The organism is Tateyamaria sp. ANG-S1, assembly GCF_000814025.1.
Classification (GTDB): Bacteria; Pseudomonadota; Alphaproteobacteria; order Rhodobacterales; family Rhodobacteraceae; genus Tateyamaria.
The window spans coordinates 1-57,671 of the sequence record NZ_JWLL01000013.1 but is presented as its reverse complement, the minus strand read 5'-3'; the positions used below and the strand labels follow the sequence as shown (position 1 = coordinate 57,671).

General features: G+C 58.8%; 52 protein-coding genes and 1 pseudogene (1 of these 53 running past the window's edge). 21 read left to right on the top strand and 32 right to left on the bottom strand.

The features are described from left to right. The 4 genes in view from tssM (RA29_RS19325) to RA29_RS22140 are tightly spaced (at most 35 nt apart) and all read left to right on the top strand, a layout consistent with a single transcriptional unit that may run on beyond the window. Positions 1–413 carry the 3' end of a type VI secretion system membrane subunit TssM gene (gene tssM / locus RA29_RS19325; protein WP_039689121.1) on the top strand. The gene continues 2,857 nt to the left of window position 1, outside the view, so the window shows 413 of its 3,270 coding nt (coding positions 2,858–3,270); its start codon lies off the left edge, out of view; the stop codon is at positions 411–413. 4 nt (positions 414–417) lie between these two features. After that, positions 418–1,128 (top strand): type VI secretion system-associated protein TagF, encoded by a 711-nt coding sequence (tagF, locus tag RA29_RS22145; protein ID WP_052249802.1) that lies wholly within the window; start codon positions 418–420, stop codon positions 1,126–1,128. Between the two features lie 35 nt (positions 1,129–1,163). Further along, positions 1,164–1,943: a protein phosphatase 2C domain-containing protein gene (locus RA29_RS19315; protein ID WP_241462660.1), complete on the top strand. Its 780-nt coding sequence runs from the start codon at positions 1,164–1,166 to the stop codon at positions 1,941–1,943. Further along, the gene (locus RA29_RS22140; protein WP_052249800.1) at positions 1,940–4,135 is read left to right on the top strand and encodes a serine/threonine-protein kinase; all 2,196 of its coding nucleotides are present in this window, start codon (positions 1,940–1,942) and stop codon (positions 4,133–4,135) included. Before RA29_RS19315 ends, RA29_RS22140 begins: the two co-directional genes overlap by 4 nt. Here RA29_RS22140 and RA29_RS19305 read toward each other — a convergent pair. From RA29_RS19305 to RA29_RS19280, 6 genes are all read right to left on the bottom strand, one after another. Further along, the gene (locus tag RA29_RS19305; RefSeq protein WP_152613092.1) at positions 4,132–5,904 is read right to left on the bottom strand and encodes a hypothetical protein; all 1,773 of its coding nucleotides are present in this window, start codon (positions 5,902–5,904) and stop codon (positions 4,132–4,134) included. The two genes, RA29_RS22140 and RA29_RS19305, sit on opposite strands and share 4 nt — an antisense overlap. Further along, positions 5,901–6,314, bottom strand: a complete 414-nt coding sequence (locus tag RA29_RS19300; protein ID WP_052249799.1) for a biopolymer transporter ExbD — start codon at positions 6,312–6,314, stop codon at positions 5,901–5,903. Before RA29_RS19300 ends, RA29_RS19305 begins: the two co-directional genes overlap by 4 nt. A 5-nt stretch (positions 6,315–6,319) precedes the next feature. Continuing rightward, a complete protein-coding gene (locus RA29_RS19295) occupies positions 6,320–6,784 on the bottom strand; it encodes a biopolymer transporter ExbD (protein ID WP_039689117.1) in 465 nt (154 codons plus the stop codon). Positions 6,785–6,799: 15 nt separating this feature from the next. After that, a complete protein-coding gene (locus tag RA29_RS19290) occupies positions 6,800–7,426 on the bottom strand; it encodes a MotA/TolQ/ExbB proton channel family protein (RefSeq protein ID WP_193743590.1) in 627 nt (208 codons plus the stop codon). 28 nt (positions 7,427–7,454) lie between these two features. Beyond that, positions 7,455–7,880 carry a hypothetical protein gene (locus RA29_RS19285; protein ID WP_039689115.1) on the bottom strand — a complete coding sequence of 142 codons (426 nt, stop codon included), beginning with the start codon at positions 7,878–7,880 and terminating at the stop codon, positions 7,455–7,457. Between the two features lie 96 nt (positions 7,881–7,976). Continuing rightward, entirely contained in the window at positions 7,977–8,453 is a 477-nt protein-coding gene (locus tag RA29_RS19280) for a hypothetical protein (RefSeq protein ID WP_152613091.1), read from the bottom strand. A gap of 268 nt (positions 8,454–8,721) precedes the next feature. Here RA29_RS19280 and RA29_RS22135 point away from each other — a divergent pair, with 268 nt between their 5' ends. From RA29_RS22135 to RA29_RS19205, 15 genes are all read left to right on the top strand, one after another. Next, a complete protein-coding gene (locus RA29_RS22135; protein WP_052249798.1) occupies positions 8,722–9,513 on the top strand; it encodes a hypothetical protein in 792 nt (263 codons plus the stop codon). A 40-nt stretch (positions 9,514–9,553) separates the two neighbouring features. Next, the gene (locus RA29_RS19270; protein ID WP_039689109.1) at positions 9,554–9,793 is read left to right on the top strand and encodes a type II toxin-antitoxin system ParD family antitoxin; all 240 of its coding nucleotides are present in this window, start codon (positions 9,554–9,556) and stop codon (positions 9,791–9,793) included. Then, complete coding sequence (locus RA29_RS19265) at positions 9,790–10,092, top strand: type II toxin-antitoxin system RelE/ParE family toxin (RefSeq protein WP_039689107.1); 303 nt, start codon at positions 9,790–9,792, stop codon at positions 10,090–10,092. Before RA29_RS19270 ends, RA29_RS19265 begins: the two co-directional genes overlap by 4 nt. 96 nt (positions 10,093–10,188) lie before the next feature. After that, the gene (locus RA29_RS19260; RefSeq protein ID WP_039689105.1) at positions 10,189–11,784 is read left to right on the top strand and encodes a hypothetical protein; all 1,596 of its coding nucleotides are present in this window, start codon (positions 10,189–10,191) and stop codon (positions 11,782–11,784) included. Between the two features lie 147 nt (positions 11,785–11,931). Then, complete coding sequence (locus tag RA29_RS19255; protein ID WP_052249797.1) at positions 11,932–12,318, top strand: PAAR domain-containing protein; 387 nt, start codon at positions 11,932–11,934, stop codon at positions 12,316–12,318. Further along, on the top strand, positions 12,315–12,806 hold the full coding sequence (locus RA29_RS19250) for a DUF4123 domain-containing protein (protein WP_039689103.1): 492 nt from the start codon (positions 12,315–12,317) through the stop codon (positions 12,804–12,806). The genes RA29_RS19255 and RA29_RS19250 overlap by 4 nt, the downstream gene beginning before the upstream one ends. 7 nt (positions 12,807–12,813) lie before the next feature. Next, positions 12,814–13,515 carry a hypothetical protein gene (locus tag RA29_RS19245; protein WP_039689101.1) on the top strand — a complete coding sequence of 234 codons (702 nt, stop codon included), beginning with the start codon at positions 12,814–12,816 and terminating at the stop codon, positions 13,513–13,515. Positions 13,516–13,547: 32 nt separating this feature from the next. After that, a complete protein-coding gene (locus tag RA29_RS19240) occupies positions 13,548–15,152 on the top strand; it encodes an EndoU domain-containing protein (protein ID WP_193743589.1) in 1,605 nt (534 codons plus the stop codon). A 1-nt stretch (position 15,153) separates the two neighbouring features. After that, positions 15,154–15,420, top strand: coding sequence for a MafI family immunity protein (locus RA29_RS19235; protein WP_039689097.1), 267 nt, complete (start codon positions 15,154–15,156; stop codon positions 15,418–15,420). A gap of 132 nt (positions 15,421–15,552) precedes the next feature. After that, positions 15,553–15,885, top strand: coding sequence for a GAD-like domain-containing protein (locus tag RA29_RS19230; protein WP_039689096.1), 333 nt, complete (start codon positions 15,553–15,555; stop codon positions 15,883–15,885). Between the two features lie 12 nt (positions 15,886–15,897). After that, positions 15,898–16,248 carry a T6SS immunity protein Tdi1 domain-containing protein gene (locus tag RA29_RS22130; protein ID WP_052249796.1) on the top strand — a complete coding sequence of 117 codons (351 nt, stop codon included), beginning with the start codon at positions 15,898–15,900 and terminating at the stop codon, positions 16,246–16,248. 58 nt (positions 16,249–16,306) lie between these two features. Continuing rightward, positions 16,307–16,558 carry a hypothetical protein gene (locus tag RA29_RS19220; RefSeq protein WP_039689094.1) on the top strand — a complete coding sequence of 84 codons (252 nt, stop codon included), beginning with the start codon at positions 16,307–16,309 and terminating at the stop codon, positions 16,556–16,558. Between the two features lie 10 nt (positions 16,559–16,568). Next, entirely contained in the window at positions 16,569–16,811 is a 243-nt protein-coding gene (locus tag RA29_RS19215; RefSeq protein WP_039689093.1) for a hypothetical protein, read from the top strand. A 115-nt stretch (positions 16,812–16,926) separates the two neighbouring features. Then, a complete protein-coding gene (locus RA29_RS19210; protein ID WP_039689091.1) occupies positions 16,927–17,457 on the top strand; it encodes an SMI1/KNR4 family protein in 531 nt (176 codons plus the stop codon). Positions 17,458–17,526: 69 nt separating this feature from the next. Next, entirely contained in the window at positions 17,527–17,793 is a 267-nt protein-coding gene (locus RA29_RS19205; RefSeq protein ID WP_039689089.1) for a MafI family immunity protein, read from the top strand. Between the two features lie 83 nt (positions 17,794–17,876). Here the strand turns inward: RA29_RS19205 and RA29_RS19200 are convergent, their stop codons facing one another. The 25 genes from RA29_RS19200 to tssA form a co-directional block, all read right to left on the bottom strand. Then, positions 17,877–18,317, bottom strand: a complete 441-nt coding sequence (locus RA29_RS19200; protein WP_039689087.1) for a hypothetical protein — start codon at positions 18,315–18,317, stop codon at positions 17,877–17,879. A gap of 4 nt (positions 18,318–18,321) precedes the next feature. Beyond that, positions 18,322–22,239, bottom strand: coding sequence for a hypothetical protein (locus RA29_RS19195; protein WP_039689085.1), 3,918 nt, complete (start codon positions 22,237–22,239; stop codon positions 18,322–18,324). 242 nt (positions 22,240–22,481) lie between these two features. Continuing rightward, complete coding sequence (locus tag RA29_RS19190; RefSeq protein WP_039689083.1) at positions 22,482–23,351, bottom strand: M15 family metallopeptidase; 870 nt, start codon at positions 23,349–23,351, stop codon at positions 22,482–22,484. 90 nt (positions 23,352–23,441) lie between these two features. Beyond that, complete coding sequence (locus tag RA29_RS19185) at positions 23,442–24,155, bottom strand: protein phosphatase 2C domain-containing protein (protein ID WP_039689082.1); 714 nt, start codon at positions 24,153–24,155, stop codon at positions 23,442–23,444. Then, the gene (tagF, locus tag RA29_RS22125) at positions 24,152–24,817 is read right to left on the bottom strand and encodes a type VI secretion system-associated protein TagF (protein ID WP_052249795.1); all 666 of its coding nucleotides are present in this window, start codon (positions 24,815–24,817) and stop codon (positions 24,152–24,154) included. The genes RA29_RS19185 and tagF (RA29_RS22125) overlap by 4 nt, the downstream gene beginning before the upstream one ends. Then, a complete protein-coding gene (gene tssM / locus RA29_RS19175) occupies positions 24,817–28,398 on the bottom strand; it encodes a type VI secretion system membrane subunit TssM (RefSeq protein WP_039689080.1) in 3,582 nt (1,193 codons plus the stop codon). Before tssM (RA29_RS19175) ends, tagF (RA29_RS22125) begins: the two co-directional genes overlap by 1 nt. Beyond that, positions 28,395–29,813, bottom strand: a complete 1,419-nt coding sequence (gene icmH, locus RA29_RS19170) for a type IVB secretion system protein IcmH/DotU (protein ID WP_039689078.1) — start codon at positions 29,811–29,813, stop codon at positions 28,395–28,397. Before icmH ends, tssM (RA29_RS19175) begins: the two co-directional genes overlap by 4 nt. 23 nt (positions 29,814–29,836) lie before the next feature. Further along, positions 29,837–31,177, bottom strand: a complete 1,341-nt coding sequence (gene tssK / locus RA29_RS19165; protein ID WP_039689076.1) for a type VI secretion system baseplate subunit TssK — start codon at positions 31,175–31,177, stop codon at positions 29,837–29,839. A gap of 28 nt (positions 31,178–31,205) precedes the next feature. Further along, positions 31,206–32,603, bottom strand: coding sequence for a type VI secretion system-associated FHA domain protein TagH (gene tagH / locus RA29_RS19160; protein WP_039689075.1), 1,398 nt, complete (start codon positions 32,601–32,603; stop codon positions 31,206–31,208). 5 nt (positions 32,604–32,608) lie between these two features. Next, positions 32,609–32,839: a PAAR domain-containing protein gene (locus RA29_RS23690; protein ID WP_275041518.1), complete on the bottom strand. Its 231-nt coding sequence runs from the start codon at positions 32,837–32,839 to the stop codon at positions 32,609–32,611. A gap of 74 nt (positions 32,840–32,913) precedes the next feature. Continuing rightward, on the bottom strand, positions 32,914–33,516 hold the full coding sequence (locus tag RA29_RS19150) for a hypothetical protein (RefSeq protein WP_039689071.1): 603 nt from the start codon (positions 33,514–33,516) through the stop codon (positions 32,914–32,916). 9 nt (positions 33,517–33,525) lie between these two features. Next, entirely contained in the window at positions 33,526–35,652 is a 2,127-nt protein-coding gene (gene tssI / locus RA29_RS19145; protein WP_039689069.1) for a type VI secretion system tip protein TssI/VgrG, read from the bottom strand. Between the two features lie 30 nt (positions 35,653–35,682). Then, positions 35,683–35,982 carry a hypothetical protein gene (locus tag RA29_RS19140; RefSeq protein ID WP_039689067.1) on the bottom strand — a complete coding sequence of 100 codons (300 nt, stop codon included), beginning with the start codon at positions 35,980–35,982 and terminating at the stop codon, positions 35,683–35,685. After that, the gene (tssB, locus tag RA29_RS23855; protein WP_039689066.1) at positions 35,983–40,179 is read right to left on the bottom strand and encodes a type VI secretion system contractile sheath small subunit; all 4,197 of its coding nucleotides are present in this window, start codon (positions 40,177–40,179) and stop codon (positions 35,983–35,985) included. After that, positions 40,176–41,063, bottom strand: a complete 888-nt coding sequence (locus RA29_RS19130) for an ion transporter (RefSeq protein ID WP_052249794.1) — start codon at positions 41,061–41,063, stop codon at positions 40,176–40,178. Before RA29_RS19130 ends, tssB (RA29_RS23855) begins: the two co-directional genes overlap by 4 nt. A gap of 73 nt (positions 41,064–41,136) precedes the next feature. Further along, entirely contained in the window at positions 41,137–42,384 is a 1,248-nt protein-coding gene (locus RA29_RS19125; protein WP_039689064.1) for a hypothetical protein, read from the bottom strand. A 26-nt stretch (positions 42,385–42,410) separates the two neighbouring features. Next, on the bottom strand, positions 42,411–45,146 hold the full coding sequence (gene tssH, locus RA29_RS19120; RefSeq protein WP_039689062.1) for a type VI secretion system ATPase TssH: 2,736 nt from the start codon (positions 45,144–45,146) through the stop codon (positions 42,411–42,413). 5 nt (positions 45,147–45,151) lie between these two features. Further along, complete coding sequence (gene tssG, locus RA29_RS19115) at positions 45,152–46,201, bottom strand: type VI secretion system baseplate subunit TssG (protein WP_039689061.1); 1,050 nt, start codon at positions 46,199–46,201, stop codon at positions 45,152–45,154. Beyond that, positions 46,165–48,045, bottom strand: coding sequence for a type VI secretion system baseplate subunit TssF (tssF, locus tag RA29_RS19110; protein ID WP_039689059.1), 1,881 nt, complete (start codon positions 48,043–48,045; stop codon positions 46,165–46,167). Before tssF ends, tssG begins: the two co-directional genes overlap by 37 nt. 8 nt (positions 48,046–48,053) lie before the next feature. After that, positions 48,054–48,551, bottom strand: coding sequence for a type VI secretion system baseplate subunit TssE (gene tssE, locus RA29_RS19105; RefSeq protein ID WP_039689057.1), 498 nt, complete (start codon positions 48,549–48,551; stop codon positions 48,054–48,056). A 2-nt stretch (positions 48,552–48,553) separates the two neighbouring features. Continuing rightward, a complete protein-coding gene (locus RA29_RS19100) occupies positions 48,554–49,393 on the bottom strand; it encodes a type VI secretion system accessory protein TagJ (protein ID WP_039689055.1) in 840 nt (279 codons plus the stop codon). Between the two features lie 84 nt (positions 49,394–49,477). Continuing rightward, positions 49,478–49,999, bottom strand: a complete 522-nt coding sequence (locus RA29_RS19095; protein ID WP_039689053.1) for a type VI secretion system tube protein Hcp — start codon at positions 49,997–49,999, stop codon at positions 49,478–49,480. A 50-nt stretch (positions 50,000–50,049) separates the two neighbouring features. Next, positions 50,050–51,546 carry a type VI secretion system contractile sheath large subunit gene (gene tssC / locus RA29_RS19090; protein ID WP_039689052.1) on the bottom strand — a complete coding sequence of 499 codons (1,497 nt, stop codon included), beginning with the start codon at positions 51,544–51,546 and terminating at the stop codon, positions 50,050–50,052. Positions 51,547–51,549: 3 nt separating this feature from the next. After that, positions 51,550–52,065, bottom strand: a complete 516-nt coding sequence (tssB, locus tag RA29_RS19085; protein WP_039689050.1) for a type VI secretion system contractile sheath small subunit — start codon at positions 52,063–52,065, stop codon at positions 51,550–51,552. Positions 52,066–52,133: 68 nt separating this feature from the next. Next, entirely contained in the window at positions 52,134–53,168 is a 1,035-nt protein-coding gene (tssA, locus tag RA29_RS19080) for a type VI secretion system protein TssA (protein WP_039689048.1), read from the bottom strand. 237 nt (positions 53,169–53,405) lie between these two features. Between tssA and RA29_RS22120 the strand changes: the two genes are divergently transcribed. After that, complete coding sequence (locus RA29_RS22120) at positions 53,406–53,987, top strand: hypothetical protein (RefSeq protein WP_052249792.1); 582 nt, start codon at positions 53,406–53,408, stop codon at positions 53,985–53,987. 40 nt (positions 53,988–54,027) lie between these two features. After that, positions 54,028–55,686, top strand: a complete 1,659-nt coding sequence (locus RA29_RS19070) for a type VI secretion system-associated FHA domain protein (RefSeq protein WP_039689046.1) — start codon at positions 54,028–54,030, stop codon at positions 55,684–55,686. Between the two features lie 68 nt (positions 55,687–55,754). Here the strand turns inward: RA29_RS19070 and RA29_RS23325 are convergent. After that, positions 55,755–57,671, bottom strand: a pseudogene (locus tag RA29_RS23325) (hypothetical protein); the annotation flags it as partial.

Genomic DNA, 57,671 nt, shown 5'->3' with positions numbered 1-57,671 from the left:
CGCTGTTTCCGGGCCGTGCGTCGGTGCCGGACCTGCCGGTGCGTCTGATCATGGCGGAGGTGCCAGACGGGGTGACGCGGGTGGATCTGGATGTGGGGCAGGGGCTGCAATCCCTTGGCCCGGACGCAGAGGGCGTAGTCGTGCGCTGGCCGTCAGAGGTGAACGGCGTGGGTCTGGTTCTGAACGCTGGTTTGCCAGCAGAGCGTCGTGCGCGTGTGCCGGGCGGTGCCTGGGCCTTGGTGAGCCTGTTGCGGGGTGCGCAGGATGTGCGGGTGACCGGCAACCGTGTCGAGATGCGGTTGCAGATTGGCGACGTTCCGCTGCGCCTTGTCATCCTGGCGGAAGGGCGGGACGACATGCCTTTGATGTCGTCTGTGTGGCGCGATTTCGTGTGCCCGGCACGGCTGGAATAGCGCGATGGCATACGTGATTTATGGCAAGCATCCCGGTTTTGGCGACTTTGTGGCGCATGGCCTGCCTGTCGACGCGTCGCGACGGCTGGAAAAGTGGGTCGGGCGAGTGTTGCCTGATTTGCGCACGGGGCTGGGTGAGGCCTGGGCGTCGGTTTGGGACAGCGCCCCGGTGCTGCGGTTCTGGTGTGGCGGTGATGTTTTGGGCGTGCCGTTTTACGGGTTGTGGGCCCCGTCGCGGGATGCGGTCGGGCGACGGTATCCGTTGATCCTTGGCCTGTCGGGCGGGGCGGCGCCGCCCCCTGTGCAGAAAGGGCATGAGGCTGCGCGCTATGCTCAGCTTGAGGCGCAGCTTGGCCGGGTGGCGCGTGCCGAAGTGGGGCAGGGGGGTGTGCAGGCGTTGATCGACCTGCTGGACCCCATGCCGGAGGATGACGAGGCACTGGACCAGATGCCTGCGTCGGGTATGCTATGGGCGCAGCGCGCCGATGGCGATCTGGATCGTTTGATGCAGGACGCCGCAGCGCCCGACGCCGCACATGCGCAATGCGGGCGCAGCCACTGGTGGTGCGATGCGGTTCGCGGGCGTGCGGCGGCGTGGTTGGCCGTGACAGGCTTGCCGCAGGCAGACGCGCTGCACTGGTTGATGGTGGATGCCCAACAAGAGGTGCCATCGGCCCAAGAAGACGACAACGCGCCTGGGGGACGTGAGCTGTGATGACGGGACAGATGGTGCGGCCCTCGGGGTCGCCAATGGCTTTTGAGACCACCTGCAAGACCGATGTGGGCTGTGTCCGGTCACTGAACGAGGACAGTGTGCTAGTCCGCCCGGACTGGGGCCTGTGGTTGGTCGCCGACGGCATGGGTGGTCACGCAGCCGGAGACTTTGCCAGCCAGACCATCGTGGGGGCCATGGAAACGGTGGGCCTGCCGACGGGGGCGGTGGACCTCAAATCCCGGTTCATGGACCGTTTGACCCAAGCCAACCGCGACATACAGGCCCATGCAGAACAGCTGGGCAGCGGTGTCATAGGATCAACCGTTGCAGCCCTTTTGATCCAGCAGGATCATTTCGCCTGCATCTGGTCAGGCGACAGTCGCGTTTACCGCATGCGTGGCAGCACATTGACCCGTGTCACCCGCGACCATACCGAAGTGCAGGCCTTGCTGGACACCGGGGCCATCACACTGGAAGAGGCCGAAGCGTCGCCCCGAAAGAACGTGATCACCCGCGCCATCGGCGTGACCGCTGAGCCCGACTGTGACATGGTGGAAGGTGCGCTTGCTGATGCGGACACCTTTCTTTTGTGTTCAGATGGGCTGACTGAATATTTTGCTGATTCTGAGTTGGCTGAGGTGTTGTACACAGGAGCCAACGGAGACCTAGGGCCCATGTGTGAGCAACTTGTAAAGACTGCCCTTGAACGGGGTGGAAAGGACAATGTGTCTGTGGTGATGGTGCGGTGCAGGCATATGGGCCTGCCGGAGATTGCCATCGAGGGTGAATATCCCGAGTTGCGAGGACAGCAATGAGCGATCAGGACAAAAAACCCTCGGGTCTGCCACCGGAAGCGGAGGCCGAAGATGACGAAAAGACCATATTTGCGGCACGGCCTGGTGTTGCGGCAGCGCCGGAAGAGGCGCCCGAGGACGATGCGGATCGCACGATCATTGCGCCCTCTATCGCCCAGCGGTCTGAGCCTTCTGCGGCTGAGGCCAATTCTGATGAAACGCCGGCGGCATCAGATGAGGACTTGGATCGTACCATCATAGCCCCTCAGGCCGGTGTCAGCCCGGCACCGGAAGCGGAGGCCATACCGCCCGAAGAAGCACCCGACGAAACAGCTGACGCACCAGCGGAAGAGGGCGCTGCCGCCACAGGAGCGGCAGAGGCGGCGACCGTCGTTGCGCCAACGGCTGCGCGCGTGCAGTCAAGCGAGCCCAAGCCGCTGAGCGTCCTGGAACCCGGTGTCATCATCAACAATATGTACCGAGTTGAAGAGCGGCTGGATCAGGGCGGCATGGGCCGTGTCTATCGCGGTGTTGAGATCGGCACGGATGAGTCGGTGGCCATCAAGGTCATCCTGCCAGAAATGGCCGAGGACACCAAAGTCGCGGACATGTTCAAGCGTGAAGCCCGTGTGTTGCGCCAACTGCACCACGACGCCATTGTCCGGTATTTTGCCTATGTGCCTCCGGATCAGAACCTGAACCTGCACGCGCTGGTGATGGGGTTCATTGAAGGCACCAAGCTGTCCGATGCGCTGAAAGAAAAAGGCGCGTTGACGCGGGACCAGACCATCAAGCTGACCCTGCGGCTGGCCGATGGGTTGGAACGGGCGCACAATATCGGCGTTGTGCACCGCGATCTGTCGCCTGACAACGTGATGCTGCAGGATGGTGACATCGGTAAGGCTGTGCTGATCGACTTTGGCATTTCCCGGTCGTCCACGGTCAAGGATGTGACCATTGGCAACGAGTTTGCGGGCAAGCTGAAATATGTGTCGCCCGAGCAGATGGGGGCGTTTGGCGGGCAGGCTGAAGCGGCGAGTGACGTCTATTCGCTGGGCCTTTTGATGGTTGCCATGTTGCTGGGCAAGCCCATGGATATGGGCGGCAATTTTGTCGAGGCGGTGCAGATTCGTCAGGGCGTGCCGGATCTGTCAGAGATCCCCGAAGAGTTTCGCGGTCTGATCCACGAGATGCTGCAGCCTGATCCGGCGCAGCGGATGTCTGGCATGGCGGCTGTGATCCGCGCGTTGCGTGATCTGGATGAGGGTGACACGAGCCTGAGCAAGCGGATGCGCGGCACATATCAGCCGACGCAGTCCCCCGTGAACCGGACGGTGCCCGGCCTGCAGGCTGTGCCTTTTACCGCGACCAGTACGATGACCCAAACCGGCCTGGGCGGAACCGCCCCGCCGAGCACCGCGGCGCCGACCGAGATACCAAAGGAACGTCGCCGTGGTCTGGTCGCGACGCTGTTTGTGGCGGCGTTGGCTGCTGCGGGTGGTGCCGCCGTGTTCTTTGCCGGTGACTTTCTGCTGACAGGCAACACGCCCGGCGGCAGATCGGAAACAACGGATCCCGTAGCAGAAGGCCTGCTGCGCGAGCCCGGCACACGCGCCACATTCCTGGCCGAAGCGGTGCCGCCGGAATGTGCCCTTGCCGTGCGCAGGACGCAGGGCCCGTCTGCCGGATTGATTGAGGGGTTTGCCCGTGATCCAGCGCAGCTGGACGGTGTTGGGGCCGCTTTTGGCGCGGCGTTTGGCAGTGCGCCCGAGGTGGTTCCGCGCACCGTGACGGACCCGCAATGCAGTGTGGTTGATCTGGCCCATGCCTTGCAGGGCACGGCCGGTGCCGGGATCGAGGTGGCGCTTGAGGCCAACACGCTGTCGCGGGCAGATCCTGTGCAAGGTGTGTTGTCCGGAAGTGCCGGGCGTCAGAACTGGATTGCCCTTGTTGACCCCAGTGGCATGGTGTTTTCGCTGATGCGTCAGTTTGATGATCCGATCGGAGATCAGCGCCGCTTTGCCTTCCGGTTGCCGTCAGCTGCGCCGGGGACCTACATGGTGGTGGCCACCGCTTCGGCTGATACGCTGGTGCGTGCGGGCGCGATGCGTGATGGGACTGGGGCGGTCGATATCATGCCGCTTTTGATGCGAGAGTTGGCCACGGACGGTCAGGGTGCCGTGGATATCGCGTTTCTGGAGCTGACGCGCTAGCGCACGTCGAAACTGGCGACCCCGAAGACCATCCCCTGAAGGGTGTCTGCGGGGATTGCTGTAAACACGTCTTGTGCCACGCGCCCCAGAAGCTGCTCGATCTCGAGCGGGGCGTCTGTGGTGCCAAGTGCCACCAGGATTTGCCGCGTGGCGCGGGCCGGGCCGGACCGAGCGATAGGTGCATCGAAGACCGGTGTGGTGCCGTCGAGCGTGACAAACGGCGCCATGTCCTGCACCACGCCGTTGTCGTCGACCAAGAGCAGCGTGACAAAGAGCCCACCCGCCCCGATGACCCGCCCTGTCAGGCTGTCGCCGCTGCTGAGCGTGTTGCTGTCGAGTGCGAGGCCAATGCGGCTGGCCGGATAGCTGTCTGCTTGCCGCAGCGCATCCAGCAGGGCGCATTGGCGCAGGTCAATCTCTTCCCGCGTTTGGACAGGTTCAAAAGGCAGGCCGTCAATGATCTGAAGCGCGAGCGTGTCCAGCACGTCTGTGTCTGCGCCGATGAAGGACACGCCTGCCCCCGGTGTGCCACTGGCGCGGCGGGACAGGGCGAGGGTGCATTGCGGTTGTGGCACCTCGCGGATGCGGCCCAGCAGCTGGCCGATGGCGATATCGGACGCGCTGGGATTGGGGACGGGTGACCGTGTGACCACGGTGGTTTGCGCGTCCTCTCCGTCAGGTGCACCAAGAGGGGTGTCATCCGGGGCTGTGGCTGCTGGTACCGCCGTGTCGTTGTCGTCTGCATCGGAGATGTCAGGGTCTGTGCTGGTCTCTGCCTCTGCATCCGCCTCTGTCTCGGCGTCCGGTTCGGCGTCTGGGGGCGCGGGATCGGTGGGTGTGGGCGGCGTAACTTCCGGCTCGGGCAGCAGGAGGGCGAGTGTGTCCTCTGCCGGGGCCGGTGCAGGCGCGGTGTCGGGGACCGGCGTTGCAGGTGTGGGTGGGGCGGTTTCGCCCAGCAGCAATACGTCGTCTTCGGGTGCAATTACCTGCGGCGCAACGGCTGCGCCACCGTCTGCGAGTGGGGACAGCACGGTATCATCAATAGGGCTGATATTGTCGATCGCCAGCGGCACCGGATCTGCGGCCAGCGGTGCCGTTGGGACGGGCAGGGGGGTCTCTTCTGCGATGACGGTCTCTGGGGCGAGGGCTTCCGTTTCAATGGCGGGTGCTGCGGGTTCGGGGTCGACCACCTCAGGTTCCGGAGCGATCGCTTCGGGTTCCGGTCCGGCGATCTTTGGTTCGGGCTCCGGTATGGCTTCGGGTTCGGGCGCAAGAGGCTCGGCCTCTGGCGTCAGGACATCAGGCTCAGGTGTTGTCAGGTCCGGTTCAGGGGCGAGCACTTCGGGATCCGCCGCGGCCACGTCCGCTTCTTCGGATGCCAGAGTGTCGGTGTCGGGTTGCAAGACATCCGGTTCGGGCGCCAGGGCTGCATCTGTGTCCGGCTCAAAAAGGTCGGTCTCTGGGTCCAGAGCTGCGATGGCGTCGGGGGTGCCTTCGGCCACCAGGTCATCAGGGCCAAGGGGAATGGCGTCGTCGGGGATCACGCCCGCTTCGGTCACAGTGTCCACCTCGTCCACAAGATCAGCGTCGAGGATTTCCAGCGATACGGTGAAGTCGGGTTCGCTCAGTTCGGTTGTGACCGGTTCAGGCAAGAAGGCCACAGCACCTGACATCAGCACCGCAACCAGCCCGCCATGGGCGAGGGCAGAGGCCGTCATGGAGCCGTACCAACTGAGACCTCTGGGTCTTTCGTAGGGCAGGAAGCTCATGGGCTGTCCTCGCCCTCGTTCTCGTTGCGGTGAAGCGTCACGAGGCGCACTTCGACCGCGATCAACGCTTCGTCGTCGAGGGTGGACAGCAGAGTGGTGGCGGGCAGGTCGCGATCTGCGAGCACGTGCAGGATTGGGCTGTCGCCCAGGGCCACCGACAGCGTTCCGGTGTCGAGCGGGTTGCCGTCCAGCGTCATGGACCCGTCCGTTGCCACCACCAGCAGTGGCGAAGGCAGAAGATCGAGCGGCAGGCGTGTTGTTTCGGGCAGCGCCACTTCGACTGTGCGCGAACTGAGGAGCGAGCCAGTGGCCAGAAAGAAGAAGATCAGCAGCAAGACGATGTTGATGATCGCCAGTGAGCTGTCAAAGGCCTTGCGGGGTGGCGGTGATGGGAGGCGTCCCTTGGGCATGGCCGTCAGGACCCCTCTCGGGTGATTTGCACGCCGTCCACATTGGCCCCATCCAACGCTTCGAGCGCCATGGCGACGTCCTGGATGCGCGCCGTTGTGTCGATGATCAAAACGACCTGGCCGGGGACACCGGCGGCCCCCACAGCGTCTGCCAGATCACCGATTTGTTCGATGTCGAAATCCTGGCCGCCCGTGCGCACGCGCCCGTCGGAAAGGGTCCACAGGATGAGATCGGCCTGTGCCGCGGGGGGCGGTGCTTGGCTGGTGTCGGTGCCTGCCCCTTGCGCTTGCGCGGCGTCGGCATCCGGAGCCGGACCCGCGGCTGTTTTAAGAGTGATCAGCGAGTAGGGTGTCAAGCTGGTCGACAGCATGAAAAAGATCAGCAGCTGAAACATCGCGTCCGCAAGCGGTGTCAGCACAAACCGGTAGCGGCGGGGCCGCTCGGGCAGAGTGGAGAGATGGGAGGCCATGCCAACCGGATCCGATTACCGGGCCGCGTTGGGATCGACCCGACCGTGAATGGCCGCGGACATCAGCGCCTCGATCATGTTGCGTTCGCGGTCAATCCGTCCTTCGAACCAGGTGGCGATGAAGAACGCAAAGAGCGCAATCACAAGGCCTGCCGCCGTGGTTGTCAGCGCCACATAAATGCCGCCCGCAAGGCTGGTTGGGTCCACGGCCCCTTCGGTGACAGCAAGCACCGAGAAGGCGTCGATCATTCCGACCACTGTGCCCAAGAGGCCAAGCATCGGGGCCGCCTGCACCACCATGTCGAGGGCGCGCATCCGCTCGCTCATCTTGGCGAGTTCGATGATCGCGGTCTGGCGGCTGAGTTCTTCGGCGTAGCGCACATCGCTGGGCCGCGCCTGAATGCCCGAGAACACCGCCTGAAGGATGCGTGACAGCACCGAGCGACGCTGGCCTGCGGCATTGATCGCCTCGTCCACGCGCCCGTTCAGCCAATCGTCAAGGATGCGTTCGGCATCGCTGCGTTTGCCGACGCCGAGGCGCATGAATTGTCCCACCTTGTAAAGTGCGGTGCCCAAAGCAACGAGCGACAAAAACCCCAGCAGGCCGTAGACCGTGAGAGTGGCGATTTGAAAGATGGTCATGGTGTATCCCGGTCAGATGGCACGGGCCTTAGAGGCCAAAGCCGATCTCTGTGCGTGTGGTCACTGTCAATTGGCTGAGGCAGACATCGCTTGTGGCATCCGGTGCGCCAGCGAGTTTGCAGCTTGCCACATCATTCACGATGATTTCGGACAATTCGCTGCATGCCGAAGGCAGGTTGTATTGCACAACCCGGCGTTTGCCTGCGCTGAGTGACCCCAGAGGCAGTGCCAGCAAATTGCGGAACACTCCGTCAGCGCCGAAAACGGCCAGCCGCCATGTGACTTCCTCGAAATCCTGGTCCAGTCCGTTCTGGCCGAAAAACACAACCTGGCATCCACCTTCGGAGGAGGCGCTGGCGCGATTCAGTTCAAGAGAGATTGTGATGTCCTGGGCGGCCGCCCATGATGTCGAGAGTAAGACTGACAGACAAGCCGTGGTCAAAAGACGCTTCATGAAGCCCCCAATTCATACGTGAAATACGCATGCATTAGCAGCGCTGTTGAAAGCGGTGTCAACTCTTGAGTGATGATGATTGGTGCCGGAGGCGGGTTAGCGGTAGACGCCCACCACATAGCTGGGCCGGGGTCCACCCGTTGCGCGATCCACAAACTGGTATTGAGGTTTCGCCACTGTCGCCTTGTAACGGCTGGGATCGTACGCAGGTTGGGGTGCTTCAATTGTGCGCACAACCGGCTGGGGCCGAGGTGCAGGCACCGTTGCTGTCGCCACCGGAGCCGCCTTTTGCGTCGGTTGGGTCACCGCAGGCGCTGGCGTTTGGTCGATGATCGGCGCTGGGTCCACGATCGCTTCTTGCACCGGTGCAACGGGCGCCTCTTGCGCAGGTTGCACCCGAACGGGCACATATTCTGGCAATGCAAATCCCGATGCCGCCGGTGCCGAGAAGCCGGGTTGTTCGAGATGCGCGACGTTCCCGTCCATGCTGGCCTTATGGATGGACGACAGCCCAAAACCTGCGCCAGCGGAGAACGCGACAAGAGACAGAGAGAAAGATACGATACGTGCCATGCTCGCAACATAGGCGTGGCTTGCGCATTTTTCACCCTTTCTGACTACGGTGGCGGGTTTCTGCTGATTCTCTGCAACACAACCCATCCGAATGCCCTGCATTTAGTTAGATTTTGCGCATCGGCCTCAACATTTGGGTGTCGATTGCAGGGTGATTTTTTGCGACGCACTTTTTGAGTGTGGTATGGTGTCTGCGCCATCAAGGTCTTGCCGTTGCTTGGGGCGCGGAGATAGACTGATAACATTTGTGAGCTGGAGTGCGTGCTGCGTGTTGCATCGTTGGAAGCATAAATTCGGAAGTGCGGCCTGTGCCGTTCTTTTCCCTGTCGTCGTCTCGGCGCAGGGTCTTGAGATTGTGCCGCTGGATCTGGATGTGGCTGAAGAAGGGGCGTTGGTGCGCACCGCCTTTGTTGCACAAGATGCGGCACCCGTTTTTGGCACACCGCTGATTGAGACGGCGGGGATTGTGCCTGTTGCTGTGCGCACCGCCGCCAATCTGCCGCAGCCGTCCATCATTCTGGGCACCATTGAGGCGGGGCAAGAGGCGGAGTTCGGGATCGAAACGCTGTTGCCCGCGACAGTCACGCAAGTCGCCTTTGCTCTTGATGATCTGGACGCCCGTGCCGCGATGCGCGCTAATGATCCGGACCTGTTCCGGCAGTTGATCGAAGAGGGGCATTTGGACCCGGAACCGGATCAGCTGAACCGTGTTCTGCAGGTCGAGTTGCAGCGGATGAACTGCTATCGGTCGGGGATTGACGGGGCTTGGGGGCCGGGGTCGCGCCGGTCGGTGGCCTCTTATTTTGATCAATTGACGTCTGTGTCTTGGCCGGATCAGAACCCGTCGAACGATCTGTTTCGTGCCATTATGATCAATGGCGATGTGGCGTGCCCCACGCCTGTGGCCGCGCCGCGCGCCACAACCCCGCGCCGAACGACCACCAGTACGACAACAACCCGCCGGGCCACGACAACGCCGCGTCCGGCCCCCACTCCTGCGCCTGCTGCACCGGCTGTAAAACCGCAGATTTCGATTGGCGGATCGGGCGTGTTTCGCTGAGGCCCTTGAACGAGTGCCAAAGATTGGTACATTTGCTTTTATGAGCCGTACAACGTCTGTCGCCCTGGGCGACCATTATTCAAAATTTATCTCGGATCAGGTGGCGACGGGCCGCTATGCATCCGCAAGCGACGTGGTGCGATCAGGGTTGCGCCTGCTGCAGGAGCGTGAAGCGCAGGTGGCATCTTTGCAGGCCGCGCTTGAAGCCGGTGAAGCGTCCGGTCCTGCCCGACCGCTGGACATTGATGCCTATGTCGCGGGCCGTCGCGCGCGGGGATGAGCGGTTACGTTTTGACGCGGGCGGCGCTGGCGGACCTTGACGACATTTGGGACTACACCGAGACGAACTGGGGCCCTGTTCAGGCGGAAACCTACGTCCGGGCCATTGCCGCGTTGTGCGCTGATTTGGCGGATGGGCGCCGCGCGAGCCTGTCTGCCGAGGCGATCCGGGCCGGATACCGAAAGGCGTCAGTGGGTCGTCATGTCGTTTTCTTTCGCCACGACGCGCAGCGGATCACTGTTGTTCGCATCCTGCATCAGCGCAGGGATATCGACACGCAGCTTGATCCCGAGGGCTGAGCTCGCTGCCTAGGCAATTGCACAGCTTCGGCTTTGGTGCCATCCTTTGCCCAACGTGCGTCATTGGGCGCGCCGATTTTACGCAAGAGGATTTTCATGGCAGATATCGCGATTTCCGGTGCTCAGCTGAAGAAGATGCTTGCTCTGGCCAAGAAGCGGGACTTGGCGTTTGCCTATTGTCCAGGGGGCAAGCCCAAGGACGATGTTTTTATTCTCGACCGCAAGAAGGCGCCGGAACTGATTGGCCGCGCGGCGCGGGCCGAAGGCGAAGGGTCAAAGCTGGCCTACGGATATGCCAGCCTGAGCGGTAAGCTTTTGACGCTGACATGTGAAAGGGTTCTGCCCGGTGCTGCCAAACGCCTGAAACGGTGGTTGCGGGATGAGAAATGCCCGCTGAACGTCAAGGTGCTGGATGCCGACGGCGCAGTTGTTGAAGAAGACATCGAGGATTTGCCTGACGACGACTTTCTGTCTGACGTTGTTCCTGATGTGGATGCCGAACTGGCGGAAGAGGACGCCCCATCCAACGAGTCGGCACCGGCGCCTGCGAATGTCGCACCGCAAGCTCAAGAGGGCGTAGACGCAGAGCGGCTAAAGGGGCTGAAGGCGCAGGCGGTTGCTGTGCAAGCTGCCGTTCAGGAAGCGCCAACAGCGGCGCAGAAGACCCTGGCCAAAGCCTTTAAGGGCGCGATCGCGTCCATGAAGTCGGGGGACTTGGATGCAGCAGAAGCGGGTCTGGACCGCGTTGAACAGGCGTTGGAAAAACTGAAGAGCGCGGCGCCTGTTGCTGCCGACACGCCGACACAGGATGACGACCCCAGACGGGCCAAACTGCAGGGGGTCGCCGATCAGCTGCGCCAACAGATTGACGGGTTGGGCGGTATACCCGCGGCTGACCGTCTGGGTCAGGCGCATGACGTCTTGTTGGCGCAGATCGGTGCGGGCGATGTTGGTAAAGCGGCAGCGACGGCAAAGGCCCTAAGCGCTGCCATTGCCAAGGCCGGACCGGCGCAACCAGCACCTGAGGACACACCGGTTGATCCCTATGCCCGCGAGGATGGGCGTCAATGGCAGGCTGCCCGCGCCCTGCTCGAGCCCAGCGTCCTGAGCGTTTTGCAACGGGGAGTGGGCGACGTGAGCAAGCTGCGCGCGGCCTGGGCCTTTTTCACCGAAAAAGGTGAGGCGGGCGCCTTTGCCGATGCGATGCGGGCAGCACCCGGATTGAAAAAGCTGTTGGCGGAGGCCGAGGCGGCAGAACGGTCAGAAGCAGAAAAAGACATACCTGTTGATATCATCCCCTTCGTCAAGGCGCGGCTGGGATGGGCCAAGATCCGCACTCAGTTGATGTCCGAAATGATGAAGCTGCAAAACGCCATTCTGTCTGCGTGTCAGGGCGAAGGGTTTGAGGGGATGGCCAACGACACCAAGCTGTTGTTTTCGCATCTTGAGGGTCTGGATGATCGTTTGGAAGCTGCGCTGGACGCGGTTGTTCAGGCCCCCGACGAAGGCAAACGCGCCGCGATGAAGACACAGGCACGCCAGATCGTCCGGGACTATTTGGCTGAGTTGAAGTCACCATTCTTTCAGGATGTCGACGGGAACAATGGTTTTGCACCGGTCAAGGTTAACGCCACTGCGACACGCGCTTTGGAGCAGGTAGATGCCGTGTTGAGCAGTAAAAAGGCTGCCTAGCCGTTTGCGGCTGGTCTTCAACTGCAGAGTGTTGCCGGTTGTATGGTCAAGTTATTGTACCCTTTGGAAAACCGCTCTACCATCCCGTGAAGGTATGGTTTTTTCGGGGTATTCTTTTTGCGATTCCCATCAGCGCGTATTTCAGACATGCACACCTGTCCGATGGTTAATCCAGGACCTGTCCCGCATGTTGGAGGACCCATAGTCATGGGTGCGGCCACGGTTATGGTAGGTAAGATGCCGGCGTCGCGTATTGGCGACACGTGCACCTGCGTCGGTCCACCAGATACGATTGCCAAGGGGTCGACCTCGGTTCTGATTGAAGGCAAGCCTGCGGCGCGCATCACGGACAGCACTGCCCACGGTGGTGTGATTGTGAGTGGTTGTCCCACAGTTCTGATCGGCGACAAGGGTGGTGGCGGGGGCGGTGCGGCACCCGCGCCCATGGCAGGCCTGTCTCGGCAGGCCAACACCCTTTTGTCTGCCGCCCGCGAGGCCAGCCCGTTTTGTGAACAATGCGAGAAAGAGGCATGAGTTCTTCGCATACATATGGCGTGATTGATCTGGCGTCTGCCGTAGATTTCCGATCGCCTGTTGTTGCCTTGTCGCCTCCGAAGGGCTGTTCGCTGCTGGATGAAGAGACATATTTCGATACTCTGGCAGTTGGTCCGTGGTTGATTGATCTGGATCTGTGTCCCGATATCGGCGCTGTTTGGCGTAAAGAGGTGCGCGACAGGTCATGTGGGTACACCGTGTTTACCGATCTTGCGCTTGCTGATCTGCGCCGCCATTTGCGCAAATTTGCCCTGGCAGAGTTGGAGGACGCGCCCAAACCCGTCTTTTTCCGGTATTTCGACGCGCGGGTGATCCGCACCTTTTTGACAGGCGGGTTCACAGATGCGCAACGCGCGCAGTTTCTGGCCCCGTTTGACGGTTTGGAAGTGGCTGCAGCGGACGGGACTGGGACGCAATACTTCGAACCGGATGCCGCGCCTGTCTCGGCAGTGGCGCAGGGCGGTTAGGGCATTTATGCTGCGGGTTTCGCCACATGTTGTTGACGGGTTTGAGCAGGCGGCTGTCGATGCGTGGGCCGTGGATACGGCGCAATTCATGGCGCGGACCTATCGTGATTATCTAGTGGCGATGAACATTCGAGCGGTGGATTTGCTGCCTTTGGTTCATGCCGTGCAGCAGTGGGCGGCGCGGTACGAGTGCACCGTTGACCGGGATGTGCGGCAGCTGTGTTGTGTTGCTATGTCGCTGGGGCATCAATTCTGGGAAGACCCACGTTTTGCGCATTACGTGAATGTCAGTTTGCGCGACCGCGGTCTGCCACGCACGCATGCGGTCAAAACCCTTGTTGGGCATGCGACCGAATGGCTGACTCAGCTGTGGAAGGACGATGGGTTGGCCGAGTTTGGCGAGCGGCTGAGTGCCCTTGTTGTGGGCGGCTACCCTTTGAACAGTCAGACCCTTGAATATGTGTTGCCTGGTCATGCCGCCATGTTCACACCTGACGATGAGGCGCGGCTGCTGGATTGGTTGCGTCCGCGTTTGCCAGAGACGGGATATGCACATCAGCGTATGTCGTACATCTGTCTGGCCTTGCCACTTGGGATGTCATGGTGGGCGGATCCGCAATACCGGCACGTGGCCCATCACGTGGCGTCCCACACGGATCCGCAGGCTTTGGTGAACGGCATCCTGCCAATGTTCCGGGCGTTGCCGTAATGGGGCCGTCACCGCACAGCTCGGGGGGCCTGATGAATGCGGCCGACGCTGCAGCCAGCAACTCGTCCCGTCCGGTTGGCCTGGTGTGCGAACCCTGTCAGGCGGTGGGATGGATGTACGCGCAATATGACGATCGGTGGGACACACCGATCCCGCTTGCTCAGGTCCAGGTATCAGACATCAATGGTGCGGTGATCGACAGTGGCGGGCGCACCAAGGGCTTGGCGACGTTTGGTTTGGAAGATGGCATTCCGCACCAATCCGTTCGACATGAATTAGGAACTTATGCGTTTCAGGCGCCGCAAGAAGGGCGCCTTGTTGTTGAATTGGTGCCTGAGCCGTCGGGACCTGATCCGGCCGCGCTTGAGGCCGAGATCATTGCCGATCTTGATGCGTTCGAGCAGCGCATGGAAACCGCGTTGCAGCCGTGGATTATTGCCTGGGAAGATCGCGGTGTCCGTGGGTTGATCGGAAGCTTTTTCAGCAACATCCGCAGTGGTGCGTCAAGCTGGTGGGACGATCAGGAGGATTTGTGGACCGCAATCGGCAATTGGTTGTCGAGCCTGCCTGATCTGGCGGCCGAGGCTTGGGACGGGGCTGTCGCTGGTGCAAGGGAGTTATGGGAGAACCGCGATGAAATCCTGGGCCTGATCCAGTCGCTGGCCAAGGGCCTCGTGTCTGAATTCCAAACCGGGTTTGAAGCTATTCTAGAGCTGGTGTCAGCCTTTCCCGACCTCGAAGAGATCGCCAACCTAATGCGCGAGGCCTATGAAGACAGCGCGGAATGGGCCGCGGCGATGATCGAGATTGCGCGCAGTACGGGTGTGCTGCATGCGATTGGTGGCACGATGATGGGTGTGCTGGCGATGACGCCGCCCAATTTCTGGACCGATATGGTGGCCCTGGGCATCGGCTATCTGGTGCCGGAGATCATTCTGGCCATCATCTTTGCCATTATCGCGTTCTTTTCGGCGGGCATGGGTGGCACGCTCTTGGCTGCAAAACTGATGGGCTTTGCCCGCAACGTGGTGTCGAAGATCCGCACATTGGGTGCTACGGCGCGTGAAGTTGTTCAGGTTGGAACAGAAACGGTCGGCACTGTCGTCGCCCAGATCATCGACGTATTGATCAGCGTTAAGCCCAAGGTCGAAGCGTTGGTCCGGTCCCTGCGGTCCCGGATTTATGAACGCGCAAACGGAGCGACGGGTGAGGCGACGCCCGTGTTGAGGAATGCGGAGCCCAAGCGACCTACGGTCAATGCGTCAAACAGGCCACCAAGTCGACCACTGGTTGATCCTTCGACTAATGTTGCGAGCCCACAACGCACACAACATATTCTGCATGGCGACGCTACTGGTGGTGGTCACTTGTGGCCCGGTGGGCCAGGCAAGACTGCATTCCCCCAAGACTGGGATGCGAATCGCGTAATGCGTGCAACTTCCGACGTCGCAACGGATCCAAACCTTTTTTGGAAACCGCAAACCGGAAACGGTGGGTTGTTCACAAAGTCTGGCAAGCCGGCCCGATTTCTTGTTACAGATGCAGCAGGAAACTTGCCCGTTGTTGATGGAGTACCAATGCGCGTGATTGTTGAGCCTGCAGGCGAAGGCATTATTACGTCCTACCCAAAGTACTGACATGCAAAATCCACATCAAATATCCGTTCTACAGATAATCGCTCAGTTTAAGGGCCGTCTTGATGATGAAACCGTGCACGACTGTCGAGATATGGCAGAGGATGGTGAATGGGGTATTGCATTTGAAAAGTTGTGTGACGATCTCTTTGAGTTCGACATCGTGCCAACTCAGGCAGAGTATGATGTGATTGCTCTGATTGGCAAACGTATGGGTATGAGTCCTGAGACGTGGATTTTTCTTGCTCCGCCGCCCGGTCGTCTATCCTAGTTACGTAGTATTTGACTGGTACATCCGAACGTAGCTGGCGCTCGCGGGAGCGACCGGTGAGGTTGCAAACGATCCAAACGTTGGGCGCAATGCCAGGATGAATACGAGACTTGAGCCTTGTAGGGGAGCCAGATGACAGTCGCCAAAGGTTTGGAACACTTTTCAAAGAGATATGGAACACCGTCGGTTTTTGTTCCTGCGCCAGATGATGTTTTGCAGCGCCTTTCTGATTCTGTGCCAGAGGTGATGCTAGACTACTGGAAACGCTTTGGATTCTCTGTGTTTCAGGACGGCTATATGCAGCTGGTGAACCCGGAAACCTATGCGCCAGCGCTTGAGGATTGGCTGAAAGGGACCAAGCTGGAAGGCACTGATCGGTACTATGTGGTCCAAAAAGATGCTTTTGGGTACCTCATTGTTTGGGGGCTAAAAACGGGATGGAATTTCGTTTTGCGGCCACTTTAAGATGCAATCGAAATGAACCGAAGCAATCAAGCCAAAGATATCGCGGCAGGTGATGTACAGCGTTGGGCGGAGAGGTGCTTTCACCAAATAAAGCTGGATAGGGACAACATCTATGGCAGCGTTTTTTCAGAGGCTACTGCCCGCCTTGGCCTGCTTGGTGCGGACCAGATGCTTGGCCTTGTGCCTGCTGCCCCTCTTGGCGGTCAGTTTGAAGCGGAGAACTTACAGATCTTCTCTGCGCCCGAGCATCTCGCCATGCTCGCGCAAATTGGCCAACGTCGGGTTATGACATTCGATGACCTCGCTCGTCAGGCCTTTGGCGATGCCAGTGTCGAGAGCCTTAACAGGCAACTTGGCGACTAGGTTCCTGACCGCAAGTGCGGCTGTCGTGGGTGGAGTTTGAGCGTAAGTGAATAACCGCGTGACATTGGATGAGATGAAAAAGCATCTGGCTGCACACGGTGCAGAAGATGGCGTTGTGTATTCCCACGGTGGCCTTGGGGGTGGTGAAATTGACGGCATCGAGGAAATTGATGGCATTTGGTACACGTACTTTAGCGAGAGGGGTAGCAAGCGGGGCTACAAGGCGTGGCCCAGTGAGGAAGAAGCGGTTGAGTACATAGCGCGGCGCGCACAGGTCATCGCCAAGCAATTCGGTGTTTGGCGAGAGTGACCAACAGAGCATGTACACCGAAAAGCAAGTAAAGACGTATTTCCAACGTCGCGGGCTGAAATCAGGCCGTGATTACGTTTATCGCGGCTTGCGTCCTTCGGACTACACCAAGCCAGAGATACCGGGCATCGAGATGATGGGGAAACACTGGTATACATACTGGGCTGCGGTTGATGCGAAGAATTCGCCGCTGCGACATGATAGCTTTGAAGATGCAGTGGAACATTTGGTTCAGAAGATGTCGCAGAAATAATGCTGGTTTTGTCCTGGATTTGGATTGCCGCACAGTCTGTTTTTGAGCGACAACGCAGCTGCCAAGGTAGTGTCCACTAGGCTGGTTCCGCTTCGGACATAAGGGTTTATGGTCCATGACATTTAAATCGGATGTCAAAACCAAACACTTCGATATCGGTGACGAAGAGGCAGTGTATCGCCGCGATCAATTGGAAAACCTGCTTGGATTTGCAGGTCCGGATGGCCTTTTTGACCTGTTCAAGAACGACCACCGCGCGTTGCGATTTGTGGATGGCGTCGAGGTCAAGGCCATCACACCGCCGCCATCCTTTAGTGCTGAGGGTAAACTGGCGATCCTGCAAATTTTTGGCATGGCCTCGGGAAAGCTGGGCATCGCAAAGAAAAGTGATGACTATCGCGATCGGTTTTTTGGCAAACCGTTGCCCTTTGCTGATGATGGTCTGGGGAACCTGTTCGTGTGGGATCCAGCGGACAAGCAGGTCAAATTTTGGCACCATGAATGCCTGCAAGGCGAAGGCAGCCCCGAGGCGCTGACGCTCGTTGCCAAGTCGTTTGAAGAGTTCCTGCGTGCGGTTCGTGTCTCAAAGCCAGTCGACAGCAGCAAACTGACGGCAGGTGCAAAAAAGGTGTCGTTCCGTTTTTGATGGGATCGCACCTGCAGGTTTTGAGCAATAGAGGTGCAGACGGCACTACATCTTATTCAGAGAACGGGCATGCACGAAACACAACAAATATCCGTTATTCAAATCATTGACCAATTCGAGGGCCGGTTCGGCAATCAGACACTTCAGGATTGCCGAGAAATGGCGGTGGCTGGTGAGTGGGGCGTTGCGTTTGAAAAACTGTGTGACGATCTCTTTGAGTTCGACATCGTGCCGACGCAGGCGGACTATGATGCGATTGCGTTGACCGGTGAACACATGGGTCTGACCCCGGACAGGTGGAATTTCCTGATGCCGCGGGGTGGTCCCTTTTCGTAGCATCGACCGCGCGCAACACCGTTCCTGTTTGTCGATATCGTTCCGAAGGCGACTGCCGAGGCGGGGGCTCTTCGCCCCATGCTTTATTCCGATACAGTGGCCAACGGCTTGTACGTCGCCACCCCGGTGTCGAGAGGCATTTCGGCGCGGTAGGCAATACCCAGAGCCTGGTCCTTGGCAAAGAACACGAGAGCGTCGCTGGTCAAGGTGGGGATATCCAGCGACGCGAGGTCTTGGCGGCCGAAATCGTGGAGCTGCGGGCGCCCAGCGACAAATGGCGCGTCGCCTTCGGCCTCGTACTTGGCGGTGTATTCGGAGCGGAACGCATCTGGATCGGTAATCACGGTGTAGTCGAACCCGTAGGTCAGGTGGTTGACCGCTTCGGCGGTTTTGGCGGGATGTTCCTGCAAGGCAGGGACAGCGCCCAGCAATGCGAGCGCATTGTCATAGTCAGCTTCGAAATCCACGCGAACCACCATCGCGCCGGATGTGTCCATGGTCATAACGATCGGAGGCAGGTCCATAGTCTTATTCCTCTTTCGCCCAGTCGGCGTTGAGCCAATCGTCACCCATCCGTTTCATCTTGCCCGTCACGACCGACTGCGAAAACATCTGCAATTCTCCGGTGAGCGGGTTTGATGCGATGACAAAGTTCTGGTGGTCGTTGGCGTCGCCCCAGTTGCTGTCTGCAATGACCACCTTGGGTGCACCCAGTTCTTCAACCATTGCCCCGGCCATTTGGGCCTCTTGTTCGTTTTTGCTTACGTTCTCATAGAACGCCTTCACCTGTTGCATCCTCGCATTGTTCGGAGCGGGGTTGCCTTTGTCGATTTGTTTCTGCCGCCATTCGTCTGCTTTCAGCTGTGCAATCGCATCATGTGCGGCGACCATCTGCGTTTCGATGTGGGTGTGCAACTCCGCTGGTGTCATTGGGTTGGGTGGGCGGTTCAACATGTTTATCCGCACCATGTCCGCGATTTCTGGCGTGGGCATTGACGCGATGATCCGCTGCATCTCCATCTCGAACAGGTGCACAGTCTTTTCGAGAGGCGCAATCGGGTTGTCCGCTATGGTATTGCCCGGCCCTACAAGAATGGTGCCGACATTGGCGTCAACGCCGGGCGGATCTACCATGAGCGCTTGCATTTCAGGGGTATGCGGTACCGCGTTGAACGAATGGTTGCCCCTTACGCCGATCATTGTCATTGCGCCGCCCGCGGTGTGATCTGCGATGCCTTTGAGCACTGCAGTGGATCGCACTGTCGCGGAGGGGGCTGGCGTGCCTGGTAAGACCACCGGGGCAGGGGCCATGGGCGTCGTGGTCCCAGTTACCGTTGCGGCTGTACCGTGCAGAACGGCTGCCGTCTGTTCACCATAGCCGCCGCCCGTCCTTTTCCAAGGTGCTTTAAGCTCGTGGCGCGCGTTCATACCGGCAAGGAATGCGGGGTCACTGCAAGCCGCTTTGATGATCGCCGCATCCGCCGGATCGAGGTTGGGATCGCCCGTTGCCAATACGGCGTCGATCTGATCTTCGAGAAAGCTGATAAACTTGGCTTCGGTATCAATTTTTTGACCCGTCGTCTTATCGTACATGAACATGATGCCCTGATCGGAAGAGCCGTCAGTGGCGAGGTCCGCGTCTTCGGTGGGATCATATTCAAACGTGGCGTTTAGACAGAATGCGCTGAGCAGATACCCTTGCAGCGTTGCGCTGTCTGTTCCCCGGGTGGTAAGGGCGGCTGTCACTGTGTCAAACGGGGCCGGTCGTGCCGGTTGCGTCGGACCTTTGGCAGGAATTGGCAAGATGAGCGTGGCAAAGGCGGCCTGTTTTTCCTTGCTTTGAGCGAGGCGGGCGCTGGCCGTCGCAATGCTGTATTCTAGGCTGCGGCTCAGCGGATCGTCGCCCGGCGGCAAGTTAGTGATCGCGGGGACCACCGCGCCGGCTCTGGGCGTAAATGTGCCCGAGTTAGCCAATTCGCCATACATCTCCATGACCCGCATCGGGTCCTGTTCCTTCAGGTTCAGAAGTCCTGAGGTCGCAAAGCAGGATCCGACATTCGCCTGTGCGACGGGCGTGACCATGGACTTGAGGATTGCGGTACGCATCTTCTGCTCAATCTCTGCAACCTTGGTCGGGTCATCAAAATCGGCTGCCGGGATGCCAAGCGATTGCGTCAGCAGATCGCGCGCATTGGCGTCGGCAGGTACGGCGACATTGTTCAGCACGGCCTCGGCGCGCTGTTTGTTCGTCATGCCGGTCACAGGATCGACGGCTGGGTCCGACAGGACCGCCTGAAGCTTTTCGATCTCCTTGGTCTGCATGGTGGAAGGCGCCACCGTGCCGCTGACAGAGAATTTTTGCATCGCCAGCATATTGGTAAAGGCAGGGCTGGTTACGTCTAAGGTGACGGTGCCACCTGGGCCGGGCTGCATCATTGCGTCGGCCGCCTGCGCAGCGCGGGCGGCGATATTGGCCTTTTCGTCGCCGTCTGGGTCTATGACAGGGTTTTTGGTCATGTGCACGCCAGCGGTGATGGCTGCTTGGGCGTCATTGGCGAATTGCTGGCCCAAATAGGCCGTTCGTTCCAGCAAGGATTGTGCGTAGGCTTTGGATTCCTGCGGCGTCAGCTGCGCTGGTGGCGGCTGAGTGCCAGGGGCTTGGTAGGCAAAGTCATCTTGCACCTGATCGCCGAGAAACAGCGCTGTATCAACCAGCGCGTCCACGTTTTCGGCATTGGCGACCAGTTTGCAAGTGCGCGTGGCGATGTCCGGGGCCTTGCCGAACAGTTCGATCATCTCTTTGACTTTGACCGGGGGCAGAGGGTGTGTGGCGTTTGGTGACAACGGCCCAAAGGTAATTGCATCAAACAGCGCGCGTTGATCTTCGCCGGCCTTGATGATTTCGGCTTTGGCCGCAATTTGGGTCTGCGTCGCGTTTATCTGGCCGTTCTTTGCATTCAGTTGACCTGCGTCGACGCGCTGCTGTTGCATCAACTGGGCCAATTCCCCTTCGAGTTGGCGCATCCGCTCTTTCTCGGTCTTGGAGGGAAACCACTTTTTGTAGAGATCCGCGAGTTCCGCGTTGCGTGGTTCGATGTCGTTGATGCGGCGATTTTCGGCGCGGTTGAAAATCGCATCCGCATCGCGGTTATGCCCTGCCAGGGTGTTTTCCAACGCTTTCAGCTCGACCCAACGGTCGTTGATGAACTGCGAATTGGCCATCTCACCATTTAACTTGGCGGTGTTGGCGGCAATCCCGTCGAGCACGGCCTGACCCGCATCGGGGTTGGTTTCTTTTAGGGTGAGAATGGCTTCGATATGCGCAGGGCGTCCGTGCTCGGCTGTCATTTGCTCGCGCAAAAGTTGCAGCTCGGCTTCCTTGATCTTGGCCGCCATGTCGATGGCGCGTCGGCTGGCCTGCGGGATGTAGGCCGTCAACGCAGTGAGTGCGGCAACATCCGTACCGCCCAAAGTGCCTTCGATATGAGCGATGTCGTTTTGCAGATCATCCCGGAGTGTTGTCATACCTGCAAGATCTGGACCGTTTGGGTAACGCGTCAGATCGACATTCGCGCCGGTGCGGATGGCAGGGGCAAAGGCATCGTAGACAACGCGTTGCGCAGTTGCCAGTTCGGCGATGGCAGCATTTTTTAGCGCGTCGTGATCGGCCCGCGCAGCGCCAAACGCGTTCAGCGCCGCTGCCACGTTGCGCGCCTCTTCCCAGTCCTGGGGTCGGCGGCCGAGATACTCTGCCTCGAGGTTTTGCGCGTCGTTGACCAGCGTGGTCAGTGCGTTGTACTGCGTCGTGCCAGCCAGGTCGCCGTAATCGGCATTGCCCATGGCCTGCACGTACGTTCCGTGTGCGTTCCATGCGTTTTGCACCAGCGTGTCGGCGGCCGCGACATCGCCCATGGTCTGCAATGCTTCCAAGCCGATATCCATGTAGGTCTGGTAAGCGTCTTGCGCCGCTTCAAGATCAGCTTTGGTTGGTGTCGCTGCAGCCAGAAGGTTCTGCACCTGCAGTCGCGCCGCTGCCATCTTGTCCAGATCACTTTGCGCCAGTGTTACGCCTTGGGGCAGGGGAAAGGTAGCCACGTATCCCAGAAGCCGTTGCGCCTCGTTTTGAATGTGGGCGAGCGCGGCGGCAGCGTTTTGTGTCGCTGCGCGCAGGACACCGCTGGCACCCGTAAAATCACCGTCCTGCGCCATCAGTTCTGCGGTACGCAGATTGTCGATGGGACCCTGCCGCACCTCTGTATGGTCTGTCGGGATCGCGTCGATGGCAGCGTTCAGATTGCGCCGCTCAGCCTCGTAATCGCCGAAATCGTTGATGATGCGCTTGTTGACGTCCCGTGCGGCTTTGCCAAAGAGGGTGATGCCTGGGTCAGGTCGGATATAGTTGATCAGGAACGCACGCTGCTGCTTGGACAGTTTTTTCCATTTCATGCCCTGATTCCCCCTTGCCTTTGGCGCCTACCAAGTGTGGATGGCGACCCTCCATGTGTCCACACGCGTTTTCCCAAACGAGCAGCATTCTGCACCATTAGGAGCACCGGTTCTTGTTTGTATCAGCGCACCTTTGGCGCAGTCGTTCATGCGGCCTAGATCAAAATGTCAGGGCGAAGCAACGGCCAAGTCTTGAACAACGTGTTCGATTATATTTGTTCATAATGGGAATTATGGTAAAATTATAGTTTGCCCTCTGCGATCCATTTCTCGACCAGGCCGCGGCTGACTTCAAAATGCATGCTGTCTTCGCGGGAAAAGCCCGCGCCCCAGTACCAGCCCTCGTTTTTGAAGAAATCCGCCAGGATTGTCAGTCCCAGTTGGGTGCGTCCGTCGCCAAGCCGGTCAAGTTTGCCGTCGATGTTCAGATCCAATGACAGCCCAAAGGCATGGGTGGAAATCCGGCCCGGAGCACCGCGGACATGGCGGACACAAAGAGCGCCGGCGGTGTTGATGCGGGCATAGAGATCGGGATCGGTCGCTTCAATCTTCTGAAACACATTGCGCAGGGATTCTATCGCCGGTTCCAGCATCCTGACCCGGACTGGGCCAACCTGTTCCGTGCGAAGTTTGCTTTTGAGCCGTTCGTTGGTCATCGGCTGGCATGTGCTGTTCAGGTCACCGCGCGGTTTGCCAAAGACACCGACCAGATAGGTAGGCGAGGCGATTTGCAGGCCCTTGTTCACGTTCCGACGATTGGCAATCAGGACGACCTGAGCGTAGGCATCAATAATGTCATTGGGCCCGTCTTGCTGGAACACCGGAGCGTCGCCGCTTTGCGGAACGGTTGCGCGGCTCTGCGAATTGGCGACGGCACGCAACCGATCTTCCAGCTGTTCAACCTGGCCTGACAGTGCCTCGATCTGTGAGCGCAACAACTCGATTTCAATCCGGGCGCCGCTGTCGATGGCAGTCCCAGAGAATTCGACATCGCCGTCAGACTCGTACCGGATTTCGTCGTCAGGCCGGAATTCAAGATAGATCAGCACACCGATCCCAACAAAGATCAGCACCATAACACCCAGAATTGCCGGGATAATGCGGTTGTCCATTTAGAGTATGCTTGTTGCCGACTGTTTTGAGAAACAGTGGCGGAGTGAGGACCCCAAGTCAACGCGCCGAACTGGCGCGCTGCGCTGGAATTAGATGATGTCGATTACGATCACCGAAACGTTGTCGGCTGCACCACCATCAAGTGCAATTTGCAGCAGTGTATCAGTGATGGTTTCAATGGGTTCCTGGCTGAGCACGCGTTCCAGCATCCCGAGCGTCGCATATTTCGTCAGCCCATCTGAGCAAAGCAAAAAGCGGTCGCCCTGCAAAACCTGGCCGCGGATCTTTTCCAATTCGAGCGTTTCACCCACGCCAACGGCGCGCGTGACGGCATTCGAATGCGGATGATGTTCCGCTTCGTCCCAAGTCATATCGCCAGCGAGAACGTATTCGGCCACCACAGAGTGGTCCGTTGTCAGCATTTCTAGCACGCCGCCCTGAAGCCTGTATAGGCGGCTGTCGCCAGCCCAAAACGTCGCAAAGTGATCTTCTGCTATGGCGAAGGTAACGACGGTCGACCCCATGGTTACGCCACCGAGGGTCGCAGCCTCTTGCTGGATCAGCGCGTGTGACCGTGCCAGCGTTTCGCGCAATGCGTTCAGAAGTCCAACGGGTGGCAAGGTCGGGTCGATCATCGCAACGCTGTCCACCACTACTTGCGAGGAGAAATCGCCGCCTGCGTGACCGCCCATGCCGTCAGCAACCACCCAGATCTTTTGATCCGGTAGTGCGAGGATGCTGTCTTCGTTAACCTCGCGTTTCAGCCCAACATGGGTTGTGGCGCTGTATCTGATGTTGGTCATTGATCGTCAATCATGTGGTGGACATACGATGGTGTCATTGGGGCCCCGGCGTTGAACAGCGCAAACAGGTCAGGGCCAGTGGGCAAGCCACGGGTGGCCATAAGCCGATGTTCGGATTGGAGGTCTGTCGACCAAATTGCCTGTCCTGGGCCGATGGCAGCGGACAAGGCTTGGCCAGCCAGATGGTGCTGCGGCGCAGTTGGCCCGGAATAGGGCAACGCGATGGATGTTGGCGTGTGAATCGACACATGCGACAGCGAAGATGCCAACCCCTCACGCGTGCTACCGTCTTCGAGCATCGACAGAGCGATCTGCTCGAGCGTTTCAAACACCGACGTGTTGGCGAAATGCAGTCGGGCTGTGTCATCTGTTTTTACCGGTGCAGACAGGGTCAGGGGGAATTGGCGTCCCACCCGATCCACGGAGGCCATGACGACCCCGATCATCGCACTGGGTCCGGCCAGCCCGGATGGCAGGGAAAAGCGCCAGATCGGCGCCGTCAAATAGGTATCGTCCCATTGATCGCCAAGCGCTGTACGCACCTCGGTCATGCCAGATTGCAACCATGCGTCCCAAGCCTGGACAAAGCCGTGCCCGACATTCGATCGCAGGAAATCCCCCAGTGCCGGGATCTTGCCGTAGGCGCCAAAGCCTTCTGACATCAGAACGACTTCGGGCAGCTGAATTTGCTCAGCGCCGGTAGGGCAAAGGGGTTCAGGACAGACCCAGACTGCAGTTGGAAGATTGCAATGCGGCCGCCGACATTAAAGATGACGCGGTTGCGGTCCGAGACATTCGTGCGTCGGACTTCGGCTGCGCTGAGCAGACGATACCACGCCCAGGGCCCATCACGGGTGATGCCGTTAGATGTGTTGTTGACCACCGGTTGCAGGACGATACGTGCAGACCCGACAGCGCCTGGCCAGTCGATCGCAACCGGCCGCGGTGCCGTATTGTGGGCAAAGGTGACCGTTTGTCCGTCAATCTCAAGCGACAACTCCTGCGCTTTGGGATCCAGAGCTTCTGGCGTGATTTGGAACCGCACGGACGGAGACGCCCCTCCGGCAAAGAAAGCGTCGCGTATTTCGGCGGCATATTGGAACTGCTGCAAGACGGCCTGGCTGATGCCAAGATCAGTGTCATTGACCCGCTTCCAGTTCCAGGGGCGCACGGTGGTGTCGACATAGTCCCTGAGGTTTTCGTTGAAAAAGCCGTCAATCAATCCGTTCGGGGCGAACAACCGCCCAAAATCGGTCATGGACACATCCGCACGAGCGCCGCGTTCAAACGGGTATCGGTTGCCCAGGGCCTGGGTGCAGAACGGCAAAACTTGAGATTGCCACTGCGCGTTGATGGACGCGCGGGTGCCATCCGCGGTGATCCCGGATGAGCCGCTGGAAATCTGGGTGGACCAGCGTTGGATTGGACCGGGCAAGCGGTTGGCCAGTTCTTGAAAGCGCACGATGGCAGTTGCGTCACCGGCCCCTGCCCCAATGCCGCCGGCAAAGCTGAGCTTGTTCAGTTCCTGATAGACCTCCGTCAGGCGACCCGTCAGTTCCGACAGCTGCGAAGGTTGGTTGTCGACTTCCGCAACCAATTCGTGAAGCCAGCCAAAGCGCTCTTCGACAAATGCGCCAGGTTGCTGCGGCGCCTCTGTCTGACCCGCTGGCAGGCTGTTGCTGAGCGCATTGAGGAACAATTGGCTGCGGCTGGATAGCGACGACTGCAATTCAAGCGCGCCAATTTCCTGCGCCCCTTCCGCAATTCCCGAGGCATCGACGGCGCCGCGTTCTTCGGTCAGTTTGGTTTCGTCAGACACCGCTTGCAGGATATTGACCAGTGGCGATGTGGGCCCGGACAGGACATTTGTAACTTCCACGGCGTGGCTCAGGCTCTCCATCGGAATGATGTCGATGTCGCCCAAGATCTGATCATAGCGCGAGATGTAATCGCTGTAATAAAGGTCCAGCACATCGCGGCTCATTGCCAGCAGAGCAGTTTCGGATTGCTCGGCCGCGCCGCGTTCGCCCAGCACCCAGCTTTCGTTTTGAATGCGTTGCGCAACACCAAGCGCTTCGTCAAGAAACACGTTGTTGAATCCGTCATAGGTGAAGATGCCTTCGACCCCTTCGTTCAGGGGCTTACCGGAAGAGCGCACGATGACGCGGGTGATGGCCGGGCCGCCGACATCAGTGAGCCGCCACTGCGGCAGGCCCTTGGCGCGGGGAGAGTTGATGATGCTGTTATAGACCCGTTGGGCCAACGGCATTTCGGTCAACAGCCCCTGGATCTGTTCAACCAACGGACCATTGAGCGCGATTTGGTCCATAGGTGCATCAAGCAATGCGTTCAGGTGCTCAGTGAGGTCCGCGCGCAAGTCGTCGCGTCCTGCCCCCAGAAACGCAACGGACCAGTCAAGTGCCATCCACTCTTTGACCAAGTCTTTGTTCATGGGCCCTTGCTGTCCCAGCATCAGGTAAATCTTCAGGCTTTCGTACAGAAAGTCAGGGTTGTTCATATTGACCTGCATCTGCTCTTCGAGCCGCAAAAGCAGGCGGGGCAACATGTGTTCGTTCAAGGCCGCGCGGTAGGACTGGCTGGCCTGGTTGCCAATCACCTTGCCCTGATACAGCCCCCACGTCAGCGCGCCATCAGGCCGCGCGTCGGTCGCAGCCGGGTTCGCGGGCATCGTACGCAGGATGTTCAGCGCGGGCACGATGCCTGGCAAGTCGCTGTCTTCGATCGGGCTGCCAGGAATCTGAGCGGCCGTGGTGCGGTACTGTTCGACACTGGCTGCAGCGTCGGCGATCATTTCGGCGTTACCCAAATAGCTGCGGGCCCAGACCGCAGACATGCCGATGCCGCCCAGAAGGGCGGCTGTGATTGCGGCGCGTTTGGTCCAGCGATACCGACGCTCGACCTTGTCATCGGCGCTGACAAGCCCGGCCTCCGGAAAGACCACATGTTCAAAAAGTCGCGTGAGGAAAAAGGACCGTCCGGTACCAACCCCTTTGCCGATGGCTTGGCGACCGATGCCAAACGTGCGGGCCATGCCCATCATCAACCGGTCAATCGGAGTGCCTTCTTGCGTGCCCGAAGTAAAGTATACCCCGCGCAGAAGATGCCGCTTTTCGAACCGGTTGTCTTGGAACACTTCTGAAAGAAACGTCCGGGCCGTGGTGCGTACGGACGCCACTTGCGCCGGAAAGCTCGAAATCAAAGACCGACGTTGATGATCGGTTTCCTGCTGCATCCGTTCAAGCGATTGCGCGTTTAACTGGCTGAGCAGTAGGCCGTACTCTTCGTCAAAGGCCGCAACAGGTGACAGTTCCGCTTTGGTCTTTTTGGGCAAGGGCAGCGTAAAGCCCCAGACCTGCTCGCGGTCTTCTTTGCCCAGGTTGTCGAAGAACTCGGAAAAGCCTGCAATCAGGTCGGATTTGGTGAATAGAACGTAGACGGGAAAGCGCACACCCAAAGTTTCGCGCAATTCGTGCAAACGTCGCCGGATCGCTGCCGCATGGCTTTTTTGGGTGGCTTCATCCTGCAACGACAAGTCAGACAGCGACACAGCGACAACCGCGCCATTGATCGGTTGGCGCGTCCGGTTCCGCTTCAGCAATTTCAGAAAGCCGATCCAGCCTGCGTTGTCCTCGCTTTCGCCACTTTCCTGCGTGGTGTAACGGCCTGCGGTGTCAATCAACACAGCGTTGTTGGTGAACCACCAATCGCAGTTCCGGGTGCCGCCAACACCGCTCACACTGGCGGCAGCCTCGCCCGAGCTGTTGGCGAGAGGGAAGCTTAGGCCGGAGTTGACGATCGCGGTCGTCTTGCCCGCACCGGGTGGGCCGATCATCACGTACCAGGGCAATTCGTACAGTGATCTGCGCCCAAGCTTTGACTTGCGCAAGGTGACAAGCGCTTCCTTCAGCTTGCCCTTTAGCTCGCTCAGCTCGGCTTTGACCAATTCGTCGTCGTCATCCACCGTGTCGACCGAACTTACAATGTCTTCTTCCATCTGCTTGGCGCGTTTGGAGCGACGCATCAGGATCAGAAGGATCGTGGTCAGCGCCAACAGCAGCACAACCGCAATGGTAATCAGGCGGGCAAAGGGGCTATCGAGGGGGTGTACCTCGCCAAAGCCAAGCAGCGGGCCCAGGAACCAGACCACCAGGCAAAAGGCGAGCGCGACGATGATGGTTGTTGCTATTCCAGAGCGCAGTCGGCGCAGCAATCTGAGTATCATGCTGTGTCATCCCTGACCAAAACGATTTCGATGCGGCGGTTCTTGGCCCGCCCGTCGCGGGTGCCGTTGTCGGCAATAGGCTCGCGGTCGGCGCGGCCTTCGGCAGCCAGCCTTTTGCCGTCATTCACGCGGTCTGCCAGCTTGCGCATGACCGCCTCGGCCCGTGCCAGCGACAGGTGGTCGTTCGACGGAAAACGCGATGAACGGATTGGCACATTGTCCGAGTGTCCCACGACAATAATTGGCCCGTTTGTGTCATTCAGAGCGTTTGCCACCTTGTCGAGAGGTGGAATAAAGCTTTGTTGCAACCGGTCTGAGCCCGAGCCAAACATGCCCGACCCGGCCAGACGCACGGTGATCGTTGCCTGGTCCTGGAATACCTCGACAATGCCCCGCTCGATCTCTTCTTCGAGAAAACCTTGCACCCGTTTCAGCTGAACATCAGGCGGTGGCGGTGGCGGCGGTGGAGGTGGGGCCCGGCGCATCAATTCGGCGACTTGGCCCGTATCCAGCACGGACAGCTGTCCAATGACCCGGTCCGTAGACCGGTTCAACATCCAGCTGAGCGATAAGAACACGCCTGTCAAAATAACGGCGACAGTCGCCGTTGTGATCCAAAGAGGGCGCCAGACTGACAGCACTTTGTGCGGTTCTTCTACGCCTTTCCAATGCGGTGACAGATCCTTTTCGATCGTGCCGCGCTGGCCCCGTATAATCCGCGCAAGGCCGGCCCGGATCTGCATGTGTTTGTCTGTGCCGTTGTCTTCGACACGCAGTCGCCCCTCGAACCCAAGCGACAGGCACATGTAAAGAAATTCCAGAAGGTCGATGTTGTTGCCTGGTTCTTTCTCTAACCGCGCCAACAGATCATAGAACCTGTCGCCGCCCACCGTTTCCTTGTGGAAGGTGCCAACCATGGATTGTTGGGCCCAGATCGATTGACCGCCCCAGGGTGTGTTCAAAACAACATCATCAAGCGTGGCGCAGATCGCGTAGCGCGCGATTTTCACGTCTTGGGCATCCACGCCTTGCTGCATAGCCCGGTTTTCAAACTCCCGTACCTCGGCCACGACCGAGCGGCGCAGTTTGTCCGGGTCCATGTGCTGTGCACGGTTCCGGATGCGAGAAACCAGAGAAAAAAGGGTGGCTGCGGCCGCATTGATGCGGTTCATGCCAGTCATGCCCTGTTCGACATTCGGCTCTGCCGCGCTGCCATGGCGGGCGCCTGGGGTGGCGGAGGGGATGCCCATCGGTTGCTGTGCCCCGCCGCTGGGCTGCGGCATGCCCGGATAGTTTGGTTCCGGCGTCGCGGCAGGTTGCGGGGCGGCAGCACTGGGGCGTCGCCCGCCCGGATTGGGGCGAATGATGGTGCGGTCCGCATCATCCGGTTCGGCAAATGGATCCTTATCAGACATCTGTCGTCCCCCTTGTTGTCAGCCTAGCCCTGCCTGATAGCCCAGAGTTCCATCTTGAGGCCAGGAAACTCGCCGGACACGTGCACGGCAATCCCGCCCGATGTAGACATCTTGCCCCAATGGCCACTGTCGCCATCCAGTTCAAAATACACCACCCCCGCATGATACGGAATCTGGCGCGGTGCCACAGGCAACGGGCGCAATGGAATGCCAGGTAGGGCCGAGTTGACCAATTGGCGAATTTCTTCGACCGGACCGATCTTGGCTTGGTTTTGGAAATGCCTGCGCACGTTCTCGGCCGGAATATCGGCCTGAACCGCCAGCACGAACCCGGCTGTCGACAATAGCTTGCGATCGGTGATGACGCCGACACTGATACCATATTTGCGCGGATCCAACGGGATCGAGATGGCAGTCTGTTCCAAAACGGACGACAAATACTGGCGCAGCGTCTTGATGACGGGCGTAAAGGTCGCTGTCAGGTCATCGTGGGCATAGGGCGGAAACGCCTCGGCCATCTTGTCATTGGCCATGAAGGTCGCGAGTTCCCCCGCGAGCGAAACACATACTGCGTAAAGGTGTTGCGGGTGCACGTTTTCGATTTGCGACAGATGCTTGATCAACGGTTGCGCGCGGTTCACACACATCAATAGCAGGAAGTCCGAAATCTCGGCCACGCCTTTGGTGCCGCCGCCTTCGGACAAGCGCCCTGCAAGTGCCGACTGACGATGCCCTAAAAGACCGTCCAACTCGCGGATGAAATCCTTGAGTGATCCGGCGGCCCGACTATCGATACAGGACGGAATAAAGGCTGTGTCGAGCACCACCTCCTTGTCCGGTTTCACCTCAATGATCTTTGCGATGGGGATGCACAGCCGGTCGGCGAGATCATCCACTTGTAACGCAAATTGCAGGCGCAGTTTGCCGACCCCCATGGTCACCGCCTTTTTGCTGGTCGAAGTGACATCGGTGATCTCGATCTCGGCCGGGCGCATCCGTGCTGCGGACAATTCAGCGCCAGTCATATCGACTTCGAGCGCGCCCTGACGACGCTGCGGCACGGTCAGGTAGACGACGCAGTCTTTGATCCCCTCGGGGACGTCCATGGCCGGCGGGTGATCTTCGGCACTTGGCACACGAAACACGGTGCCGTCCTGTGTCAGTCCCTCGCAGGATTTGATGGCAAACTGACCGAATTTCAGCACTTCGGTGTCAATCTCAAGCGCGTTGACGCCCCAGCCATAGGCCGTGATGCGCCGCGCCAACCCGGTGACCAGGCTTTCGGTATAGCGGTCCGCCTGCTGGAAATGGTGCGGCTGCAGGAACAGTCCGTCATTCCATAGGACTTTGCTATCCCACGACATCAGAGGCCGCCCCGCGTTGTTCTTGTCGTCATTTCAGTTTGTCCAGCTGTTCTTGATAGGCGCGGGCGAATTCTTTGGCAAACAGCTCTTGGAAGTCGTTTTCGGCCTGGTCCGAGATTTCGGAATACATGCTCTCGTAGATTTCCCAATAACGCGCTTTGCGGCTTTTGAGCATACCCGAGAGCGAACTGTCCTTGCTGATTTTCTGTTCAAGGATTGCGGGATCAAGCTTTTTGAGGATGCCCCTCATGGCAGCCTCCATCCCGGTAATCATCGCCACTTCGTGCGCCTTGATGTCCTTGAGAGCCTGCGCCGTCGCTTCGGTTGCCTCCAGATAGCCCTGCGCATTGGGGCGTACCATCGCTTCGATCGCTTGTTCGGGGCTGATCGAGAATTTCAAGGGGTTGTTGCCCCCCACCTGGATCATGGTTTGCTCGATGCGGAATTCAGACTTGATCGAACTGCGCGTCATCAGGATTTCGCGCATCCCTTCGATCATTGCCCGAAGAACCTTGCCCAAACGGGTCATCGTTTCAGGCATTTCGGCTGGGCTAACTTCGACACCTTCGGCGCCAAGAGCCTTGAGAAAGCCCCGTGATGCGGCATCGCTGGCGGCTGGAGCGGGCGCGGCTGTGCGTTCTACAGCGGCGGGTCGCGCGGGCGTGGGCGCTACAGGAGGCGGCGGTGCAGCCGCGAACGGATCTGCAGGTGCGCCCGGTGCGGGCTGCACCGGCGACAGGAAATCGTCGTCCCAATCATCAGGAATAGCACCGCCGCCAAAACTGGCGGGTGCGGGGTTGAAATGGTCCTGCGCAGACGGGTTGTGCATACCAGCACTGGCCCCCTGCCCTGCAAAGGGATCCGGCGCCGGACCAAGCAGGCCGTCATCATCTCCAAGAGGCGGCAATAACCCGTCATCCTCGGCCTCGTCCCGGCTGACAACGCGGGGGCCTTTGGGCGCGGCTTCACGTCCCCCCAAAAGGTCATCCAGGAAATCGCCACCGTCACCGGGCGCGTCCAGAAGGTCGGCTGCACTGGGCGCATTCAGCACGAAACCGTGCGATACTTTCTCTTGTTCCATAGGGGCCGCAATGAGGTCGGCGGGTGTGTCCGCGGCAATGTCGACCAGAATTTCATACGGGCCGACAGACAGAATATCGCCTGTGTTCAAAGGTGTCGGCGTGCTGCCCAAAGCCAGCTTGCCATAATTCAGAAACGTACCATTGGTTGAAAAATCCACGACAATGACGTTGCCATTGTGGTTTTCAATGGCGCAGTGGCGCTTGGACAATTCGCGGTTAGGATCGGGCAAAACCAGATCATTTTCATTGCCGCGCCCGATGGTCAGGCTGATGCCTGTCATCTGCACCGGATCACCGTTGCCGGGTATGCTGCCCGTAGACTGAAAGCGAAGTGTGATCTGCATAGACCTTAGCCGCCCGTCAGAACCGTCGGGGCACCGGACACGATTGTGCCGCCAAGCCCGCAGAGATCACTTATCCGCGCAGCAGGCAGCTTTTGGATCAGAACGGTTGCTGACCCTTTTGCAATTGGGTGTGGTGGAAAGTTGGCTGCCGGCGGGGCAATCAGCCCAGTGCAAAGATCCGTTACGCGGGCTGCAGGCATATTGCACACCAAAACCGTCGGAGAACACGGCGGCATAATGGGCAACGGGCTGCCCAGCGTACAGGGCCCCGTGTGCATGTCTGCCACGCGTGCTTGCGGCGGACCTGGCATCAGACTGTTTCCTCCTGCGTTGCTGCGGGCAATTCTACCTGTCCATTCCCGCCGCGCGCAATGTCCAGAGCGCGATCAATCATCAAATTGAAGCGTGTTTCGGGATCCGGCCCCAGTTTCAACGACTTGAGGTTGATGCCAAAGCAGCACGAGCTGACTATCCCGACCGGCGCAGGCTGGTTCTGCATCTCGCCGGGTCCCAGATTGCCGGGCGCATAAAAGGCGGCTGTGGCGCACAAGGATGTAGGATCGCCCGTTGCACTGCTCTCCAAAACGGACTGCAGTTTATCGCGCGATGGATCTGTTGGCTCGAACACCCACGCCTCTGCTGCACTTAGGCAGGGGCTTTTGCCATCTGGTCCCAAGACATCACGCCCAGCAATACAACCCCACCAGACACATTCGCGTGGCGGCAACGAGACGGACAAGAGGCGCACCATATCAACATAGGCCTGATGCGTCTCAAGCTCGGTCAGAGCATCTGGAACCGACGTGCTGGCAGGACCGCTCAACTGCGTTTGCAGCGTGGCATTGGCCGCGGCCAACAGGCGGGCCGCCGGTTGTTCCGGTATCTTCTTTAGGTCTGCGAAACGATCTGACATGCCCACCTCCTAGTTGATCATCGTCACGCCGCCCTCAAGCGTCAGGACGCCATCGGCTGACACTGTGGTCATGGGCGCGCTCGCATCCAAAGTTGCGCTGCCTTCAATTGTCACCATGGTGCCGGATATGGTGATGCCGCTTTGATCAATGACGATAGAATTGGCCCCGACGGTCAATGAGATTTCTGTGCCCGCGGTGATGGCAACGGAACCCGCGGACGTGTCGAGCGTGTAGTCTCCAAGGCTGACGACCACTGATTCGCCACCCGACGACACTTCGCGCGCCACGTCACCGGTGCTGATCGTTTGCGTGTAGCTGCCAGTTTCAACAAGCATGGACGTGTCGCCGACGATCGTTGTGCTCGATTTGCCTTCGATCCTCGCGGTGTGGTCTGTTTTGACAAACACCTCTTGGTTGCCTGTCTCGACGGCAAAGATGTGATCGCCCGTTTGGATGGTCTCTGTCTTGGTGTGGTAGATCGTCTGGGTCAGGTCGCCAGGATCCTGTTTTTCAATGCCGATTGTGATTTCGGCATTGTTTTTAATGATCTCTCTATAGTTCTTTTCGGATTGAAGACGGACAAACTCATCATCCTTTTTGTCTTCGAAGACGAGTTCGTTGAAGTTGTCTGATCCACCCTGCTTGCTGGACCGTGTCTTGATCCCTGTCTGGGTCATGTTTTCGGGCAAGGCATAAGGTGGCATCGTATCAGTATTGTACAGCATACCAGTGCAGATCGGGCGGTCCGGGTCGCCTTCCTCAAACTGGATTACGACCTCCTGCCCGATGCGAGGGATGGAAATCATGCCCCAGTTCTTGCCGGTCCATGGCATCACGCAACGCACCCAACAGGTGGTCTTTTCGTCCTTTTTGCCCAGCCGGTCCCAGTGGAACTGCACTTTGATACGGCCGTACTTGTCAGTGTAAATCTCTTCGCTTGATGGGCCGGTTACGACGGCCGTGTGCATACCCATATCGACCGGCCACGGTGTGTCTTGCGGCGCGCGGTAGGGTTCGGTTTTCGGGATCACATCAAAGACGATACGATATGTGTCCTTGTTGTCTTCGTCGACCGGCAGCTTGCTTTCGAACAGCGGTTTTTTGGTTTCGGTGTCTTCGTAATCCGTTTCGATCTGAAGGTGATGGACAGCCCGCGTGCACAGGTATTCGTTGTTGTTGTGCTTGCGCGGATGCCCTTTCATTTTGAAGGTCTGGCCCACCCCAAGGGTACGCACGTTGGCCACTCCGCGCGACAGCTTGTGGCGAACGGCTTCGGCCTCCATCCGGATTTTGGTAAATTCATCGCCGGTGCCATCGATCCGACTGTGACCGGGATAGCGATAGAATTCGTAACTCTTGTGCTTGTGTTGTCCCTTTGGGATTGCCTTGACCGTGCGCATGTCGGCCTTCGGCGCTTCAAAGTTGTAATCGTTCAGGGTGATCTTGCCGGTGGTCACGCCCGTGGCTTCGTTGAAATCAAAGATGTGGTCCTGTCGCCGCCGATATTCGCTTTCTTTGAAGAAGAACTCGAACTCAGATGTTCCCGGTGTCGGCTTGTGGGCGCTGATACTATCGGCCAGCACCATCTTGAGCTTTTTGCCGTCCTGAATGAAGTAGTAGTAAATACCCTCCTCTTCCATCAGACGGCTGATGAAAGTGAAATCGCTTTCCCGGTATTGAACGCAATAGACGCGTGTCTTGTAGGATGCTGACAGCTTTTTTTCGACATCGGACCAAAAACCATAGGCTTCCAGCACTTGTTGTATGATTTCGACAACGGTGAGGTCTTGGAAGATGCGGTTTTCCTGTGTCCGGGTCAGGAACCATAGCCAAGGGCGCAGCTCAGCGACAAAATGCGACAGGCCCTGGTACAAGCCAACATATTCAACGGATGTGCAGGTGCCAGTAAAGAACCGGTCTTTGTTGTCGCCATCCTTCAGGCCCAGATGGATCGTCTTGCCCAGCATGTCCTGCATGTCCAGCGCGTCGTTGGACGATAGGAATTCAATAGTCGTCTCAGAAAGCGTGCTCATGCCTTCTACGACACGGGCATTCTTGAGGTTGACGGGTTTTGAGGCGTAATCGCCCTCCATCCAAACGTGCCGGTTCTTGAGTTCGACGTCGTCTGCCGCCATGTCTATACTCCTCGTCGCTATGCTTTTGCTTTAAGCGTCGGTTTCGATCAGGTCGTCGTCCCGGCGCAGACGCTCTATGATCTCAGGATGGATCGCCCAACTGGTGGCAGGGGAAAATCCGTCGCCCAAAACACGCTTTGCATCAAACAGTGTTTCAAAATTCACGCATAAAACCGGTTTTGGAAATTCACCATCCGACAACAGCAGCTGGTTCAGAAATTTCTCGCCTTTGTACATATAAAAACTGGTTTTTTCGATACCGAGTAAAATGATGTCCGGTTCCTCACCGCGCTCTGGCCTTGGGTCAGACATGTCTCCCATTGCGTTCATTTAAAGGCCCTCCAGCAAGGCAGCCAATTCCGGATCCATGTCATCATCATCTCCTCCATCCTCGTCGTCATCGTCGCCAAACCCAGCCAGAAGGTCATCCAGTGATGTGTCATCATCGTCGCTGTCGTCGTTGCCGGAAAGCAGGTCGTCCAGGCCCAAGTCGGCATCCGCGGTAATATCACCCGCGAGGTCTGCACCATCCTGACCGTCTCCGGCTGCGATGTCCATCTCAACGGTCGTACCGGCGTCTCCCGGCCGAGGCCGTGGCGCGGGCACTTCGGCCTCCCACGGGCCAGCGATCACGTCACCACCAAGGGACCGGAACGTGCCAAGGCGGATCTCGTTGCGGCCCTTCATCCAAACCACCGGCATATAGGCGCGACCAAGGGTCTTTTGCGCTGCATCGCTCGTCAGGTTGCGCTCGGTACAGGGCAAGGCCACCTGATCTCCGTGCCGGTCGGTGACATAGTGAAACGGCAGATCGCCCAAAGACATAAGCGATCCAAGATCCATCGCCTTGCTATCCTTTTTATGTGTCGCCGCCAGCAGGATTGCGACCAAGACTACCGGATTGGCCCATAACATCCCGCTCAGGCCCTCTTGCGGTGTGAATTCTTCGAAATCGAACGCGTAGATCGGCTCAGACTTGGCACCATAGGGCAGCCGCAGCAAAAAGCGGGGCGAGGCCAGAGCAAGATACGCGGCCTCTGGTAGTGTGCGCAGCGTGTCCCAGGCCTCGGCCACAAGCGGATGGCGATCCTCTTTTTCAGTCTCAAGATATCCGGGAGAGATCGCCGAGAAGAACGGCGCGTCGACATGCGCCCCGACCTGCCCGATGCGTGCCAACAGCTCTGCGTGTGTCGGTGTTTCCTCGAACGTGTAAAGGCCAAAGAGCGCTGAAAACCCGCCAGCGCCGTCTTCGGGGTCAAGCACATCTGTGACCAACCGGAACAGACCACTTTCGCCCAGATCCTCCTGCGCGGCTAAATCTGCGGCCAATTCCTCCGCCGACACATCATACAGCACGATTTCCAAGGTGCTGTCAGTTTCGATCCGCCGGGCCAGCATATCGAGAGAGCGCCATTGTGCCTCAATGGCCTGGAAATCGGGGTGATGCAGGATCAGCCGCATCGCAGAACTTAGCGCTGCATCAACTGCGCGCGTCATCTCGGCAGCACCATCATCGGGGGCCTTGACGACATGCGGGCCGACGATCCGGGCAATCAGATCATCCGCAGGCCCTGCCGGGGTCAAATCCCCACGCGTATCGCCGATCAGAGCTTGAAAGTCGCTCAACTTTAGATTGGCCGGGACTGATGCGCTTGCCGAGCGCTTAGGAAGTTTGATCGGTGTGGCATGTGCTTCGGACCAGGTCTTGAGCTGGCTCGTTGTCTTTTCTGCCATCGACCCTGTGCCCAGTTGCTGGCGCAGCCCGGCGATTTCCTGGAACATCTCAATATTGTCGTACAGTTCATCAGGATGCAGGTCGTCCAATTCCTTGAGCGGCACAGCAACCGTCTCTCCGTCCTTGCCGATCTTGAGGTGCAGCGTCGTTGCAAAGTCAGAGATTAGGTCTTCGACCGTGTCCACATCCAGCGCGATGGGGATGCGGGCCGCCAAGGCGTCTCCGATGTCAAGCAGTCCGCGAGAGGCTCTACCCGTGAAATCACCAAACAGCGCCATGCGAAACTTGGGTCGGTGCAGATCGTCGCGTACGGGGCGATCTGCAAGGATCTTGCCAAACGGTGATTGGGGTGCAGGCGCTTGGTCTGGGGAGCCATCAATATCTGACAACATGTCGTCCAGGCCGGTGTCGCCCCCATCGTCCGCGCCGTCATCCAGCCCGGCCAGAATATCGTCCAACTCATCGCCAGCTTCGTCGCCTGCACTGTCATCATCAGCTTCAAAGCCACTCAGAATATCGTCCAGTGGGTCACTTTCGGCTGAGGTGTCCTCGTCTGCGGTGTCGAGCCCTGCAAGGATGTCGTCCAGATCATCGCTCGCGTTGTCCTCATCGTCTGACGCATCAATCCCGCTCAGAATATCTCCCAGCGGATCGTCGTCCTCTGCTGCGTCTTCTTCCACGGTGTCCAAACCGCCCAGGATATCGTCGAGGTCATCGTCCGCTTGATCTGCGTCCGGCGCATCCAGCCCGGCTAAAATGTCTTTAAGCGGGTCGTCGTCCTCTGCCGCATCGTCTTCGTCGGAGTCTAGGCCCGCGAGGATATCATCCAGATCATCGTCTGGCTCTTCCGTTGCTGCCGTATCGAGACCGTCCAGAATGTCCTCGACCGCATCCGCGGGCTGATCAGGATCAACATGCGCTGTGTCCACTCCGGCAAGAACGTCGTCCAAATCCTCGCTTGTCTCTCCTGCGGCCTCAGCATCTGGCGTTTCGAGACCGCCCAGAATGTAATCGAGTGCGTTCTCGTCCTCTGAAGCATCGTTGTCAGAGGTGTCGATCTCCGACAAGATATCGTTCAGATCATCACCTGCGGCTTCAGCTTCCGGCGCGTCCAGTCCGCCCAGTATATCGTCTAGGTCGGTGTCGTAATCCTCTGCAGTGTCCTCTGTGGCCTCCAGCCCAGCCAGAACGTCACCTATACTGTCGCTGTCACCTTCTTCCGCATTGGTGTCGACGGCATCCAGGGTGCCCAAGATGTCGTCCAGATCTTCGGCATCCTCTTCGGTCTCCTCGCTGCTTTCTAATGCGCCAAGGATCCCTGCCACGTCTGCTTCTGTATCAGGAACGGTTGCGACGTCATCCGCTTCGATTCCGGAAAGGACATCGGACATGTCTGGCTCAGGGTCAGGCTCTGCAACGCTGTCTAGTCCGCCAAGAATATCATCAAGATCGTCACCCGCCTCACCGTCTGGTGTGACGCTATTTGTGTCGATGCCTGCGAGAAAGTCGTCCAGCTCGTCATCATCGTCCGCGGTGTCAGCTTGGGGCTCGATCCCTGCTAGGATATCGTCCATTGGATCAGCGCTGTCGCCCGCTGCAGGCTGCGCGGGGATGCCACCCAGAACGTCGTCCAGCTTGCCCTCGTCTTCATCCGGGACAACCGGCGCTTCCACGGTGTCGAGTACGTCGAGGATGGACGTGGTGTCGCCATCGTCTTCCTCAACCGGTTCGAGGGTGCCGAGGATGTTGTCCAGGGCATCTTCCTCAGCCGGGCTGTCCTCAGGCGTGTCCAGTGCCGACAGGATATCATTGGTGTCATCTTTGGCCGTCTCGGGGGCGACATGTTCGATTCCGGCCAGAACGTCCGCGGTCTCATCCACCAATTCGGTCTCGGGTGCGTCCGAGGTCAGGCCATCCAGTATTCCAGCCGTTGGATCGTCAGTGGAGGTTTCGGCAACGGGTGCTATGCCTGCTAGAACGTCGTCAGCGGCGTCGACCGGTGCAGGTGTGTCTTCAACCCGTGCGATGGTGTTCAGGACGTCAGCCGTGGTGTCTTCCGGGGCTTCGTCAGGCAAGGCAGCATCGCGAAGGGATGCCAACGCATCGCTCTGGGCCTCTTCTTCTGGCGTCTCTTCGGGCGGTGCCAAGGTGCTCAGAGCATCGTCAATGGCCGTCTCAGGGGCGTCATCGGCAGGGGCGCGTGCGGCCAAGGCCTCAAGGGTGCTTGCCACGCCAGCACTGTCATCTGCCGTGTCCGCCTGCTGTGGCAGGGCATCCCGCAGGCTTTGTAGGGCAGCGTCGGTATCTGTGTCCGATGCCTCGGCCCCGCTGATCGCAGCCAAAAGCGCGGGCTCTGCCAGCAGCTTTTCGATCAGCGCTTCGGCCCCGGCCTTGCCATCCATATACGTCGTCAGATTGGTTAGGTGCCGCCGCGCCTCTAGCAAGGGGCGCAGGGCATCGACGTTCTCGGCAATGGCTTCGGGCGAAAAGTCATCCATCTTGTTGAAGGTCAGATCGACAGACAGGTTGCCGTCGCCTGTCAGGGTATTGGGCACAGAAAACCGGGCCGTGGGGGCGATGGCACGCATCCGGTCATCGAAATTATCCGCGTCAATCTCGAGGAACTTGCGGTCGTTGATCGGTGGCTGTTCCGATTTACCCGACAGATCGGAAAACACACCCATGACAAAGGGCAACTGTACTTTCTTCTCTGCGCCATAAAGCTCCACATCGTATTCGATCTGGACACGGGGCGCGCGATTGCGTGCAATGAATTTCTGCCCGTTGCTCATGCCTTGTTGTCCCGTTCCGCACGCAGCTCATCGCGCAGGGCTCGCACTTCGGCCTGCAGGGCCAACACATGGGCATCGACCTGATCGGTTTCGTCCCTGACAAGGGCACGCAACTTTTCAAACTCGGCTTCGGTCTCTTCCTCCACGGCCGATTGCATGGTGTTGACCAGCAGACCGATGAACAGATTGAGCACCGAAAACGCGGTGATAACGATGAAGGGCACAAAGAAAGCCCAAGCCGAAGGGTAAACTTCCATAACTGGACGGACGATGCCCATAGACCAACTTTCCAGCGTCATGATCTGGAACAGCGAATAGAGCGACCGGCCCAATGTGCCGAACCATTCATCAAAGCTGGCCCCGTACATGATCGTGGCCATCACGCCAAAGACGTAGAACACGATCGAGATCATGACGATCACCGCGCCCATGCCGGGCAAGGCATCCAGCAACGCCTGCACAACCGCTCGCATTTGCGGGATCACTGACAAAAGGCGCAGTGCCCGGATCACGCGCAACCCACGCAGGGCCGACAGGCCAGCGGTCTGTGGCAACAACCCGACGCTCACCACAAACAAGTCAAAGATGTTCCAAGAGTTACGGAAGAAGTTTAGTCCATAGGCATAAAGCTTGAGCAGCAATTCAATGACGAAAATCGTCAAAACAATCCTGTCGATGATCAGAAGAAGTGGGCCCATTGAGGCCTGCACCGATTGAGATGTCCCAATGCCCAGGGTAATGGCGTTGAAGATGATCAAGGCCAGGATGGCATTGTGAACCTTTGGTTGCTCAAGAAACACCCGCAACCTTGCGCGTACAGACAGTGTACCGTCCGGTGCCGCGTCGGTTTTGAGCGTCTCTGTCTTTGTCGATGCGTCGGTCATGTCATCTCCCGTCTTCCCGCCCAGGTGTCACATCTGAACTTGGGCGGGATCGATTGTTTTTGCTGCAACACCGTCAGGCGGCGTCAAACACAGTCCCATCCAGCGCCTTGCTAGAGATCTTGTCATAGACGTAGCCGCCCACGGACTCGCCCAGACCGAGGCCCAATTCCTGGGCGGAGGATGCGACGGAGTTTCCGTCAATCGCGCCTGCCGCGGCGCCCACGGCCTTCAGCACTTCGCGAAACACCTTGAGGCCCTTGCTGTCTTTTAGTTCCAGTTTGGCCAAACGTTTCAACAGATCCTTGATCGTGGCGGCCCATTTGCGCGTGTCCGCGTACATAAGCTGAATGCGGGTGATCTGTGCGTCGACCTTTTTGTAGTTCGCATCCAGCTCTTTATCCAAGGCGGTCGAGATTTTATTCATCTGCCCCTTCTTGTCTTTGATGGGGTGCTTTTTCAGCCTTTTGGCCGCCTCGGTCAGGAACTCCTTTTTGACCTTTTGCTGCTCTTTCAGGATCTTTTCCAGTGTCTTGGACAGATCATGGACCTTGACGATCATCTGGGCATATTTCGCCTTGATCGTATCGGCGCAGTCTTGCGCTGATTTGATAGACGGCTGCGAAATGCCCACGAACTCGTTCAGTACGGCAGCGCCCACCTCGTTTGCGGTATAAAGCCCCTTAGTCTTGGCGGCCTTTTCGATGAATTTCAGGTGCCCGTCGAGCTCCACTCGGGCGCCTTCGATATCGATGGCCAGCTTCTTGATATCCTGCGCAAGCGAGATGCCGGATTTGATGAAGCCTGCGATGGCCAACACCCCTCCTACCCCGCCGGAAAAGCCGGATGTTGCAAGCCCTGCGATCGACAGCGCTAGACCAGCCAGAGTTCCGGCAATGGACACGCCAACCTTAATCTTGAAACCGCGCCATTCCTTACGCTTGGACTGCAGCTCTTTCCAGGTGCTTTGAACCCCCAGCTCAGCGGCTTTCTGGGCCACTTTCATGTCGTTCTTGATGGCGTCGTTCAGACCCTTCAGCTGTGCTTTGACCTTCTTGTCATCGGCACCTTTGTCGATCATCCCGACGATCAGCTTGTCGAACACCTTGCACTTGTTCTCGATGGTGTCCTTCGTCTGCTCCAAAATCTCCGAGGCTTGAGACTGGAACTTCTGCACCAGTAGCGGATCTTTCGTCGCTTCTTTGGCGATCTTTTTGTCGAGCTCTACCTCAACCTTAAAGCTGAGATCTGGCGGCACCACGATGTCGAGACCGCTGACCTTGATGGGAACCTTCTTCAGGTTCATCACAACGTGTTTGGCCATATTTCAATTCCCCTCTGATGTCCGTTCTATTCAAAGCCGTAGGTGAATGCGTGATCGCTCACATCTATGGACACTTTGCTGATCACGCCGCCCTCCATCATGCGGCGCAGGAATTCGGCCGAGATGTCGGGCAGCATCGTGTTGGTGACGATGGCATCGATCATGCGTCCACCGCTTTCCAACTCCTGGCAGCGGTCTACGATTTCCTGGACCACAGCATCCGTGTATTCGAAAGGCACGCCATGGGCGGCCTCCACACGCTTCTTGATACGGTTCAGTTGCAGCACGGTGATTTTGCCGATCATGTCTGGGCTGAGAGGGTAGTAGGGAATGGCGACCAGCCGTCCCAACAGGGCCGGTGGAAACACCTTGAGCAATGGCTCGCGCAGCGCTTTGGCCATGCCCTCGGGTTCGGGCAGCAGGTCGGGATCTGAACACAGGTCCATGATCAGGTCCGTGCCCGCATTCGACGTCAAAAGGATCAACGTGTTTTTAAAGTCGATCACACGACCTTCCCCGTCTTCCATCACTCCCTTATCAAACACCTGAAAAAAGATTTCATGCACATCGGGGTGCGCTTTTTCTACTTCATCAAGCAAAACAACGGAGTAAGGCTTGCGCCGCACAGCTTCGGTCAGCACGCCGCCCTCGCCATACCCGACATATCCAGGCGGTGCGCCCTTGAGGGAGGACACGGTGTGTGCTTCCTGGTACTCGGACATGTTGATGGTGATGACGTTCTGTTCGCCGCCATACAGCACCTCAGCCAACGCCAGTGCGGTTTCGGTCTTGCCGACGCCGCTGGTGCCCGCCAGCATGAAGACGCCAATGGGTTTTGACGGATTGTCGAGTCCCGCGCGGCTGGTCTGAATGCGCTTGGCGATCATCTTCATCGCGTGATCCTGTCCGATCACACGTTTGGCCAGATGCTCTTCGAGGTTCAGAACCGTCTCGATCTCGTCCTTGACCATCCGGCCCACCGGAATACCGGTCCAGTCGCCCACGACCGAGGCAACGGCCTGATGATCGACGATGGGCAAGATCAGCGGGCTGTCGCCTTGTTGCGCTTCCAGTTCTGCGTTTTTGGCTTTCAGTTTGTCCATCAGTGCCGCGCGGTCTTCGTCGCTCAGGGCGGCGTCTGCGCCCTCTTCAGTCTCTGCAGCCTCGTCCGCTGCGATGGCCTCGGGCGTATGTGTGTCCTCAACGGGTTGACCACCGGCACGCAGTTGTGCGCGCAAGTCGATGATCTCGGTCACCAGGGCCTTTTCAGCCTCCCAGGAAGCCTTGAGCCCTGTCAGCCTTTCCTCTTCCTCTGCCTTAGCCGCCTCGACCGTGGCGCGGCGTTCGGTGACGTCGTAGCCTGCGGTCTCATCGCGTCCAATGATCTCCGACTCTGTTGTCAGCGATTCAATGCGGCGCTGGCTGTCATCCACCTGCGCAGGCACAGCGTGCTGAGACACCGCAACGCGTGCGCAAGCGGTATCGAGCAGGCTGACGGACTTATCGGGCAATTGCCGCGCGGGGATATAGCGCGCCGAGAGGGTGACAGCCGCCTCGATCCCTTCGTCCAGCACTTGCACTTTGTGGTGCTTTTCCAGCATCGACGCGATGCCGCGCATCATCAGCACGGCCTTCGGGATATCTGGCTCGTCCACCTGCACCACCTGAAAGCGGCGGGTCAGGGCGGGGTCTTTTTCGATGTACTTTTTGTATTCGGCCCATGTCGTGGCGCCGATTGTGCGCAAAGTGCCACGCGCAAGGGCGGGTTTCAGCAGGTTGGCGGCATCGCCCGTCCCGGCGGCGCCCCCTGCCCCAACCAGCGTATGGGTTTCATCCACAAACATGACGATGGGCGTGGTGCTGGCCTGCACCTCGTCAATCACTTGGCGCAGGCGATTTTCAAATTCGCCCTTCATGGATGCGCCGGCCTGCAGCAGACCCACATCCAGAACCAGCAAGCGCACGTCGCGCAGCGCAGGTGGCACATCCCCGCGCGCGATGCGCAAGGCAAACCCTTCGACGACAGCCGTTTTGCCGACACCGGCCTCACCCGTCAGGATCGGGTTGTTCTGGCGACGGCGCATCAGGACGTCGACGATTTGGCGGATTTCTTCGTCGCGACCCACGATCGGGTCGATCTCTCCGTTGCGGGCCTGTTCGGTCAGATCGGTGCAGAACTGATCCAGCGCTTCTTGGCCACCCATTTGCGGTGACATTGCGCCGCTGGCCTCGCCCGGTTCTGCCCCACCTCCGGTAACAGAGCCATCTTGAGGGCGCATCGCATCTTCGGGCGATCCATCCGTCACCGTATGGAAATCATCTGCCAATTCATCCGCCTTCACCGATGCAAGGGTCGGAGAGATGGTCATCAGGATGTTCTTCAGGTTCGGGGTCTTCAGCATCCCAAGGATCAGGTGACCGGTCCGCACCTGGTTCGAAGAATACAGCAGCGATCCCCAGACCCAGGCCCGTTCCATAACATCCTCAAGATGACCAGACAGGTCGCTGACGGATGACGCGCCACGGGGTAAGGCATCCAGCGCCTTGGTCATTTCGGTCGCGATCTTGCCCGCATCCAGATCGTAGTGCTGAATGATGTGGTGGATATCGCTGTCTTGGGTGTTCAAGATCTGGTGCAGCCAATGCACCACCTCGACATAGGGGTTGCCGCGCATCTTGCAAAAGACTGTGGCCCCCTCGATGGCTTTGAAGCCCAGGCTGTTCAGCTTGCCAAACAGCGCGACCCGGCTGATTTCCGTCATGGTTTTTATCCCCCTGTCGTGGCGGCGCCTTGTATGAGGACCCGTACATTGGGTTCCAGATATAGGTCGTCCGCATCCTTTGTTGTATCTCTTGATCCAATCCAGCCGGTCTGCCCCAGCCTGACAGTTTCGCCCAGTTTTGCCTCGGGCACACCGTCGGCGCGCAGCACCAGATTCACATCCCAATCCAGCGCATCACCCGCATAGTTGCGCACAATGGCGCGAAGCCGTGCCAGGGACGCGCCACCGGGCAAAAGGCGCTGGTAGTCATCATAGGTCAGTGGCCCAATGCGCAATCGGAACTTGGAAGACCGCGATCGCACCCTGTCCCCGATGGATGCGGTACGGCCCAGAACAGCCGGTTGCCCCATCTGCCACCGGTCATCCGGTTCCAGTTCCAGCCAGCTGGCAATAAATTCCTCGACCTTCACAGGTGCATTGAAAAAAGCCTGGAGGATGGATTGCAGACCCTCCGCATTCTTGGGGCCTTGTGCCAGTAGTCCTGCAAAGTGGCGCTTCGCCACGTCCGGAAACGCATCGGCGCGGCGCAAGTGTGCGCCGTGAAAGCCGCCAATGGCCGCAACCTTGCTCTCAAATTCGTCGCGGTCGCCCCTGTCAAAACTTGGGGCGGGCTGCCCTGACCGCCAAGCGCGAAAGAACAACGTCATCAGCCTGTGGGTCAGCATGTTGGCGAATGACACCAGGGTCGGGTCGCGATGATTGCGCAGGCGGTCGCGGGCATATTCTGTCAGGTGCAGGGGCAACGGGCCGTGCGGGCCGAACATGCCAAAAAAGCGGTTGGTCAGTCGCGGCGGAGCATCACCCTGCGCAGGCGTATAGTCTGCGATTGTCGACGGCGGAAACTGCAGTTCTGCCTCTTGTCCGTACCGCACAGGGTCTTCGCGCGGGCGTCGCGCCTCGCCGATGCGCGGCGCGTCCGGGTGCGCGGCTTCGATCACGCGCAGCGCATGCAGGATGTGAAATGTCTCGGGTTTGTCCTCCAGCCGCGCGATATGGGTCAGAGGATCCTTCCCAGACCGGTCTTCGGCCGCCATCGTGTGATCTCCCCCCGCTGCTGTGTCACAAGCGCGGTTTCGGTAAAGCTGTTGATTGATACATATTTACGAAAGAAACGCTCTAGCACCGCGCCCAAAGCATAGGCGCTGGTGCCTTCAAAAAAACTCTCATCGAAAGTGACCGAGATTTCCATGCCGCGAACGGCTGTTGACAAAATCTCGTCTGCCATGCGGCGCACAATGGGTCGTGACGACACCGACACCAGACCTTCAAGCTGCTTTTTGAGCACCTTGTCACCGGCCGGGGCATAAATTCCAATAAGCTCGCGCAGGGCCGCACTGTCGCCTGATTCAGAGCCTTCTTCTGCAATACTGATGTAGTTCAAACTCAGATGGGACACCAAGCGCCACGCCGTATCGCCCTGGGCAAGCGATTGGCGCGGACGCGTCGGGCTGACTGGGGTGCTGACGCTGGCGACGGGTCCGCCAGACGGCAGGTGAAAGACGTTCTTAGATCCCGTGGACAGCAGCAGCGGCAGGTCACGGTTTGTGACCATGGCTTGCACCGCAAGCTGATCCAGTTTTGCGGAATACGGCGCCTTCGCGCTGTCCACCAGTGATACAAACAGCTCTGACCCCAGATAGGAGGTTCGCACCCCTTTGAGCCGTTCCCGTTCTGAGCGTTGCCGCATCTTGCGGACCTGGGTGAAGTACGAGTGGTGCTCGTCTCCTGATGGTGTCAGATCGTCTTCTGAATAAAACGGGCGAAAATCAACGTCCTTCTCGCCATCAGCAGAAATGCCTTCGACGCTTTCCAGGGCAAAGATCTCGAAATCCAGCGGCGCGGTGCGGTCCGCCACCACATGATGATCGACGGATGCCGGCGATACCTGAACACGGTCGCAGCGTTTGTGAAACAGGTTGATGGCGGGCACTGCGTTCAGGGTGAACGCCTCGGGTGTGACGCCGGGGGCTACGTCGCTGTCGCCCTCGTTTAGCAGAATGTAGATGTCGACATCCGATCCCTTTGCCCGCGCAAGGGCCATGGATAGGCCAGTCAGCTCCACAAAATGGAACCGCTGCGGCATGGCAAAATATTCCTGCAGCAACCGGTAACCGTCAAAGCTGCGCTGTGGCGTCGGCAGCAAAGCTTCGTCAGGGTCGTAGCCACGCGGGACGACATCACCATTGGGTAAGTCGGCCACCCAATCTGCGCGGCGGTCGGTGGACCGACCCACGACACCGCTGACCTGGGTGCACAGCAACTCATGCAGCGCCCAGTTCTTGCCGGACTGCGCGTCCAGAAACAGCACCAACCGGTCCATCGACAATTCGGCGATGGGCAAATCCCCATGACGTTTCAAACGCAGGCGGATGCCAGCCCGTGCGGCTGTGTCCCGCGATACGCCGGCCGCGACCAGTTCGCCGCGCCCGTCAATATACTCGGCCTCCGAGATCGTGATGGGCCACATGATGACATCGGCCGAGGTGCGAAAGACACATGGCGTGGTGTCGTCATCGGTCAGGGTGCTGCGCAATTCGGAATGGCGCGGAATAACATAACCGTCTTCCAATGACGCATTTTCCATATCCGGTTCGAAGGCGGCCACCATCATGGACGGCGTTGGACACAGATAATGTGGGTAAACGATTTCCAGCAAATGCGAGGTCAACGCCGGATATTGAAGTTCTAGCTCCAACTGCACCCGCGCCGACAAGAAGGCAGAGCCTTCGAGCAGCCGTTCGACATAGGGGTCGACCACCTCGACACCGTCCATACCAAGACGGCTCGCGATCTTGGGATAGGCTTGCGCAAACTCTGCGCCCATATCGCGCATATAGGCCAATTCGGCTTCGTAATGTTTGAGCAGACGGGTATCCATGGCAGGTCTCAGGCCACCCTTTCCAGCTCAAGCTCACCGGTGGTGACATCGACCTGACTGCGCAGATACAGCTCGATCGGCATTGGTTGCGCCCACATGTCGGCCCGGATGTCGAAGGAAACGATGGACTCGCGCTGTTGCTCTCCAATGCGCAACTGCACATCGAGCGAGCCTGGATGAATGCGCGGTTCAAAGATCTGTATCGCATCAACGATTGATTTTCGGATCAATTCCGCGCGCTCGACCGTGGAATAGTCGCCAGCAACCTCACGGATCCCGAAATTGACGACAGACCCAAAGGCGTGCGGATACCGATCCGCATCAATCTGAGCGCTGCTGTCAGACGTGTTCAGCAACCACGCCAGATCTCGTTGCAGGATGTCCCGCAACTGCCGTAAATCCATTACACGGGCATCGCGGCTCTCTGTCTTTTCCGAGGGCGCATCATCTGTCAGCCGATCCAGCAGCGATGGTTGCAGGCGCTCTGCGATTGTTTTGTCTGACATCGTCAGTCACCCTCAAGCGGGGCATCCGCCGCGGTCGGATTCTCGGTCTCGGCAGCTGTGTCCAATTCGATCAACCGCGCATCCATTAGGGCCGTGTCGCCCAGATCGGTGGCCAGGGTGCGTTGTCCGATGCCGCAAAATGTCTCTGACCCGACATCGCGCCAATCCGTGGCACGGGCCAGCTTTTCTGACGGACCGCCATGATCCAGTGTGCCCGCATATCGGGTCGGGATCAGTGCAACGATGTCACTGCCATTGGCCAACGTCAGCATAGCCGGGGTCCAAACGGCATCGCGCAAGTCCGCGGGCGGTTCGAATTCGATCTTGGACAGAGCCGTGAAAGGCATCCAGTAGTACTTGCCGTTCACCACAACCTCGAGAAGCGGTCCCAAACGCATGTCTGCGTCCGCAATCCACTCAAAGCGCTCACCGTCAAGGGTGCCCGAAGTGGTTGGTGCCGCGTCAAAGGCACGCGCGCGCGCTTCGGCAGCTTCGGTGTGTCGCCCGGCTGCATTGGCCTTCAGGGCCTCGACCATCAAGGCGATCCATTCCTGGGGTTCACCAAAAATAAGGGGGTCTTTTTCGCCCGCGAACACCTTGTCGCGGTAGACCTCGCAAATGATGCCTTCGCGATAGGTTTGCGCCATCGCCGTTGCGCCGTCATCCAATTCAGCCGACACTTTCAGCTGCGCAATCGCGCGTTTCCACTCGCCACGCACAGCCAGCAGCTGAAACAGAAAAATCCGGAGTGCAGCATTTGACGCGTCCGCGCGCACTGCATCCTGCAGTGCAGACAGAGCACCGTCGATATCACCAGATTTCAACAGGTCTTCGGCTTGCACGCGGGCTCTCCAGACTAGGCACAAATAGGGGTTGACCAAGCCCGGCATGGGGCTTGGTCGGTTTTACGTCCAAATTGGATCGTATTACTTGACGGCCAGGTTGGCCTTGTTGAGCACGCGGCTCCATTCGCCGGACTTTTGGTCGCCCGCTTTGCCGTCTGTTTTTTGCTGGGTGTAGGTCACTTTCATGGCGCCGTACTGCATGACGACTGTTTCTTCACAAACGTCGTCACCGTCCGAACCGGTCCAGCTGATGTCTTGGATCATCACCAGTTTGAATTCCCATTTCAGGAACACCAGACCTGTGGAGCCAGCGGCACCACCCGAGCGGCGCAATTCGATGACCAGATCGTCAAAGTGGTTGCCTTCACACAGTTTCGAGAACATGCCACAGGATGCGCTGTCGGTCTTCTTGGTGATGTTCAGTTCCTTGAACGTCGCCTTGCCCGCGCCGCCACCGGACGAAATGGATCCGATGTTGATGTTGTTCTCTGCGCCGATCTCGAAGCTGAGAATCTCGAATGCGCCTTCCTTTTTGTATTTATCGTCTTGGGTTTCCCCTTTGACATCAGTCCCTTTGAAATATGCAAATGCGTCAAAAGCCATGAATTAGGTCCTCTTTTTTGCTGGTGGTAGGGTAATGGGTAAAGAGGGGGTCACGCCCCCTTCTCGGTTGGTAGCTTGGAGACAAGCCGAAGTGACACCGACAGCCCTTCGAGCTGGTAGTGCGGACGAAGGAAAAACTTGGACGAATAGTAGCCCGGGTTCCCCTCGACCTCCTCCACGACAACTTCGGCTGCGGCCAAGGGCTGACGCGCCTTGACCTCTTCGGGGGAGGTTGCGGAGTTCAGGTCAACGTACTGGTTAACCCAATCCTGCAACCACGCCTGCATGTCATCGCGGCTTTTGTAGCTGCCCACTTTGTCGCGCACGATGCATTTCAGGTAATGCGCAAACCGACAGGTCGCGAAGAGATACGGCAGACGCGCGGCAAGGTTGGCGTTCGCGGTCGCGTCGTCATCGTCATACTCTGCGGGTTTGTGCAGGGATTGCGCCCCGATAAAGGCCGCAAGATCCGAGTTCTTGCGGTGGATGAGGGGCATCATCCCGTTCTTGGCCAATTCGGCCTCACGCCGGTCAGAGATTGCAATCTCTGTCGGACATTTCTGGTCCACACCACCATCATCGGTGGGGAACGTGTGGCTGGGCAGCCCTTCGACAGCGCCACCGCTTTCGATGCCGCGAATCCGGCTGCACCAGCCGTATTCCTTGAAGGACCGGTTGATGTTCACAGCCATCGCATAGGCGGCATTCACCCACCCATACTTGCTGCTGTCTGCACCATCGGTGTCTTCTTCAAAGGCGAAATCCTCAACCGGATCGGTCGCCGCGCCGTAAGGCAGACGGCCCAGGAAACGGGGCATCGCCAGGCCGACATATTTGGAATCCTCGCTCTCCCGCAGGGACCGCCATGCGGCATATTCCGGGGTTTGGAAAATTTTGGTCAGATCGCGCGGGTTGGCCAATTCGGACCAGCTGTCCATCTGGAACAGAGTTGGGTTGGCCCCTGTAATCAGCGGCGCATGAGCCGCCGCAGCAATCTTGGCCATCTCGCCTAACAGCTCCACGTCTGGCGGGCTGTGGTCAAAGTGGTAATCGGCGACCAGCGTGCCATAGGGTTCGCCACCAAACTGGCCGAACTCTTCCTCGTAGATCTTCTTGAAGATGGGCGATTGATCCCACGCGGTTCCTTTGAACTTGCGCAGGGTCTTGTGCATGTCCTTCTTCGAGATGTTCATCACCCGAACCTTGAGCATCTCGTCGGTCTCGGTGTTGTTGACGAGATAGTGCAGGCCGCGCCACGCGCTTTCGAGCTGCTGGAACTCTTCGTGGTGCAGGATCAGGTTCACCTGTTCGGTCAGCTTCTTATCAATCTGGGAAACAATGCTTTCGATGGTGCGCAATGCGTCGTCACTGACCAGCGACGTATTGGCCAGTGCTTGCTCGGCCAAGGTTTTGACCGCTTGTTCCACGGCCGTCTTGGCTTGATCCGATTTCGGGCGGAATTCTTTTTTCAGCAGGTTCTCGAAATCCGAGGACCCAAAGGCGGTCGCGCCTGCGGCGCCAGCTGCTTCTGTTTCTGTCTCGGCCATTTCTTACTCCTGATCGTCGCTGTCAGATGCCGGGGCGGGCTGCGCCGCCAGGGTTTTGAGCAAGGCGGGATCCTGCATGATTTTCGCAATCAGCTCCTCGGCACCGGTCTTGCCATCCATATACGTCATGAGGTTGCTCAATTGCGTGCGCGCATCCAGCAATTCCTTCAGTGGTTCCACCTTCGCGGCAATTGCTGCCGGGCTGAAATCATCCATCGACTCAAAGGTGATATCAACAGCCATGTTGCCGTCACCGGTCAATGTGTTTGGAACCGTGAAGGCGGCGCGCGGCGCCATCGATTTCATCCGGTCGTCAAAGTTATCGACGTCGATCTCAAGAAACTTGCGATCCGCAACAGCAGGTTGTTCCACCTCTGACTTTCCGGCCAGATCGGACATCACCCCCATTACAAATGGCAGCTGCACCTTTTTCTCGGCGCCATACAATTCCACATCGTACTCAATCTGCACCCGAGGGGCGCGGTTACGGGCAATAAACTTTTGCGAACTCCCAGCCATCGCTCTTACTCTCCTTCGTCAGTCTCTATCGCGTTTTTGTCTATCATCTTACGTGGTCCAAGCATGGATCAGTCATCGTCCTCTTCGATACCACCGATGAGATGCACGTTTTCGATTCCGTTAGGAGCCATATCCTTAACAATCGAAAGGAAGTCCGCATTCACAAGTTTTTTTGCCCTCAGAAGCAAAAGGGGCAGCGGGCTCGATGGTTCGCACCTTTCGTAGTAGCCAATGATGCGGTCCAAGGCGTTCTGCACGTCCGTTGGAGAATTGATGCCCCCGACACCGGCCGCAGCCGCAACAGGGGCCGTCGCCATCTGCTCAGTCGCACCCTCAGCAGTGTCCGTGTCGCCATCTGCCGGCGCGTCAGAGACGCCGCGCGCGTTGGCCAATCGCGTATTGGCTTGTTTGACAAACTTAATCAGGGGGTCCAGATCGGGCCCCTGACCTGGCGTGTGTTCATCAAATGTGGCGCTGATGATCTCCAGATCGCTCAGAACGCTCGACACAGCTTGTGCTATCTCGGTTAGGACATCGTCATCTGTGTCCTGGAAGGCCGCCGCGACCTGCGCCGGGTCCGGCACGCTGTCCATATCCGAGGATGCGACCTGATCTCCTTCAGCGACGGCAATGTCGCGCAACGATATTGCACCGAACGTGCGGCTTTGCGTCAGGGGAGCACGGCGCACACCGCGCAGGATGCGCGCGTCGTCTGTCAGCGACAGGACGGCATTGATGCGCATCGTCGGATCATCATCGTCGTCGGCATCAAGTTGCGGGTGGCAGGTATCCCAGTACTGGCTCAGGCACCCGGCCAAATAAGAAATGGCCTTGGCAAATCCAGGCCACCCGGACAGCCGCAATTGCGTTTCGGCCATCACGATGCCGGCCCGCAGGTCATGAGACCGCTCCAAAACGGCCAAAGCCTTGGCTTGCACGTCTTTGTAGTCGGGATCTTCAGCCGGCAAAATCTCATCGCCCACCTGGCGTTCTTCGCCGGGTTGCGCTGCGATCTCCATTTCCATGAACGCGGGATCATATTCAAGATCGTCGCCACTTGGCGCGTCTTCCCCAAGGGTTTGGAGAAGGGTATCAACGTCCATACATCCCCCCAGGTTTGGAACCCAGTTATGCGATTTCACACTTCTAGCGCAGGTAGCTTACCATAGCTGCGAACATTGGCCAGAAAAACTTGTGTCGCTTCAAGCAATTGCCAAACGACTTTGCTGCGGCAGGCCCACGGTCCCACCCGTTCATCAACGCATCCAAGTCATTGACCTGTGCGCCCGACCGTCGCACTATCTAATACGTGATTTTACATCAATATCGTGACGACCTGGATGGACGACCTCAATTCCGAACAAACGCTGCCCCCGGCTCGGGCCACCCGTTTTGATCGCGTCGATGATCTGTTTCGGGAAATGGACAAAATCACCGCGTTCATGACCGAGCGGCCAGCGCCAGAAGAAGGGTATAGGGCCTTCTTTCAGCGTGTTCGCGTCTCTCAAACGCCAGAAGACGCTGTCACCTTCATCTGTTTTGCGGTCGAAACCCCCGAAGCCATACAATGGGCACTTGATTCCATTTTGGATCTGCAGCCGGATTTGTCGGCGGAAGACACGCAGTTGGTAAATTGGATTGCTGCGTGGCTTGACGATCAAAGCACCGAAAACCGCTGGAAAACGATGCAGATGGCACTGTTTGCTCCAAGAAAGACAGCCATTGTGTACCTCGGCCTTGCCGTTGGGTGGTCAGGTGGGCCGCTGGCGCCGAACGATCTTGTGTCGGTCCCGGCCTGGCGTACGCCGCGGGCGATCAGCAGTGCGGTTTTGCGCGCCATCGGGCAGACCCATGCAGACCACCGCTGCGCCAGCTTAAATCAAATGATGGATCGCGCAGCTGGGCTCTTGCGCGTTTCGTGACCAGCGCTTGCTGCGGTCAGGCTAAAGGACAACTTGCGAAATGGATGCTCTTAGACTGACCATCGAAAGCCACACCGCCGAAGATCTCGAAACGCAGCAAAGTTTCGAGGTTACGGGTGCCGCGGCACGGGTCGGACGCAAGCCGGGCAATGACTGGGTCCTGCCAGACCAGACACGGCACATCTCAGGGCACCATTTCGATATTCTGTTCAAAGATGGGCAATATCTTCTGCACGACCGCTCGACCAATGGCACCTTCCTTGAAGGGCAGGACGAACGGATTGTCAGCCCTTATCGCATCGCCAGCGGCGACCGGTTCAAGGTCGGACAATATGTGTTGCAGGCCCTGGTCCAGCCTGTGGCGGCTGCGCCGACGCGACCTCCAGCCGTTGTGCCTCCGGCAAGTGCGGGGCGCGGCACGCGTGCCGTTCAGGCTCCGCCGTCGGCGGCAATGATAAATGGCGGCGCCCTGCCCGAGGTCAAAGCGCCCCTGCCCGCAGCAAATGCAGCCAGCGCAGCACAAACGCCGGACCTTGCACGCTTCAAGGCAAACCCGTCACAGGATACTTCGGTGTCAAACCCTCCGGTTGTCGCGGCCCCATCAATGCGCGCCCCTGATCCGGTGTCGCCACAGTCCGATCCCGTTGATGACATTATCGAAGCGGCTGATACCCCTGAGATCCTTAAGGATATGAAGGACGACAGTGCCTCAGATGTTGGCACCCCGGATCCCGTGCGCGCACCAGAGCCAGCACCAAATACGGCCATGGCACCCGATACCGGACCATTCGGCTCAACTGACGGCGCAGATCCTGTGCCGCCGCGGCCTTTCATCCCCGATGACGATTTTGATCTGATGCCGGATGCGCCGTCGCCGCAGGCACCAGCGGCACCAGACCTGGTGCCCAACACGCCACCCCCCGTGGTGACCCCGACGCTCTCTGTCGCCGACGCGCTGGAAAGCCAACCGCCTAAGGGACTTGGCGAAAGCTTCACCGATCCAACGCCTCTGCCGACCCCCTTTCCCGCCAATCCGGCGCCGCCCGGCACCATTGCGCCCGCTCCGGCCAGCGCGCCGCCGGCAACGCACACGGATGTTCGCGCACCTGAACCTGAACCCGTGCCTGAAACACATCCTTTCCTTGCTGGGTTCTTGGAAGGGGCCGAGATTGACAGTGAGGACGCGCTCGACATTCCCATGCACGAGCTGGGCAAAATCCTTGGCCAATGCGCCCGCATCTGCACGCAAGAGATCATGCAGATGTTACAGGACCGCGCGTCGGTTAAACTGTTCGTCACGCAAGAAGATCGCACCATGCGCATTGCGGATGGCAACAATCCGATGAAGTTCATGCCTGATCCCGAAGCGGCGTTTGAGGCGCTCTTTGTCCAACCCCGAAGCGGGTATCAAACGGGGGCCGCCGGGTTCCAGAATGCGTTGACAGACATCCGCGTGCACCAGGCCGCGATGATGGCTGCCGTTCAACCGGCGATGGCCGAAGTGATGTCGGGCCTCGACCCTGCGTCGATCGAAGCGGACACAGGCGGGGGCGGTATGCTCAAGGGCGGCAACAAGAAACAGTGGGAGGAGTTCATCACACGATGGAACTCCCGCGCCGCTGCCGGGGAAAACGGCATGGTGGACGCCTTTGTGAAAGCCTATGCAAAGCATTACTCAGAGGCGCTCAGCAAACTCTGATACCCTGCTCTCAAATGCGAAAAGGCCGGGCTATGTCCCGGCCTTTTGCTGTTCTGCGGCCCTTACAATCAGAACTGGAAGCGGATCTGACCAGTCAGGGCATAGCTTTCGACGTCATCGCCAAACCGCGCATCCAGGCGCACCGCGGCATTGAGCTGACGGGGCTTCCCGTCGGAACCAGGTGTCAGCAGGCGCACATAGTTCAGGCCCGCGCTCAACTCGGCATAAGACCCGATTGTCCCGATGGTCAGCTGCCGCGGTGTTCCGCCCCCAGCGGGGGTGAAGGTCGCGGTCCGGTCACTTGCAAAGTCATTGTACAGGGTTGCGGTGCCGAAATAGCTCAGAACACTCACATTGTCGGGCAGAATGCGCGACCGTGCGAGGGTACCGCTGACAAATCCGATCTGGCTTTCGCTGTCGTCCACGGCCAACGTACCGTCTGCGCCCAAGTTGATCGGGTCCGTCTCGCTGTCGGTGAACGAGAAGCCTACAGACGAGATAAAGGTCAGACCCTCGATCGCGCTGACCGGCCAGGAATACCCTACAGACCCTGACAGGGTCCGGCTGTTTGATTCGTATTCTTCATTGGTCAGATCAAACCCGGAATTTGCGTCGAAGACTGCAAAGTTGGTGGATTCAAATTCCGTCTGCTCCAACCGGTACTGCAAGTCGGCAAAGAATCGACCCCGCGCGGCGGTCAAATATACCCCGCCATAGGTCTGTTCGATGTCTGTTTCGGTCACACTCAGCAAAATGTCGGTGGTCGCACCGCTGCTTGGATCAATCGCAAAGACGTTGTTGGTGCTAGACCCGCGGTTCAAGCCAAGGATCCCGCCAAACGCCAAATCCCAACCATTGTAGAACCCGTCAAAGCACGCAAAGTCTCCGCCTGCCTGGATACCGCTATAGTTCAACGATACGGGCGATTGCCCACTGGCGCCGCTAGTCTCGTCCACAAAAGACCCATCGGCATTGGCCGTGCCGCCCGTCACACGGGCCCAGGCCCCTGCCCCGCACGGGTTGGTGCTCGCGTCTGCAGCTAGGTCGCTCACAAACGGGCTTGTTGGACGGTTGATAATAGTATCGACCAGCGTTTGTGACAGGGCCACGGTGGATGCAAGGTTGGCAATACCTGCGCTCACGCGGCTTTGCAGGAAAATGTCGTTGCCCACCAGTTCGGTGAAATACTCGAACTCACTAAACAACGGCAGTCCGCTGATGTTGCCAAAGCTCAGCGTGTTGGTGCCGGCGCCCGTCACTTCGAACAGCGCCAGGTTCACGACGTTACCTTCGGCACCGATGTTGTTAAAGCTCAGGTCAACCGTCCCCGACAGGTTCCCCCCGACCGACACCAGGTCGGCGGTGTTTGCGGTGGGAACGGTGCCCACATCGGCGATATCAGTCAGGTCTACGTCGACTTGAACGGTACCGCTCAGGTCCGCATCGCCCGAGATGGTCAGAACATCATTCGTTGCGCCGTTCTGCAGGTTGAGCGTGCTGCCCGCTGTAGACGTCAGGGCACCATTGACGGCTGCCGCGCCGCCGCTGACGTTCAAGAGGCTGTTATTGGTCAGCGATCCGTTGATGGTCCCCAACAAGTTGACGGTACCGCCCGTCTCGTTGGTCACCACCGCATCCAGCGAGGACCCAGCTGCAACGCCCAACGTGCTGCCGCTTTCATTGGTAAACGCACCCGCGCCTGCGCCGACAGTGAATGTGCCGCTGTTGACGTCAAAGGCGGCTGCGTTCGTCACGCTGGTGCCAACACTGCCACCACCCACAACATCGACGTCCCCGCCAATGTTGTTGTCGAGGAGTGTTCCAATGTTGCCGCCCGCGATGTTGAGATCGCCGGTGTTGGTGACGGCACCCGTCACTGTCCCAGACAAGGTGGCGGTGCCTGCGTTGCCCAGGCCTCCGTCCAGAATGCCGGCGATTGTCGCAGTGCCGCCCGCATCGTTGGTCGTGTTCGAATCCAGCGTTGC

What these genes read in the sequence shown, in the direction of transcription:
- tagF (WP_052249802.1), top strand. Translation starts at nt 418, where the DNA reads ATGGCATACGTGATTTATGGCAAGCATCCCGGTTTTGGCGACTTTGTG.
- RA29_RS19315 (WP_241462660.1), top strand. Translation starts at nt 1,164, where the DNA reads ATGGCTTTTGAGACCACCTGCAAGACCGATGTGGGCTGTGTCCGGTCA.
- RA29_RS22140 (WP_052249800.1), top strand. Translation starts at nt 1,940, where the DNA reads ATGAGCGATCAGGACAAAAAACCCTCGGGTCTGCCACCGGAAGCGGAG.
- RA29_RS19305 (WP_152613092.1), bottom strand. Translation starts at nt 5,904, where the DNA reads ATGAGCTTCCTGCCCTACGAAAGACCCAGAGGTCTCAGTTGGTACGGC.
- RA29_RS19300 (WP_052249799.1), bottom strand. Translation starts at nt 6,314, where the DNA reads ATGCCCAAGGGACGCCTCCCATCACCGCCACCCCGCAAGGCCTTTGAC.
- RA29_RS19295 (WP_039689117.1), bottom strand. Translation starts at nt 6,784, where the DNA reads ATGGCCTCCCATCTCTCCACTCTGCCCGAGCGGCCCCGCCGCTACCGG.
- RA29_RS19290 (WP_193743590.1), bottom strand. Translation starts at nt 7,426, where the DNA reads ATGACCATCTTTCAAATCGCCACTCTCACGGTCTACGGCCTGCTGGGG.
- RA29_RS19285 (WP_039689115.1), bottom strand. Translation starts at nt 7,880, where the DNA reads ATGAAGCGTCTTTTGACCACGGCTTGTCTGTCAGTCTTACTCTCGACA.
- RA29_RS19280 (WP_152613091.1), bottom strand. Translation starts at nt 8,453, where the DNA reads ATGGCACGTATCGTATCTTTCTCTCTGTCTCTTGTCGCGTTCTCCGCT.
- RA29_RS19270 (WP_039689109.1), top strand. Translation starts at nt 9,554, where the DNA reads ATGAGCCGTACAACGTCTGTCGCCCTGGGCGACCATTATTCAAAATTT.
- RA29_RS19265 (WP_039689107.1), top strand. Translation starts at nt 9,790, where the DNA reads ATGAGCGGTTACGTTTTGACGCGGGCGGCGCTGGCGGACCTTGACGAC.
- RA29_RS19260 (WP_039689105.1), top strand. Translation starts at nt 10,189, where the DNA reads ATGGCAGATATCGCGATTTCCGGTGCTCAGCTGAAGAAGATGCTTGCT.
- RA29_RS19255 (WP_052249797.1), top strand. Translation starts at nt 11,932, where the DNA reads ATGCACACCTGTCCGATGGTTAATCCAGGACCTGTCCCGCATGTTGGA.
- RA29_RS19250 (WP_039689103.1), top strand. Translation starts at nt 12,315, where the DNA reads ATGAGTTCTTCGCATACATATGGCGTGATTGATCTGGCGTCTGCCGTA.
- RA29_RS19245 (WP_039689101.1), top strand. Translation starts at nt 12,814, where the DNA reads ATGCTGCGGGTTTCGCCACATGTTGTTGACGGGTTTGAGCAGGCGGCT.
- RA29_RS19240 (WP_193743589.1), top strand. Translation starts at nt 13,548, where the DNA reads ATGAATGCGGCCGACGCTGCAGCCAGCAACTCGTCCCGTCCGGTTGGC.
- RA29_RS19235 (WP_039689097.1), top strand. Translation starts at nt 15,154, where the DNA reads ATGCAAAATCCACATCAAATATCCGTTCTACAGATAATCGCTCAGTTT.
- RA29_RS19230 (WP_039689096.1), top strand. Translation starts at nt 15,553, where the DNA reads ATGACAGTCGCCAAAGGTTTGGAACACTTTTCAAAGAGATATGGAACA.
- RA29_RS22130 (WP_052249796.1), top strand. Translation starts at nt 15,898, where the DNA reads ATGAACCGAAGCAATCAAGCCAAAGATATCGCGGCAGGTGATGTACAG.
- RA29_RS19215 (WP_039689093.1), top strand. Translation starts at nt 16,569, where the DNA reads ATGTACACCGAAAAGCAAGTAAAGACGTATTTCCAACGTCGCGGGCTG.
- RA29_RS19210 (WP_039689091.1), top strand. Translation starts at nt 16,927, where the DNA reads ATGACATTTAAATCGGATGTCAAAACCAAACACTTCGATATCGGTGAC.
- RA29_RS19205 (WP_039689089.1), top strand. Translation starts at nt 17,527, where the DNA reads ATGCACGAAACACAACAAATATCCGTTATTCAAATCATTGACCAATTC.
- RA29_RS19200 (WP_039689087.1), bottom strand. Translation starts at nt 18,317, where the DNA reads ATGGACCTGCCTCCGATCGTTATGACCATGGACACATCCGGCGCGATG.
- RA29_RS19195 (WP_039689085.1), bottom strand. Translation starts at nt 22,239, where the DNA reads ATGAAATGGAAAAAACTGTCCAAGCAGCAGCGTGCGTTCCTGATCAAC.
- RA29_RS19190 (WP_039689083.1), bottom strand. Translation starts at nt 23,351, where the DNA reads ATGGACAACCGCATTATCCCGGCAATTCTGGGTGTTATGGTGCTGATC.
- RA29_RS19185 (WP_039689082.1), bottom strand. Translation starts at nt 24,155, where the DNA reads ATGACCAACATCAGATACAGCGCCACAACCCATGTTGGGCTGAAACGC.
- tagF (WP_052249795.1), bottom strand. Translation starts at nt 24,817, where the DNA reads ATGTCAGAAGGCTTTGGCGCCTACGGCAAGATCCCGGCACTGGGGGAT.
- tssM (WP_039689080.1), bottom strand. Translation starts at nt 28,398, where the DNA reads ATGATACTCAGATTGCTGCGCCGACTGCGCTCTGGAATAGCAACAACC.
- icmH (WP_039689078.1), bottom strand. Translation starts at nt 29,813, where the DNA reads ATGTCTGATAAGGATCCATTTGCCGAACCGGATGATGCGGACCGCACC.
- tssK (WP_039689076.1), bottom strand. Translation starts at nt 31,177, where the DNA reads ATGTCGTGGGATAGCAAAGTCCTATGGAATGACGGACTGTTCCTGCAG.
- tagH (WP_039689075.1), bottom strand. Translation starts at nt 32,603, where the DNA reads ATGCAGATCACACTTCGCTTTCAGTCTACGGGCAGCATACCCGGCAAC.
- RA29_RS23690 (WP_275041518.1), bottom strand. Translation starts at nt 32,839, where the DNA reads ATGCCGCCGTGTTCTCCGACGGTTTTGGTGTGCAATATGCCTGCAGCC.
- RA29_RS19150 (WP_039689071.1), bottom strand. Translation starts at nt 33,516, where the DNA reads ATGTCAGATCGTTTCGCAGACCTAAAGAAGATACCGGAACAACCGGCG.
- tssI (WP_039689069.1), bottom strand. Translation starts at nt 35,652, where the DNA reads ATGGCGGCAGACGACGTCGAACTCAAGAACCGGCACGTTTGGATGGAG.
- RA29_RS19140 (WP_039689067.1), bottom strand. Translation starts at nt 35,982, where the DNA reads ATGAACGCAATGGGAGACATGTCTGACCCAAGGCCAGAGCGCGGTGAG.
- tssB (WP_039689066.1), bottom strand. Translation starts at nt 40,179, where the DNA reads ATGAGCAACGGGCAGAAATTCATTGCACGCAATCGCGCGCCCCGTGTC.
- RA29_RS19130 (WP_052249794.1), bottom strand. Translation starts at nt 41,063, where the DNA reads ATGACCGACGCATCGACAAAGACAGAGACGCTCAAAACCGACGCGGCA.
- RA29_RS19125 (WP_039689064.1), bottom strand. Translation starts at nt 42,384, where the DNA reads ATGGCCAAACACGTTGTGATGAACCTGAAGAAGGTTCCCATCAAGGTC.
- tssH (WP_039689062.1), bottom strand. Translation starts at nt 45,146, where the DNA reads ATGACGGAAATCAGCCGGGTCGCGCTGTTTGGCAAGCTGAACAGCCTG.
- tssG (WP_039689061.1), bottom strand. Translation starts at nt 46,201, where the DNA reads ATGGCGGCCGAAGACCGGTCTGGGAAGGATCCTCTGACCCATATCGCG.
- tssF (WP_039689059.1), bottom strand. Translation starts at nt 48,045, where the DNA reads ATGGATACCCGTCTGCTCAAACATTACGAAGCCGAATTGGCCTATATG.
- tssE (WP_039689057.1), bottom strand. Translation starts at nt 48,551, where the DNA reads ATGTCAGACAAAACAATCGCAGAGCGCCTGCAACCATCGCTGCTGGAT.
- RA29_RS19095 (WP_039689053.1), bottom strand. Translation starts at nt 49,999, where the DNA reads ATGGCTTTTGACGCATTTGCATATTTCAAAGGGACTGATGTCAAAGGG.
- tssC (WP_039689052.1), bottom strand. Translation starts at nt 51,546, where the DNA reads ATGGCCGAGACAGAAACAGAAGCAGCTGGCGCCGCAGGCGCGACCGCC.
- tssB (WP_039689050.1), bottom strand. Translation starts at nt 52,065, where the DNA reads ATGGCTGGGAGTTCGCAAAAGTTTATTGCCCGTAACCGCGCCCCTCGG.
- tssA (WP_039689048.1), bottom strand. Translation starts at nt 53,168, where the DNA reads ATGGACGTTGATACCCTTCTCCAAACCCTTGGGGAAGACGCGCCAAGT.
- RA29_RS22120 (WP_052249792.1), top strand. Translation starts at nt 53,406, where the DNA reads ATGGACGACCTCAATTCCGAACAAACGCTGCCCCCGGCTCGGGCCACC.
- RA29_RS19070 (WP_039689046.1), top strand. Translation starts at nt 54,028, where the DNA reads ATGGATGCTCTTAGACTGACCATCGAAAGCCACACCGCCGAAGATCTC.